The sequence below is a fragment of the Azospirillum mesophilum genome, assembly GCF_053470405.2.
On record NZ_JBPXMQ020000024.1, the window covers coordinates 55,370 to 100,286 of the forward strand.

Consider the following 44,917-nt stretch of genomic DNA (forward strand, 5'->3'; position numbering starts at 1 on the left):
GCGCGACGGAGTCGGCCAGCGTCTCCAGCCGGGCATAGGCGCTCTGCGCGGAGTCGGCCTCGCCGGTCAGGACGGTGACCTGCTCCAGGGCCGGCTTGGGCTCCTTCTTGTCGGTCGTGCGGTACTTGTCGAACTTGTAGGAGCGCAGGCGCGCGCCGAAGGCCAGCTCGGCCGCCGCCTCGGCCGGCGCCACCGTGGAACCGGCGGGCAGGTCCAGCAGCACGGACACGGCGGTCTCGCCCGACTTGTCCAGGGCGGCGACGAGCGCGCCGCCAGCCGCCTGGAGGACGGTCTCGCTCACCTCGTCCGGCTTGCCGAGGCCGACCAGCAGCACGCGGTCCACCTCCACGCCCGCCGGGGCGAGGATGACCAGCGTTTCGTCCTTCTTGCCGGTGAAGCGGCTCGCCTTCATGGCGCGGGTGAGCGCGCCGCCGGTCTTCTGGTCCAGGTCCTGCCCGGCGGCGCCCAGGGCGCGCTCGGCGGCGACGGTGACGGCGACGGTTCCGGACTTCGGGAGTTCCGGTTTCGCAAAGGCGAACTTCATCGAATCCTCTCAGGCAGGACGACCGGCGGGACCGGGTCGGTAAGGGTGGGGATCGATCGGCAACCTCTCTGCGATAAAGACCTTCCCAGGCGGTCTGTCAAGGCGCGGGCCAGTTGTTTCTGACGCCGGTACGCAGTACATAGCCCCGGCGGCTTCGCGGCTTTTCACCGGGCCGCCGCGCCAATTGCCCGTTGAATCGGCCGGGGAGGCCGAAGCCATGTACTCATCCGCCACGCTGTCGCGCTACATCGGACGCCAGTTCGTCACCTGGTTCGTCCTGCTGCTGCTGATCCTGCTGTCGATCATCGTCCTGCTCGACATCGTGGAACTGCTGCGCCGCGCCGGCAGCAAGCCGGGCGTGACGCTGGGCCTGATCGTCGAGATGGCCTTCCTGAAGCTGCCGGAGATCGGCCAGCAGATCTTCCCCTTCGTCATCCTGTTCAGCGGCATGTTCACCTTCTGGCGCCTGACCCGCAGCGCGGAACTGGTGGTGGCGCGCGCCGTCGGCGTGTCGGCGTGGCAGTTCCTGACGCCCGTGCTGATCGCCGCGGCCCTGATCGGCGCGGTCAAGGTGACGATGATCAACCCCGTCGGCTCGGTCTTCATCGCCAAGTACAACCAGATGCAGGACCGTTACCTGAAGATGCGGGCCAGCAGCTTCGACGTGTCGCGCAGCGGCCTGTGGCTGCGCCAGCAGGCGGATGGGGAGCAGTATTTCATCCACGCCGACCAGGTGAACCCGCAGACCTTCGAGATGTCGCAGGTGATCGTCCTGCGCTTCAACGGCGACATGAAATACCTCGGCCGCGCCGACGCGCCGCGCGCGGTGCTGAAGAACGGCCAGCTGGAGCTGCGGGACGCCACCCTGAACCAGGGCAAGAAGGAATCGGAGACGGTTCCGACCTACAACGTGCCGACGGAGCTGGACCGCGCCACCATCGAGGAGAGCTTCGCCTCACCGGAGACCATCTCCTTCTGGGACCTGCCGCACTTCATCCGCACGCTGGAGGCGACCGGCTTCCCGGCGACGCGGCACCGGCTGCACTACCAATCGCTTTTGTCGCAGCCGCTGCTCTACATGGCGATGGTGCTGTTCGCCGCCGCCTTCTCCCTGCGGCTGCCGCGCCGGGGCGGCACGATGACCATGGTCACCGGCGGCGTGCTGACCGGATTCGTGCTGTTCGTGGCCAGCGACGTGATCCGCACCTTCGGCATTTCGGAAACCATCCCCCTGGCGATGGCCGCCTGGAGCCCGGCGGCGATCAGCCTGCTGCTCGGCACCGCGGCGCTCCTGCACCTGGAAGACGGCTGAAAAAGGGCGGGGGACACCGCAGACGGATGGACGGCGCCCCGCCTTTGGCCACAATTCCGTTCCACGCTTGCACCCACGATTCCGTTTACACGCGCGTGGGCGGGCCGTATTAAACGGCAACCACCTCTGGAGCTGGAGCACCATGTCGAGTTTGCGAGCCGTCCGGTCTGCCTTCGCCGCGGCGACCGCTTGCGTCCTGATCGCCGCGTCGCCCGCCGTCGCCCAGACGGCGAAGGCCCCGGCCGGCAAGGCCCCCAACGCTCCCGCCGCCGCCGGCGCGCAGGCCCCGTCCGAGCGCATCGCCGCCGTGGTGAACGACGAGGTCATCTCGCTGTCCGACGTCTACGCGCGCATCCGGCTGGCCCTGCTGAACGCGGGCGCCCAGGACAGCGCGGAGACCCGCCAGCGGCTGACCCCCCAGGTGCTGCGCCAGCTGGTGGATGAACGCCTTCAGATCCAGGAAGCCAAGCGCCTGGGCATCACGGTGCCGACGTCGGAGATCGACGATGCCATCAAGCGCATCGCCGACCAGAACCGCATGGCCCGCCCGCAGCTTGAAAACCTGATGAAGTCGCAAGGGGTTCCGCTCTCCACCCTGCAGGAGCAGGTGCGCGCCCTGCTGGCGTGGCAGCGCGTCATGCAGCGCCGCATCCGCCAGGAGGTGGTCGTCGGCGACGAGGAGGTGGAGGCCGTGATGCAGCGCATCAAGGCCAACATCGGCAAGCCGGAATATCTGGTGGCCGAGATTTTCCTGGCCGTCGACAGCCCCGACCAGGACGACGAGGTGCGCCGCACCGCCGACCGCCTCGTCGAGGAGGTGCGGCGCGGCGGCAACTTCGCCGCGCTGGCCCGCCAGTTCTCGCAGTCGGCCGGCGCCGCCGCGGGCGGCGACATGGGCTGGGTCCGCTCGGGCGAGCTGAACCCGGAGCTGGACAAGGTGCTGACCTCCATGCGGCCGGGCCAGATGTCCGCCCCGGTGCGCACCGCGACCGGCTATCACGTCATGCTGGTCCGCAGCCAGCGCGCCTTCGGCAGCAGCGCCGCCACCGGCGGCGCCAGCGAGGGCGAGGCGCCGCCTCCGCCCCCGCCGCAGCCGCGTCCCCAGCCGCGCCCCGACTTGGCGAAGACCAAGGTCAACATGAAGCAGATCGTCCTGCCGGCCCAGTCCAAGGACGAGCTGAAGGCGGTCCAGGCCCAGGCGGAAAAGCTGCGCAAGTCGATCAAGAGCTGCGCCGACTTCGAGGAAAAGGCCAAGGCGACCGGCGTGCCGGAGTCGGGCGACATGGGCACGCTGCGCGCGAAGGACCTGCCGGCGGGCCTGCAGCAGCTCGTCGTCGCCATTCCCGTGGGCCAGCCCAGCCCCGTGCTGATGAGCCCCGGCGGCGCCGTCATCCTGATCGTCTGCAAGCGCGACATGCCGATGATCCAGCCGCCGCCCGCGCCGGAGCCGCAGCCGGTCGCCGCCCCGGCCCCGCCGCCGCCGGCACCGATCGATCCGAAGGACATCAAGATGCCGCCGCGCGAGGAGATCGAGCGCGACCTCGTCAACGAGCGCGCCGACCTGCTGTCGCGCCGCTACCTGCGCGACCTGCGCCGGGCGGCCTTCGTGGAGGTCCGCATCTGATGGGCGCCCCCGCGGATGTCCGGCCGCCGCTCGCCGTCACCATGGGCGAGCCGGCCGGAATCGGCGGGGATATCCTCCTGAAGGCTTGGCTCTCGAAGGCCGGGGAGGCGCTGCCGCCGTTCTTCGTTCTGGACGATCCCGATCGCCTGACGGCGCTCGCCGCGCGGATCGGCATCGCGGTCCCCGTCCGCCCCATTGCGTCGCCTGCTGAGGCTTTGTCCGTCTTTCCGGCCGCCCTGCCGGTGCTGCCCCAGCCGCTGGCCGTGCCGGCCGAACCGGGGCGTCCCGACCCGGCCAACGGGGCGGCGGTGATCGCCAGCATCGACCGCGCGGTCGAACTGGTGCGCCGTGGGGAGGCCGCCGCGGTCGTCACCAACCCGATCCAGAAGTCGGCGCTCTACGCCGCCGGCTTCCGTCATCCCGGCCACACCGAGTATCTGGCGCACCTCGCCGGCCTGACCGAGGAACCGGTGATGATGCTGGCCGCCCGCGACCTGCGGGTGGTGCCGGTGACCATCCACGTCTCGCTGCGCGACGCGGTGAACCAGCTGACGACCGAGGCCATTGTTCACGCCGGCCGGATCACGGCGGCCGGGCTGGCGCGCGACTTCGGCATCGCCAAGCCGCGTCTGGCCGTGGCGGCGCTGAACCCGCACGCCGGCGAGGACGGCACCATGGGGCGGGAGGAGATCGACATCATCGCCCCCGCCGTTGCCGCCCTGCGCGCGGAGGGGATCGACGCCGTCGGGCCGCGCCCGTCCGACACGCTGTTCCACGCGGCGGCCCGCGCCGGCTTCGACGCCGCGCTGTGCATGTACCACGATCAGGCGCTGATCCCGCTGAAGACCATCGATTTCGACACCGGGGTCAACATCACGCTGGGGCTGCCCTTCGTCCGCACCTCGCCCGATCACGGCACCGCGCTGGACATCGCCGGGACGGGGAAGGCCAGCGCCTCCAGCCTCATCGCGGCGATGAGGACGGCCGATCGGATGGCCCGCACGCGCGGCACGCGCGCCGCGGGAATACATAAGTAGGGACGCTACTCCGGCTTGCCTTCGCGACCGGAAGCGCGCATTCTGCGCTCTCGAAGCATCTTATCGATTCGAGATGGTGGAGCGCGCGCATGGCTCAGGTCACTACGGTTGAACTTCAACAGCTTCTCAACAAAGTTGGTGGGATGCTGACCACCGACGGCGTTGCGGGGCCGGCGACGCGGCAGGCCATTTCGGACGCCCGCGCCATGGCCGGGCTGCCGGCCGGGACCGAGGCCGACGACGCGCTGGTCGCCTGGTTGCAGCAGCAGCCGGACCCGTCCCCCGTGGTGCCGACCGAAGGCGTGGTCTTCATCGCCTGCCAGGAGGTCAGCAGCCGGGCCTATTACGACAAATACTGCTCGGCCCCGACCTGGCCGGGCGGGAAGAGCGGCATCACCATCGGCATCGGCTACGACCTGCGCTTCCAGCCGGATTTCGAGACCTGCTGGGCGCCCATCCTTCCCGCCGATGTGGCGGGCGCCCTGCGCCCCTGGCTCGGCAAGCTGGGGACGGCCGACGGCGCCACGGCGCTGGCGAGCTTCAAGGTCCCGTTCTTCGACTCCTGGAAGGTCTTCACCGAGACGACGCTGCCCGCCGAGGTGAAGTCCACCGAAGGCGCCTATGGCGACCTGATGAAGCTGCCGCCACTGTGCCGCGCCGCGCTCGTCAGCCTGGTCTACAACCGCGGCCCCGCCCTGACCTCCGCCGACGGATCGCGCACGGAAATGGCGACGATCAAGGACCTGATCGACGCCAACAAGCTGGACCAAGTGCCGGCGCAGTTCATCTCGATGCAGCGCCTGTGGCCGAACGCCGCCGGCCTTCGCGACCGCCGCGCCGCGGAAGCGAATCTCTGGCAGAAGGGTCTCACGGAAGTCGCGGCTGTCGCGTAACGGCCTGTTCGGCCGGCATTCCGGGCGTGGGCCAACCAAGGAGCGGCCCACGCCCGCTTCAGTTCACCGGTTCCGATTCCCGGACATCGGTCGCTGCCTGCAAGCGTTCCGCGGGCAACAGGACGGTGGCGACCGTCCCCTCGCCGACGGCGCTCGCCAGGGACAAGCGGCCGCCGTGCAGGTCCACCAGCGACTTCACCAGAGGCAGCCCGAGCCCCGTGCCCTGGTAGCGGCGCGTGTGGGAGTTGTCCACCTGATGGAACGGCTCCAGCACGCGGTCGAGATCCGCCGCTGGAATGCCGATCCCGGTGTCGAACACCGTCAGGCGCAGGGCGCCGTGCTCGGTCAGCGCCGCCGACAGGGTGGTCCGCCCTCCGTTCGGCGTGAACTTCACGGCGTTGGACAGAAGGTTCAGCAGGATTTGGCGGAGCGCCCGCGCGTCGGCCCACAGAAGCGGCAGGTCCGGCGGTACGGTCATGGACAGCGCGATGCGCTTTTCAGCGGCCAGCGGCTCGATCTGGCGCAGGCATTCGCGCGCGATGTCGCGCAAGCACAACGCCTCCTCGTGCAGGGTGTATTTGCCGGACTCGATCTTCGTCGTGTCGAGAATGTCGTTGATCAGGCTCAGCAAATGCAGGCCGGATCGGCGAATGTCCTGCACATACTCCGACTGCTTGGCCGTCATCGGCCCGAACAGGCTGGTCAGCAGGGTTTCCGAAAAGCCGATGATGGCGTTCAGCGGCGTCCGCAGCTCGTGGCTCATGTTGGCCAGGAACTGGGTCTTGGCCTGGTTCGCCTCGTCGGACGCCTGCTTGGCCGCGATCAGTTCGGCCTCCACGCGGTGGCGGGCGGCGATGTCCTCGATCAGGCGCGACTGGCTGGCCCGCAGCGCCCGTTCGCTGGCCTGAAGTTCGGCCAGCATGCCCTCCCTCCGGCCGATCTCGCGCAGAAGCAGCGCGATCAGCATGGCGAGCATCCCGTTGCCGCCGATGAAGAGCAGGGCGTCGTTCAGCACCTTCACCCACCAGGTCGCCAGCGCCGTGTCGCGCCCCACGGACACGGCGACGACGATGGGCAGGTCGGCGGAGCGCCGGTAGCTCAGAAGGCGGTCTCGGCCCCCGTCGGGGGCGCGCTGCTCTTCCGTTCCCGCCGGTGTCGCCTTGAGAAAGGTCGTGAAGAGGGGGCTGTCCAGCGCCGATCGGCCGATATGGGTATCGTGGTCCGGGTGGCGCGCCAGGACCAGCCCATCGGCGTGGAACAGCGTCACGTCGGCGTCCGGCCCGAGGTTGAGCGATGCGTAGAATCGGCGGAAGGCCTCCGGCTCCACCACCGCGACCACCGCCCCGGCAAAGCGGCCGTCCGGTGTTTCCAGCCGGCGGCTGACGCTGATGAACCATGTGCCGGAAGTGCGGCCGCGCACGGGTTGGCCGATGAAGATGCCCTCCTGGCGGCGGTCGCGCTGCGCGACGAAGTAGTCGCGGTCGGACAAGTCAAGGTGGGCCGGCTGCGGCGCTTCCGAATCGTGGACGAGCTGGCCGTCGGCGGCGACGAACAGGATGGCACGGATCAGCGGTGACTGGGCGACCTGACGGCGCAACAGGGCGTGGATGTCCGGCTGGCCCCGTTCGAAGGCGTCCGGCCGGACGGACAGAACCTCGGCCACTCCGGCCAGGAGCTTGTCAACGCCGGCGACATTGTCGGTCGCGTGGCGCTCCAGCATATGGGCGAAGCCCTCGGTGCGGTCCTGCGCCGCCTGGAGCGCTTCCCCGTGTTCGCGCACGAGATCATACCCGATCATGGCGTTGAAGCCGAAGATCAGGAGAACACCGAACGCGACCATGGCGCGCTTCAGACGCGATCTCACGCCACCATCCCGAACACTATCCCTGGGGCGTGTGATCGTAGCGCGCGGCCAACTCTGCGGAAAGTCTTTCCGCAGGATTTTCTAAATTAGCGAGAATGCGTCCTACAGCCGAACCGCGGAGGTCGAGTAGCGGGTCGCCGTGCTGTCGTCCATGGACTTGAGCACGACCGACGCGCCGAACGCGATCGCCACGGCGGCGGCGAAGCCGAGCAGCATGGCCTTCATGGGAAGCAACCCTCCGGACGTTTTGGCGCAAATGCGCCTTTTCCCTGGACCATAAGGCGGCTCAGGCCCGGCTTCAAGCCGTCCGTTACGGTGTCGTCACGGCTTTCAGATAGGCGACCAGATCGGCGCGGTCGGTGGCGCTGGGGATGGTCTGCAGGGGCATCTTGCTGCCTGGGGTCATCACCTCCGGCCCCACCTCGAACAGGCGGGCGACCGTGGTCTCGTCCCAGACGATTTTGCTGCCCTTCAGTGCGGGGGAGTAGCGATAGCCCTCCACGGTGCCGGCCGGGCGGCCGAACAGGTTCCAAAGGGTCGGACCGGCGCGGTTGCCGCCGTCCGGCGTCAGCGTGTGGCACATCGCGCAGGCGTGGAACAGGGCCTTCCCATGTTCCGGGTCAGGATCGGAACCGGCCTGAACCTGAGCCGGGGACGCCACCAGAAGCAGCGCGAATCCGGCCGCAAGGCGCGCCGTCCCGGTCATTGCGGATCGTCCTCGTCGGGGTCGATGACGGCCAGGGAGATCACCGCCGTGTTGATCAGCACCTTCCCGGCGTTCTCGAAGTTCACCGTGACGCGGTCGCCGATGGCCGACTGCACCTGACCCAAGCCCCAGTCCGGCTGGCCCGGATGGCGCACCCAGGCGCCGGGAATCAGCGAGTCATCCATGGCGTTCCCCTTTCTCTCGCCGTTCTTCGCCCCGAGATGTTACAAACGGGGCCTGCCGACGGCGATTCTACAGAATGCCGGGCGCCCGGCGGAAGTTCCCCCGATCGTCATCCCCCGGGGCCGCCGTTCGAGACGGTTCCCATTGCCTGGAGATCACCCCGTGCCGCTGGACATCCGCGTCATCGAGCTTCTCGCCTCCCGCATCTGCCACGACCTCGTCAGCCCGGTGGGGGCGATCCGCAACGGGCTGGAACTGATCGAAGAGATGGAGGACGAACCGGCCGGCGGCTTCATGGGGGAGGCGGTCAAGCTGATCGAGCATTCCTCGGGCCAGGCCGACCGGCGGCTGCGCGTGTTCCGCCTCGCCTACGGGCTGGCCGGGCGGGAGCAGAAGGGCTTCGGCGACACCCGCGCCGCCGCGCAGGGGCTGCTGGAGGGCGGGCGGACCAAGCTTGACTGGCCGGTGGGCGTGCCCAACGACCAGCTCGCCTTCAAGCGTGGGGCGGCGAAGGTGCTGCTGAACGTCATCATCCTGGCCGACGAGGCGCTGACCCACGGGGGCACCATCACCGTGGCCGCCGACGGCGACGAGCAATCCGGGCGCTTCACCATCACCGCGGCCGGCCGCCCAGGCGCGCTGAAGGAGGAAGTCGCGGTGGCGCTGGCCGGCACCGCCAAGGCGGACGACCTGACGCCGCGTGCAATCCACGCCTACATGACCGGCCGCTTCGCCGAGGATGACGGCTATCGCGTTGCGGCCATCCCGTCCGGGCCGGAGATGCTGGTCTTCACCGTCGAGTGGTGAACGACGTCAGATCTGTTTGAAAAGGCGCACCTCGGCGACCAGCTGCTCCACTCCGGTGGTGGTCTGGTGCGCGGTGGTGCGCAGCTCGACCGCGACACCCTGGCGGGCCGCCGCCGCCAGCGCCTCGTTCAGCGCGGCCACAGCCTCGCGCACGCCCCTCGCCAACTCTTCGTCCGTCATGCCCTCTCCGGCCATTTTTGCCCTCGTCCGAACCCGCGTCGCTGTGACTATGGAAACGGCACGCGGATTCCGCAATCGGACCCCTGGGTGGTATCGAAAGAGGTAAGGTTCTCTTAATCAGTGTTTGACACGCTCCCCGCGTACCTGGAATGGCCCGTACCGGCGGCATTGTGCAAGCCGCTCGCCCGGACGGCCGGCCGGAAACGGACCATAATAGAGGGCTTGGGGATCGCGACATGGATGATCTGCTCTCCGAATTCCTGACGGAAACCAACGAAAACCTGTCGGTCCTCGACGTCGAGCTTGTCCGACTGGAGCAGAATCCCAACAACCCGGAACTGCTCTCCAACATTTTCCGACTCGTCCACACCATCAAGGGCACCTGCGGCTTCCTCGGCCTGCCGCGCCTGGAAAAGGTGGCGCACGCGTCGGAAAACGTGCTGGGCAAGTTCCGCGACGGCGAGCTGACCATCACGCCGGAAGCGGTGTCGCTGATCCTCCAGGCGCTGGACACCATCAAGAGCCTGCTCGCCGTGCTGGAGGCCACCGAGGCCGAACCGCCGGGCGACGACCTGCCGCTGATCGAGCGCCTGAACCTGTGCGCCGAGGGCAAGCTGGGCGGTGCGGCCGCCGCGCCGAAGGCCGCTCCGCCGCCTCCGCCCCCGCCGCCCGTCCCGGCTGCCGAGGAGGTTGCCGCAGCACCCGCGTCGTCCGGAAACGTCACGCTCGACGAGCTTGAGGCGCTCTGGAACGCCACCCCCGGCCCGACCAGCACCGCGCTCGCCCCCGTGGCGCCGGAGCCGGCGGAGGAGCCCGCCCCGTCGCAAGAGTTGGTCGTTCCGGAGGCCGAACCCGCCCCGGCCGCCAGCAAGGTCCCGGCCCCGGTCGCCGCCGATAGCGGTGGTGCCGCCGGCGGTGGCGGCGAGGCTGCCACCAAGGAATCGGCGGTCGCCGCGCAGACCATCCGCGTCAACGTGGACCTGCTCGAAAACCTGATGACCATGGTGTCGGAGCTGGTGCTGACCCGCAACCAGCTGCTCCAGATCCTGCGGTCGCAGAAGGAAAGCGAGTTCGCCGCCCCGCTGCAGCGCCTGAACCACGTCACGTCGGAGCTGCAGGAAGGCGTCATGAAGACGCGCATGCAGCCCATCGGCAACGCTTGGGCCAAGCTGCCGCGTCTGGTGCGCGATCTGGCGCACGAACTGGCCAAGAAGATCGACCTCCAGATGCTCGGCGCCGACACTGAGCTTGACCGTCAGGTGCTGGAGCTGATCAAGGATCCGCTGACGCACATGGTGCGCAATTCGGCGGACCACGGGCTGGAGACCCCGGCGGAGCGCCTGCGCTCCGGCAAGTCGGAAACCGGCCGGATCACGCTGAACGCCTATCACGAAGGCGGTCACATCATCATCGAGATCCAGGACGACGGCAAAGGCCTCGCGATCGACAAGATCAAGCAGAAGGCCATCCAGAACGGTCTGGCGTCCGAGGGTGAGCTGGCGACCATGTCGGACCAGCAGATCATCCAGTTCATCATGAAGCCGGGCTTCTCGACCGCGGCGAAGGTCACCAACGTGTCGGGCCGCGGCGTCGGCATGGACGTGGTGAAGACCAACATCGAGAAGATCGGCGGCACGATCGAGATCAAGTCCCAGCAGGGCAAGGGCTCGACTTTCGTCATCAAGATCCCGCTGACGCTGGCCATCGTCTCCGCCCTGATCGTGGAATGCGCGGGCGAGCGCTTCGCCATCCCGCAGATCAGCGTCGTCGAGCTGGTGCGCGCCGCCGCCGACAGCGAGCACACCATCGAACGGCTGAAGGGCACCCCGGTGCTCCGGCTGCGCAACCGCCTGCTGCCGCTCGTCTCCCTGCAGGAGCTGCTGCGGCTCGACGACCAGGAAGGGGCGGCGGAGAAGAAGGACGACGAGACTTTCATCGTCGTCACCCAGGTCGGCACCTACACCTTCGGCATCATGGTCGACCGCGTGTTCGACACCGAGGAAATCGTGGTGAAGCCGGTGGCGCCGATCCTGCGCCACATCGAGATGTTCTCGGGCAACACCATCCTCGGCGACGGCTCGGTCATCATGATCCTCGATCCGAACGGCATCGCGTCGGCCACCGGCGAGATGACCATGGGCGAGAATGTCAGCAAGGAGACCACCTCCGTCCAGGCCACGCGCCAGGAGGACAAGATGGCGCTGCTGCTGTTCCGCGCCGGCGAGGGCGCGCCCAAGGCGGTGCCGCTGTCGCTGGTCGCCCGCCTGGAGGACGTGGACCTCGCGTCCGTCGAATCGTCGAACGGCATGCCTGTGGTCCAGTACCGCGGCAAGCTGATGCCGCTGGTTCCGATCGACCCGGGCTTCATGATGCAGGGCGAGGGGCGCCAGCCGGTGCTGGTCTTCGCCGACGGCGACCGGTCCATGGGCCTGATTGTGGACGAGATCGTGGACATCGTGGAGGAACGGCTCCAGGTGCAGCTCACCGCCGACCGTCCGGGCCTGATGGGCTCCGCGATCATCGCCGGCAAGGCGACCGACGTCATCGACGCCGGCTTCTTCCTGACGCAGGCCTACAAGGACTGGTTCGGCTCGTCCTCGACCGAAGCCTACGAGGAGGAGAAGGCGCTCCAGCGCGTGCTGCTGGTGGACGACAGCCCCTTCTTCCGCAACCTGCTGACCCCGCTGCTGTCGGTCGCCGGCTACGACGTGACCGCGGTGGAGAACGCCAACGAGGCGCTGGCGCTCTGCGAAGCGGGCGAGGACTTCGACGTCATCGTCTCCGACATCGAGATGCCGGGCATGAGCGGCTTCGACTTCGCCGAAGCGGTGCGCCAGGGTGGCCGCTGGGCCGAAATACCGATGGTTGCGCTGTCCAGCCACGCCAGCCCGCGCGACCTCGACCGCGGCCGGCAGGCCGGCTTCACCGACTATGTCGCCAAGTTCGACCGTGACGCGCTGCTGTACGCGCTGCAGCAGACGCTGTCCGAGCAGAAAGGTGCCGCATGAGCAACGCCAAGCTGCCCACCACCACCAAGAAGGCCAAGGGCGACGAGATCGTCTCCGGCGGCAGCCAGGACTATGTGACCATGACCATTGCCGACCAGTTGTTCGGCATTCCGGTCTTGCAGGTCCAGGACGTGCTGGGGCATCAGCGGATCACGCGCATCCCGCTCGCCCCGCCGGAGGTCGCCGGCTCGCTGAACCTGCGCGGCCGCATCGTCACCGCCATCGACGTGCGCCTGCGGCTCGGCCTGTCGTCGCGGCCGAAGGACAAGCCGGGCATGTCCATCGTGGTGGACCTGCGCGGCGAGCTGTACAGCCTGATGGTGGACTCGGTGGGCGAGGTGCTGAGCCTCTCCAACGACGACTTCGAGCGCAACCCGGCCACCCTGGACCCGCGCTGGCGCGAGGTGTCCACGGGCATCTACCGCCTGAACGGGCAGTTGATGGTGGTGCTCGACGTGCCGCGTCTGCTGAACTTCACCAACATGGAAGCGGCCTGAGGCTAACCTCTCCGGTCGGCATGAAAAGCGAAGCCTGAGGCCCGTGTTACGATGAAATCCTGCCTTGTGGTCGATGACAGCCGCGTGGTCCGCAAGGTCGCGCGGAAGATCCTGGAGGAGCTGAACTTCGCCTGCACCGAGGCGGAGGACGGCAAGCAGGCCATGGAGGCCTGCGCGGATCAAATGCCCGACGCGATCCTGCTGGACTGGAACATGCCGGTCATGACCGGGATCGAGTTCCTGCGCCGGCTGCGCAAGATGAGCGGCGGGGATTTCCCCAAGGTCGTTTTCTGCACGACGGAAAACGACCTTGCCCACATCCAGGAAGCGCTGTCCGCAGGGGCGAACGAGTACATCATGAAGCCCTTCGACAGCGACATCATCCAGACCAAGTTCCAGCAGGTCGGGCTGCTGTGATGCGCGGTTGTCGTTCCGCGCTCATGCATTCCGACCGTCGAAAGGCTTAGCGCCTCATGTCCGATCGCTTTGGCAGAAGCCCCATCGCCGCGCCGCCGCCGTCCGGCCCGGACCCCGTCCGGGTCATGGTGGTGGACGACTCCGCCGTCATCCGCGGCCTGCTGACCCGCGCCCTGGAAGGCGATGCGGACATCCGCGTCGTCGCGTCCGTGGGCGACGGCCAGATGGCCATCAACTCGCTCCAGCGCAACTCGATCGACGTGATCGTGCTGGACATCGAGATGCCGGTGATGGACGGGCTGACCGCCATCCCGAAGCTGCTGGCCGTGGCGCCGCAGGTGAAGATCATCATGGCCTCCACGCTGACGCTGCGCGGGGCCGACGTGTCCATGCGTTGCCTGTCGGCCGGTGCGGCCGACTACATCCCGAAGCCGACCTCCACCCGCGAACTGGGCGGGGCGGAGGACTTCAAGCGCGAGCTGGTGTCCAAGGTGAAGGCGCTGGGCGCGGCGGCCAGGCGCGCCGGGTCCCGCACCCGCGGCGAAATCCGCCCGCTGACCCCGCCGCCGGCCTCCTTCCTGAAGCGGGAAACGCCGCAGGTCACGCTGCGCCCGGCCGCAGCGCCGGCGGGCGGGATCCAGGCGAAGCCGGACATCATCGCCATCGGCAGCTCCACGGGCGGTCCGCAAGCTCTGTTCGAGGTGCTGGCGCACCTGAAGGGCAGCGTTACTCAGCCGATCCTGATCACCCAGCACATGCCGGCCACCTTCACCACCATCCTGGCGGAGCACATCACCCGCCAGTGCGGCCTGAACGCCCAGGAGGCGAAGGACGGCGAGCCCATCGTGAGCGGGCGCTGCTACATCGCCCCCGGCGACTTCCACATGCTGGTGGCGCAGCGCGGCGGGGCGAACGTGATCTCCCTGACCAAGGATCCGCCGGAGAATTTCTGCCGTCCCGCCGTGGACCCGATGATGCGCTCCATCATGCGCGCCTACGGCGGCCGCAAGGTGCTGGCCTGCATCCTGACGGGCATGGGGCAGGACGGGCTGAAGGGCTGCACCGATCTGGTCAACGCGGGCGGCACCCTGATCGCCCAGGATGAAGCGTCGAGCGTCGTCTGGGGCATGCCCGGCGCCGTGGCCCAGGCGGGCATCTGCTCGGCCGTGCTGCCGCTGAAGGAAATCGGCCCCTACATCCGCAAGTTCGCGACGAGGGCAGCATGAGGGTCGAAGATTTCGACATGTTCTCCACGCTGCTCAAGCAGCGTTCCGGCCTCGTACTGACCCGCGACAAGGCCTATCTGCTCGAATCCCGGCTGATGCCGGTCGCGCGGAAGTGGAACATGAAGGGGCTGGAGGAACTGGCCTCCACCGTGCGGACGCGCAAGGACGAAGCCCTGCTGCGCGACATCACGGAGGCCATGACCACCAACGAGTCCTCCTTCTTCCGCGACCAGAAGCCGTTCGACCAGTTCAAGCAGATTGTTCTGCCGAAACTGCTGACGGCGCGCGCCGCCAAGCGGTCGATCCGCATCTGGTCGGCCGCCTGCTCGTCCGGGCAGGAGGCTTACTCGCTCGCCATGCTGCTGAGCGAGGAATCGGCGAAGCTGGCCGGCTGGCGCATCGAGATCGTGGGCACCGACATTTCGGCGGAGATGGTGGAGCGCTCCAAGTCGGGCATCTACACCCAGTTCGAGGTGCAGCGCGGCCTGCCCATCCAGATGCTGGTGAAGCATTTCAAGCAGCAGGGCGACAAGTGGCAGATCAGCCAGCAGCTGCGGCAGATGGTCAGCTTCCGCGAATACAACCTGCTGAGCGACCTGTCCCCGCTGGGCCAGTTCGACGTGGTGTTCTGCCGCAACGTGCTGATCTATTTCGACCAGCCGACCAAGGCCAAGGTGCTTGAGGGCATCGCCCGCCAGATGCCGCAGGATGGCGTGCTCTATCTGGGCGGCGCCGAAACCGTGCTCGGCATCACCGAGCGCTTCAAGCCGGTGGAAGGCCAGCGGGGGCTCTACAGCCTGGGTGGTTTCTCCACGTCCGGGCTGAAAGCGGCGATCTGATACAGGTTCACTGAACCGTCAATGCAAAAAGGGCCGAGCTTCCGCTCGGCCCTTTTTTGTGATCGGCGTTTCAGCCCGCGGCTTGCGCTTGCTGGTGCGGAACGCGCGGGAGCGGGGCGGCGTCCTCGTGCGGGTCGCGCAGGACATAGCCGCGGCCCCACACCGTCTCGATGTAGTTGTCGCCCTGCGTGGCGGCGGCGAGCTTCTTGCGGAGCTTGCAGACGAAGACGTCGATGATCTTCAGTTCCGGCTCGTCCATGCCGCCGTAGAGATGGTTCAGGAACATCTCCTTGGTCAGGGTCGTGCCCTTGCGCAGGCTCAGCAGTTCCAGGATGCCGTATTCCTTGCCGGTCAGGTGCAGGGGCTGGTTGTCCACCTCCACCGTGCGGGTGTCCAGGTTCACGGTCAGGCGGCCGGTGCGGATGATGCTGTCCGAATGGCCCTTGGACCGGCGCACGATGGCCTGGATGCGGGCGATCAGCTCGCGCTTGTCGAAGGGCTTGGTCAGATAGTCGTCCGCGCCGAAGCCCAGGCCCTTGATCTTGTGGTCGAGTTCCGACAGGCCGGAGAGAATCAGAATCGGCGTGGTCACGCGCGCGGCGCGCAGGCGGCGCAGCACCTCGTACCCGTCGATGTCCGGCAGCATCAGATCGAGGATGATGATGTCGTAATCGTACAGCTTGCCGATTTCGAGCCCGTCCTCACCGAGGTCGGTAGAGTCGACGATATAGCCCTCCGACTGGAGCATCAGTTCGATGCTCTTCGCGATGGACGTATCGTCTTCAACCAGCAGAACCCTCATGGCGATATCCCGACGTTTGATGGCGCGTTTCTGGCAACCCGATAAGGCGTGGTAGGGTTATATGACCCTTAACAGATCGGTCTGTCTGTTTACAGAGGTTAACAGACGATTCAGCTTAACGCCAGAGGCATAGCGCTTCATTTAACGTTAATATTTCCGGACGATCATACGGGCGTGGTTAAGAGGCAACAGCCCTCGGCCAGCCGAATTCCCGTTCACGTCCGCGAAACAGCAAAGCCGTGCCCGCCGACGTCGCCCGCCTCCTTCACGAAATCGACGCCGTTCCCGGCTACAGCCGGTTCGGCCGCGTCACCGCCGTGCTCGGCCTGCTGGTCGAGGTCGGCGGGATCGAAAAGGAACTGTCCGTCGGCGGCCGATGCCTGGTCGAAACGCGCGACGGTCGGCAAGTACCTTGTGAGGTCGTCGGCTTTCGACAAGGGCGCGCATTGCTTATGCCGTTCGGATCGATCGACGGCGTCGGGCTGGGCTGCCGCGCGCTGGTGTCCGACGGGCAGCCGGCCGTCTATCCGTGCGAGGCCTGGCTCGGCCGTGTCATCAACGCGCTGGGCGAGCCCGTGGACGGCAAGGGGCCGCTGCCCAAGGGACCGCACGGCGTGCCCATCCGCAACAACCCGCCCTCCGCCCATTCCCGCGCCCGCGTGGGCGAAAAGCTGGACCTGGGCATCCGCGCCATCAACGCCTTTCTCACCTGCTGCCGCGGGCAGCGCATGGGCATCTTCGCGGGCTCCGGCGTCGGCAAGTCGTCGGTCATGTCGATGCTGGCGCGCTTCTCCGCCGCCGAGGTCGCGGTGATCGGCCTGATCGGGGAGCGTGGCCGCGAGCTTCAGGAATTCATCACCGAGGATCTGGGCGAGGAAGGCCTCGCGCGCAGCGTCGTCGTCTGCGCCACCTCCGACGAGGCGCCGCTGATGCGCCGTCAGGCCGCCTATATGACCCTGGCTGTGGCGGAAGCCTTCCGTGACGCGGGGTGCAACGTGCTGTGCATGATGGACAGCGTGACGCGCTTCGCCATGGCCCAGCGCGAGATCGGCCTGTCGGCGGGCGAGCCTCCCACGACCAAGGGCTATCCGCCGACCGTCTTCGCCGAACTGCCGCGCCTGCTGGAACGTGCCGGTCCCGGCGTCGCGGGTTCGGGGTCCATCACCGGCCTGTTCACCGTGCTGGTGGAAGGCGACGACCACAACGAGCCCATCGCCGACGCCGTGCGCGGCATCCTGGACGGCCACATCGTGCTGGAACGCCAGATCGGCGAGCGCGGGCGCTATCCCGCCATCAACATCCTGCGCAGCGTGTCGCGAACCATGCCCGGCTGCAACACGCCCATGGAAAACGAGCTGGTGAACCACGCGCGCCGGCTGATGTCGTCCTACGACAACATGGCGGAGATGATCCGCCTGGGCGCCTACCGCAAAGGAACCGATCCGCAGGTGGACGAGGCCATCCATTACCAGCCGGCGCTTGAGGCCTTCCTCAAGCAAGGCAAGCGCGAGGCCACCGACCTCGCCGACAGCTACGCCCAACTGGCGGCCATCTTCGGCATCGACCAGTGGCCGCCGCAAGAGCAAGAATGAGCAGCCTCAAAACCATCATCCGCTTGCAGAAGTGGAAACTCGACGAGAAGCGCCGCGCCCTGGCCGAGCTTCAAAGTCTTGCCGACCGCCTGAAGGCCGAAATGGACCGCCTGAAGGAGGAAATCGCCGCGGAGCAGGAGGCGGCGCGCAGCAACCCCGAACAGTCCTACACCTTCAGCAACTACATCCGCGCGGCGATGGAACGCGGCAAACGCCTGACCCAGTCCATGGGGCAGGTGGAGGCGCAGATCATGGTGGCGACGGACGAGATGGCCGAAGCCTTCCAGGAACTGAAGCGCTACGAACTGGCCGAGGAAGAGCGCCTGAAGCGCGAGAAGGAAAAGCTGAAGCGCAAGGAAGCCAACATGCTGGACGAAACGGCGCTGGTCGGCTTCCGCCGCCGCCAGCAGGAGGAAAGCAGCGCCGAGCCGTAAAGCGTTTGCCCCTTCAAATCTTCCGCATCCGGTCAAACAGATGCGGGTTGTCCCAGGTCGGCTGGCGGTCTTCCACGACGATGCGGTGGGGCAGGGGCGTGGTCCGTTCCGCCGTCACCTCCGCCCAGCGCGGCACCAGCTCGTTGTTGAGGTCGTCCAGAACGGCGAGGGCCAGCACTTCCAGTCCTTCGGCGGCGAGGTCGGCGAGCGCCGGCAGATAGGCGCCGAACCCTCCGGGCTCCATCACCACGCGGTCGGGAACGTAGCGCACGGTCAGGCGTGTGCCGGGCGCGGGCTCGCCGGCCAGTTCCACGAGATAGTCGTGGCGGGCGTCGGGGCTGGGACGGGTGGTCAGCAACTCGCGGCGGTGCATGGGGACGTGCTCGTCAGGCGGTGTAGCGCTCAGGCGGTATAACTCTGGCTGCCGGCCCCGGCACGGGTCAGCTTGACCCAGCATTTGGCGCCGGATTGGAAGGACAGGCCGCCGACATAGCCCACCGCGCGGACGCTGTCGGCGAAAATCTGGATCAGGTCGAGCCGCAGTTCCGGCGCCAGCGGCGTGTGGCTGCGCAGGATCAGGTCGAACCGGTTCGGCTGCACCAGCCCGTCCAGCTGCATGGGGCCGAGGCGGCTCAGGTCGAGGTCGAGCAGGAAGCGGCTGCCCTTCCCGCCACGCTTGCCCTTTGCGCCGCCTTCCTCCTCATCGTCCTTGATCGGGTGGATGAAGAGCTGGATGGGGTTCGGCCCGTTGGCGTCCATCATCGGCAGGGTGTAGGGGCGCCAGTCGCCGGGCAGCGGCTCGGCCGCCTGCTGCTGCAGGGTCTTGAACTCCCGATCCAATTGCTGGAGAAGGTCGCCGCGCCCGGCTTTCTCAAGTGCGGCGGTGGCCTCCTCGCCCAGCCAGGCGCGGGCGTCGCCGCCCCGGATCGCCGACAGGAAGAAACTGAGCGCCGCGCCGAGCTTGCGGTTCGGCTGCGGCATGATGGTGGACAACACCGTCTGCGCCGCCGCCCGGTCCACGCCGGCCAGCGAGGTGAGGAGCTGCCGCATCGCCGGCCAGTCGCGCGGCGTCATCGGCCCCAGTTCGGGGGCGGGATGCGCGGCGGCCTTCATCGCCTCGGCCGGATCGGTCAGCGCGGCCGTGACAATGGCGCCCTGCGGCAGCTGCGCCTGGACGTTCAGCGCCAGCATGCCCTGCTTCGTCGCGAGGATCGGCTGCCCCTGCGGCGTCCGGCCGGCGACGGTGCCCCGCAAAACCGGCGCATCGGGAAGATCGGGACTCTCTGAGGCTGTCTGGTCCGGCGAGCGGTCGGTGTCCGGTGCGCTGGGCTTTGGCGCGGCCTTCGCGTCGTCACCGCCGGCCGGTGCCGGGTCGGGATTCTTTGGGGCCGGATTCCGGGGGCTTGGATTGTCCGGGACGGCCTTGTCCGGCTGGTTGGGCTCGGGCTGGTTCGGCGGCGGAGTGATCGTCAGGATCTTCAGCGCGACGGTGCCGCCCTGCGGCAGTTCCGGTTCGGGGGCGCTTGTCGGGGCCGGCATGGTGGCGGAAGTGGGGCTGGGCGGTGGGCCTTCGGCGCCGGGGTGCGCAGCGTCCCCGCCGAGTTGCACCGGCGTGTCGAGCATCGGCTTCCCGGCCGGCGGCGCCGTGCCGGCGGTTGGCGGAGCGGCCTGGGGTGGGGCGGCGGGAGTTGGACTTGCGGGCGAAGCGCCGGCTGGGATGGGCGTGGCCGGAGCGCTCGCCGGTGCATTTGCCGACGAGGGCGTCGGTACGGTGGCACCGGGCTCCGCTGCCAGAGAGGGAACCGGGGAGGGGGCTGTGGCCGCCGGCTGCGCCGTCTGGCCCGGTAGCGTCGGCGATGCGCCGGGCGGTGCCGGCGCCTTCGGGGCTGCGGCGATGACCAGGGCCGGAACGATGGTGCCGGGCAGCAGCAGCGGTATTGGCTGGGGCAACGGCTGGGCTGCCGGGGTAGCCGGGGCGGTGGTGGCCGTGAGCAGTGTCGGGTTCGGCAGGATGACCGCCGGGCCGGCACCCGCGCCGGCCCCCGCGCCTGCCTGGGCCGCCGTCGCGCCGCCCGCCTGGGCGGGAGTGGTTGTCACCCCTTGCAGCAGGAGCGTCACCTTGACGCCCTGGTCCTGCCCCTGTCCGGGCGTGATCTGGAGGGTGACCGGCTTGTCGGTGGGCAGCGGGGTCGGCGTTTGCAGCAGGATTTCGCCGGCCTGGGTGCGGATGCGGGTCAGCCCTTCCGGCGTCTCGCCGGCGACGGTCCCGGTCAGCAGCACCGCGCGGGCGAGATCCTGCAAACGCTCGGGCAGAGCCTGGACGGTGACGTCGGCCACCGCCACTACCACCGCCCCTGGGGCCGGCGTCGCGGCCGGCCCGGCGGCCGGGGCCGCGGGCGGACCGGAGACAGCGGGAGGGATGGCACCTCCCATCGGGCTTTACTGGCCGCTGAGCAGCCGCTGGGCGATGGCCTGCACGTCCCGCGCGGCGTCGCAGGCGGGCGAGCGGGTCAGCAGCGGCGACTGATTGCGGATCGCGTCGCGCACCTTCAGGTCGCGGCGGATGATGCCGGCCAGCGCGGGCTTGTAGCGCAGGAAGTTCTGGCAGGCCTTCAGGATGGTGCCGTAGGTGCGCTCCCCGTCCTTCACGCTCTGCGCCATGTTCACCACGACGCGCAGGTCGGCTGCCGGGTTGGTGGCGTGGGTCAGCTTGATGAAGGCGTAGGCGTCGGTCAGCGAGGTCGGCTCGTCCGTCGTCACCACCAGCGTCGTGCCGGCCGGGCCGGACAGGGTGCGCACCGTGCGGTCCACGCCGGCGCCCATGTCCATGATGACGCAGTCGTAGGTGCGCGCCAGTTCCAGCAGGTCGTTGCGCAGGCCGGACAGGCGCTGGCTCGGCAGCTGGGCCAGCGTGCCGGAACCGGAACGGCCGGCGATGATGTCGAAGCCGCCCTCCGGGAAGCGCTGGGCCGCGCGGCTCAGCGTCACGTCGCCGTTGATGACGGCGCCCAGGTCGTTCTTCGGCTGGAAACCCAGCTGGATGTCCACGTTGGCGAGGCCGAGATCGCCGTCGAACAGCAGCGAGTTCTTGCCCATCTTGGTCAGGGCGTGGGCGAGCGTGATCGAGAACCACGTCTTGCCGACGCCGCCCTTGCCGCTGGCCACGGCGATGACGTTGGCACCGCGCAGCGGGCGAACGTTCTTGAGGGCGGCCGGAAACACCGGATCGGTCATGGGAGGGTCCTCGACGACGAAGAGCGAACGGCTTTGGTCTTAGGGGAGACGGCAGGTTTGGCGGCGCCGCGCGGCGCCTTGTCTTCGGCAGGCATCATCAGGCGTGCGAAGGCCATCGGGTTCAGCGGCGTGAGCCCTTCGGCAACCTTGGAGGAAACGCTGGCGTTGCAGAAGGCCATGCGCGCGCGGTGGGCGGTGCCCAGAAGGCTGCCCAGGCGGCGCGCCATGTCCAGCCGGGTGATCAGCATCCGCCGCACCCCCATCGCCTTGAAGGATTGGGCGATGTCGGCGGCCTCCAGCGCGTCCATGCCGGCGGGCAGAACCAGGATCGGCTCCGCCACCCCGGCGGAGAGCAGCGCCTTCAGGTCGGCCATCTCTTCCGCGTCGTAGGGGTTGCGCCCGGCGGTGTCCACCAGCACGACGTCGGCGCCGCGGTTCACCTCGAAGGCGCCGGCCAGCGCGTCGGGGTCCTCCACCGTCGCCAGCTTGATCTTCATCAGGCGGGTGAAGGCGGCCAGCTGCTCCATGCCGCCCGCGCGCACCGTGTCGGTGGTGATCACGCCGACGGAGCGCTTCTTGAACACGGCCTGCGCCGCGAGCTTGGCGACGACCAGCGTCTTGCCGCTGCCCGGCGGGCCGACCAGCACCAGCGGCTTGTTGCCGGTGCGCTTGTCGTGCAGGGGGCTGAAGGTGAACAGGCTGTCGAGCGCCGCACCCAGCGCCAGCGTCGGGTCGTCGGTGTCCAGCCCCGCCGCCGCGTCGATCAGCTGTTCGGCCAGTGCGGCCGGGACGCCGTGGCGGTGCAGCACGTCGGCGACGACCTCGCCGACGTCGATTTCCGGTTCTTCTTCCTCTTCGACGGGGGCCGGAGCGCGGGAGGCCTGGGCGAGGCGCGCCTGCGCCATCAGCAGGTCGTCGTCCTCCACCGCCGCGGTCACGCGCACGCCGCCGCCTTCCTCCTCGCGCGTGGCGACGATGATCGCATCGTCGCCCAGCGCCTGGCGGACCATCCGCATGGCTTCGGACATGGACTTGGCATGGAAGGACTTCAGCCGCATAAGCGAGCCTCCAGCCAGTCAAGGTCGTGGATCATGGCCTCTGCCATCAGATCTGCCCCAGGGTCTTGATCTTCGCCTTGGGGTGGATCTCGTTCTGCGACATCACCACGGTCGCCGGCCGGAACCGCTCGACGATGGAGCGGACGAAGGGCCGGATCAGGGGGCTGGTCAACAGGACGGGGGTCTCGCCCATCATGGCGTGTCGCTCGAAGGTTTGGCGGACCGAAGTGATGAATTGCTGCAAGCGGCTTGGCGCCATCGTCAGTTGCCGGTCGTCGCCGTCGCCCACAAGCGATTCCGCGAAGGCCTGTTCCCATTCGGGCGACAGGGTGACGAGCGGGATGAATCCCATCTCGTTGATGTTCGCGTCGCAGATTTGCCGGGACAGGCGCGTGCGCACATGCTCGGTGATCTGCGTGATGCTGCGGGTTTGGCTTGCCGCCTCCGAAACGCCTTCCAAGATTGTTGCAAGATCGCGTACCGACACGCGTTCCGCAAGCAAGTTCTGCAATACACGCTGCAATCCACCCACGGTGATCTGCTGCGGCACCACATCGGCGATCAGCTTCTGGTGTTCCTTGTCCAGCTCGTCCAGAAGCTTTTGCGTTTCGGTGAAGGACAGCAGCTCCGGCATGTTGTCCTTGATGAGCTCGGTCAGGTGCGTGGTGATGACCGTGGAGGGATCCACGACCGTGTAGCCCTTGAACAGCGCCTCCTCGCGGTAGCCGGGCTCGATCCAGATGGCGGGCAGGCCGAAGGTCGGCTCCACCGTCTGTTCGCCGGGCAGGCTCATCGCCTCGCCGCGCGGGTCCATGACCAGCAGCATGTTGGGCCGGATGTCGCCGCGCCCCGCCTCGATCTCCTTGATGCGGATGATGTAGGCGTTGGGCGGAAGCTGCAGGTTGTCCTGGATGCGCACGGCCGGCATGACGAAGCCGACCTCGCCGGCGATCTGCCGGCGCAGGCCCTTGATCTGGTCGGTCAGGCGATGGCTGCCCGCCTGCGGCTGGTTGATGAGCGACAGCAGGCCGTAGCCCAACTCCAGCCGGATCAGGTCGATGGCCAGCGCCGTCGATATGGGCTCGTCGGCGACCGGGGCCGGGGCGCCGTCCGGTCCCAGGCCGGCGGCCTCCTGCGCCGCGGCCTCGGCCTCCTCCGCCTCCTTCTTCGCGCGGATCTTCGGCAGGTACCAGGCGGCCGCGCCGATCGCGCCGATCACCGGCATGAAGGGCAGCATCGGCATGCCCGGCATCAGGGCCAGGATGGTCATGGCGCCGGCCGACAGGCCCAGCGCGCTGACGTGGCCGGTCAGCTGCCCGACCACCGCCTTGTCGGTGGAGCCGCCCGTGCCCGCCTTGGACACGAGGAAACCGGCGGAGATGGAGATGACGAGCGCCGGGATCTGCGAGACGAGGCCGTCGCCGATGGTCAGCTTGGTGAAGGTGTCCAGCGCCTGGAGCACCGGCATGTCGTAGCGCAGGACCGCCAGCGCCACGCCGCCGATGATGTTGATGAACATGATCATCAGGCCGGCGACGGCGTCGCCCTTCACGAACTTCGACGCACCGTCCATGGAGCCGAAGAAGGCGCTTTCGTCCTCCAGTTCCTTGCGCTTGGCGCGGGCGGTGGTCTCGTCGATCATGCCGGCGGACAGGTCGGCGTCGATGGCCATCTGCTTGCCGGGCATGGCGTCCAGGGTGAAGCGCGCCGCCACTTCGGCGATGCGGCCCGAACCGGCAGTGATGACCTTGAAGTTCACGATCGTCAGGATCGCGTAGACGATCACGCCGATGATGAAGTCGCCGCCCATGACGAAGCCGGCGAACGCCTCGATGACGTGGCCGGCGGCGGTCGTGCCCTCGTGCCCGTGCGACAGGATCAGGCGCGTCGACGCCATGTTCAGCGACAGGCGCAGCAGCGTCGTGATCAGCAGGATCGTGGGATAGGCCGACAGGTCAAGCGGCTTCTCAATGAACAGCACGACCATCAGGATCAACACCGACACGGTGATGTTGACCCCGAGCATCATGTCGAGAAGCATCGGCGGCAGCGGCAGGATCAGGCCGACGACGATCAGCATGATGCCGGCCGCCATCGCCAGGTCGCCGCGCTTCAGCGACGCCTTGGCGACGGTCAGCATCTCCCCGAAGGCGGCCATGTTGGCGCCCCCGAGGCCGCCTCTGCCGCCTCCGCCCGGATCGGTGTGTTCCGTCAGCGCCATGCCGTCAGGTCCCCGTCTTCCTCCCGTTCAGCGGATCAGACCGCGGCCCGTTCCTCGGCACCCGGCGGCGGCACGGGCACGCCCTCCTCGCTGTACTGCTTCAGCTTGTTGCGCAGCGTGCGGATGGAGATGCCCAGGATGTTCGCCGCGTGAGTCCGGTTGCCCAGGCAGTGCGACAGCGTGCCGATGATCAGGTCGCGCTCCACCTCCGCCACGGTGCGGCCGACGAGGCCCTGCACGGCGGCCGGCTGGGTGGCCGCGCCGCCCGCCATACCGCCGCCCATGCTCGCCCCCTGGCCGGGGATGTGGCCCGGCGGCGGCGCGTAGGAGGTGGGCAGGCTGGGGTAGGCCGAGGCGGGGTTGCCGTAGCCGCGCGGGGCGGCCGGCACGGTGCCGCCCGGCCCCGCGAAGGGGTTGGCGACCGGCGAGTTCTGCGGGATCGACGCCTGGGCCGAGCCTTCCGGCGCCAGCGACTGGCTGGTCAGCAGGATGGCATCGGGACCGACCACCTCGCCGCGCGACAGCAGGACCGCGCGGTGCATGGTGTTTTCCAGCTCGCGCACGTTGCCGCGCCAGTGGTGGTTCCGCAGCATGACCAGCGCGTCGTCGGACAGGCGCTTGTCGCCCACGCCGTTGGCCTGCGCGTATTTCTTCAGGAAATGCTCGGCGATCAGCGGGATGTCCGCCGGCCGTTCGCGCAAGCTGGGGATGGCGACGCTGAAGACGTTCAGGCGGAAGTACAAGTCCTCGCGGAAGTTGCCGGAGCGGACCTCGTTCTCCAGGTTGCGGTTGGAGGTGGCGATCAGGCGCACGTTGACCTTCACCGGCTGGGACGAGCCGATGCGGTCGATCTCCTTCTCCTGGATGGCGCGCAGCAGCTTGGCCTGGAGGCGCGGGTGCATCTCCGACAGCTCGTCCAGCAGCAGCGTGCCGCCGTTGGCCTCCTCGAACCGGCCCAGCCGGCGGGCGACGGCGCCGGTGAAAGCGCCCTTCTCATGGCCGAACAGTTCGGATTCCAGCAGGTTTTCCGGGATGGCTGCGCAGTTCACCGCGACGAAGGGCGCGTCGGAGCGCCGGCTCTTGCGGTGGATGTAGCGGGCCATCAGCTCCTTGCCGGTGCCGCTCTCGCCCGTGATCATGACCGACGCGTCGCTGGGGGCCACCTGATCCGCCATGCGCAGGGTGGCGATCATCGCCGGGTCCTGGCAGACGATGGCGTGGCTTTCCTCCGCCACCGCTTCCAGCACTGCGGCGATCAACTCCGCGTCGGGGGGCAGGGGGATGTACTCCTTGGCGCCGGCGCGGATCGCCTTCACCGCCGCCGCTGCGTCGGTGCCGATGCCGCAGGCCACCACGGGGATGGTGATGCGTTCCGCCTTCAGGCTGTCGATGAAGGTGGCGATGTCGAGTTTGACGTCGATCATCACCAGATCGGCACCGGCGGCGGCGCGCAGGGCGTTCAGGGCCCCTTCGATGCTGTCGGTGTGGGATACCTTCGCCCCGCGCTGCATGGCGATCTTGCCGGCGGCGGTGATGTACCCTTCCAACGTTCCAACGATCATCAGACGCATCGTTTACGCTCCCCTCGGAGATCCCCGGTCGGAGTCCCGGTCGAAGTACTGAATCCGCTTTCCAGGCGGCAGGACGGCGTTCAGGAGCATCTCCAGACGCCGCGGATTTTCCTGACGCGCGATGGATACGGCGCCGATGGTGTAGAGAGTCTTGATAAGCGCATCTTCTTCGGCCGTCCGCTCCACCTTCGCGGCGAGCGGGGCGAGCACGACGTTGCCCAGAACGGCGCCGTAGAAGGTGGTCAGCAGGGCCAGAGCCATGGCCGGCCCGATGCTGGACGGGTCGTTCAGGCTGCCCAGCATCTGGACGAGGCCGACGAGCGTGCCGATCAGGCCCATGGCCGGCGCCACCTCCGACCCCCGGCGCAGCACGCCGGCGCTCTTGATCTGGGTGGCGCCGCTGGCCTCCACCTCGCCGGTCAGCATCCGCTCGATGTCGTCGGGCGGCAGCCCTTCGGCGACCAGCGTGATGGAGCGGTGCAGGAAGGACTCGGGGCGCAGCTCCGGCAGCACGTTGCGCAGCGTTTCCGGCGCGCGCCGCGCGGCCTCGGCCAGCAGCAGCACTTGGCGGCCCACGCCGCGCGGGTCGTTGGTGCGATGGATCAGCACCGACCCGGCGTCGCGCCACGCGATGGCGACGTCGCCCAGCGAGAAGGAGGCCGTGGTGACCGCCAGCGTGCCGCCCAGCACGATGATCAGCGACGGCGGGTCGATGAAGGAGCGGAAGCTGCCGCCGGACGCCATGGCGACGAAGATGACCCCCGCCGCCGCGGCCAGCCCGACCAGCGTCGCCACGTCCACCCCACCGCGCAGCCGCGCGCCGCGCCCCGGCGACACCGCGCTGGGGCCATTGCGCCCGCCCCGGCGGGGCGTGTCCGCTGTGTCTCGGGTGGCGCTCATCCGCGGTCCGACTTGATGATTTCGGTCATGGTCACGCCCAGCCGGTCTTCCACGACGACGACTTCGCCGCGGGCGACCAGACGGTTGTTCACGTAGATGTCGATGGCCTCGCCGACCTTTCGGTCCAGCTCCACCACGGCGCCGCGGCCCAGCTTCAGGAGCTGGCTCACCTGCATCGTGGACTTGCCGAGCACGGCCGAGATCTGGACGGGGATGTCGTAGACCGCCTCCAGATCCTTGGCCGGGCCGAGGCCCGTGTCGTAATCCGAAACGTCGCCCCGGCCGCCGTTGTCCAACTCGTCGAGGGAGAAGCTGTCCTTGGCCATCTAATCCAAATCTCCAAAATACCGGTGTTTGGCGTCGTCGGCGTCAGACCGGCGCCGGTGCTTCCAGCAGGTTCGCGATCCGCCGTTCGATCTCGGCCAGCAGGCGTGCGGTGTCGCGCTCCACGCCGCCCTCGGCCCATTCGATCCGGCAGCTTCCCGGGGCGAGCGCCGGGTCGCCCACGACCATCAGCGTGGCCCCGAACCCGCGCGACCCGATCACCTGATCCAGATGCTCGCGCACCAGATCAATCGTGTCGTCGGCGACGCGCACCACGAGCCGCGGTTCGTCGATCAGGTCGGTCAGGCAGGCGCGCACCATGCCTTCCACCTCCATCAAGCCGCCGCGCCGCGCCAGTTCCGGCATCAGCTTGCGGACGATGGCCAGCGCGATGTACGCCGGCTGGTCGGCGAGCATCGCGCCGGAGGACCGTTGTTCGTTGATCAGGTGCTGCACGCCGCCGCCGATGGCGTCCAGCGCGTTGGCGATGCGGGCCTGGACGGTCGCCTCGATCTCGACCCTGGCTTTCTCGTAGCCTTCCGTGCGGCCAGCGTTGCTGCCGTCCACGAAGCCCTTTCCGTAACCCGCCGACTTGCCGGCCGTCTCGCCCTCGGCATAGCCCTCGGCGCGGGCGGCGGCGATGTCGGCCTCGCCGAAGACGGGCGGCGGCGGGGGCGGGGGCTCCTCCGGCTCCTCGGGGACGGGTTCCGGTTCGGGGGGAGCCTCCAGATAGGCGTCCTCCTCGTCCACCTGATACTGGCGGGGCGGCGGCGCATCGACGTCGAAGGACTCGTCGAACAGGAACTTGCGGACGGAACTCATCGCGTCAGCTCTCCTGATAGAGCCAGTTGCGCAGGATCGACACCGCTTCCTCCGGATGCTTTTCGACGATCTCGCCCACCTTGCGCAGCGAGGAGGCGCGGACGCGGCCTTCGACGCGGTTGATGTCGATCATCTGCTCCAGATCCTCGTCCGCCTGGGCGGCCTCCAGCGCCAGATCCTGGGCCAGCGCGCCGGTGGGCGCGGCGAGTGCGGCGGGCATGCCGCTCTGGTCGGCCAGCAGGCGGTCCATGTCGTCCTCCTCCTGCTGATCGGCCTTTTCGAAGGCGCGGGTGATCAGCGGGCGGATGACCAGCAGGATGATCAGCACGGCGACGATGCCGAGCACGACCATCTCCGCGATGCGGAACAGATCCTCCTTCGTCATGCCGAGAAACAGTTCCTCCGGTTTCTGGATGTCGTCTTCCGGCGACCAGAAGCGCATGTTGACGACTTCCAGCGTGTCGCCGCGCACCGCGTCGAGGCCGACGGCCGAGCGGACGAGCGCCTTGATGCTCTCCAGCTCCTGCTCGTTGCGGGGCTGGTAGGCCGGCGGGTTGCCGTCCTTGGCCGGCGCGTATGTGCCGTCCACCAGAACCGCCACGGACATGCGCCGCACCTGGCCCGTCTCGCGGACGTGGTTCTTGGTGGTCTTGCTGATCTCGTAGTTGATCGTCTCTTCGTTGCGGCCCTGCTTGTTGTGCGAGATCGGGCCGGCGTTGTTGCCCGCCTGCGCCGTCGGCAGGTTCTGGTCCACCGTCACGGGCGACAGCGGGTCGCGGTCGCTGCTCTCGTTCGTCTCGTTGACCGTCTGGGTCGAGCGGACGACCTGGCTTTCCGGATCGAAGATTTCCGACTGGGTGGTGATGCGGTCGAAGTCGAGGTCCGCCGCAACCTCCGCGCGCACCTTCCCATAGCCGACGGTGCGGCCCAGCAGATCCTCGATGGTGCGGGCGATCCGGCTTTCGTAGGCGGTCTTCTTCTCTTCCGCCGAGGCGAGCATGGCGTCCGGGCTGTCGGCGCCGGTGCCGCGGGCCAGCAGCTTGCCCTTGTCGTCGACGATGGAGATGTGGCTGGGGTCCAGGTTCGGGACCGAGGCGGCGATCAGGTGCTGAATCGCCTGGATGTTCTCGCGCGACAGTTGCGCGCCGGGGCGCAGCTTCAGGAAGACGCTGGCGGTCGCCGGGTTCTGCTGGCGGGCGAACAGCTCGCGCTTGGGCAGCACCAGATGGACGCGAGCCTGCTGCACGCCGTTCAGCGTCTGCACCGTGCGCGCCATCTCGCCTTCCAGCGCGCGCAGGTGGTTGATGTTCTGCATGAAGCTGGTGGCGCCGAAACCCTCGCCCTTGTCGAACAGCTCATAGCCGACCGAGCCGCCGGACGGCAGTCCGGCCGCCGCCATCTTCATGCGGGTGGGGCCGACATGCTCCGACGGGACCATGATCTTCGTGCCGGTCTTGTCGACCGTGAAGGGGACCTTGGCCTCCTCCAGCTTCTTGGCGATGGCCGCCGCCTCGGTCTGCTGGAGTTCGGCGTAGAGCAGCTCCATCTCCGGGGTGGAGAGGCGCGTCATCAGGTAGACGAAGAACCCGATCAGCAGAATGCCCACGCCGCCGATCGCCGCGAGGCGAGCGGGGCCGAGATTGCGCAATGTCTGCAGCAGGTTGTTCACGCGCGTTTCCCCGATCGGATGCCCCGGCAGCGGCAGGAAGTTCTTGATTTCGCAAGCGCAGCAAGGTGGCTGCAAAATCCGCGCCGAGGTCTACTTCAGCGCGCATGCTGCTTCGTCTTGATGAACAGAAGGTTAATGAATGGGCAGGATTTGCCCAGTGCCCGGCAAAAAGTGCCTACCGATGCGCGATTGCAACGCCCTGTTGCCGCGTCGCCGGGGAAAACGTGCCCGCCGCTTCTTTGCGGGCGCGTGTCCCTGGCCAAGCATCCGGAGTGCTACACCAGAAATACCCCGAAAGAAAGAAGGAAATGGCTGTACCTTCGGTTTGTTTCCTGCAGACAACAGTGTGTCTGAGGTAGTAAACGGCGAAGCAGAGGTTGACTTTGCGGTCCGCGCGTCATAGCTGAGTTGCAATGCATGCCGGCGCGATGCCAAATTTTCCGTGACGCCGATGGTGGGGAATCTTTCTTGATCCGTGCCGTCCGCACAACGGCGCCGCGTCGGAACGTATCACCGGAAGACGTGGGGGGATGCTGTGAAAAAACGCGGCCGTGAGAAGAAGGAAGGCCTCAACGAGGTTGATGTGTTCGTCGGGCAGCGCCTGCGCGAACTGCGCATGCTGGCCGGTCTCAGCCAAAGCGACGTGGCCTCCGCCCTGGGGCTGACGTTCCAGCAGCTTCAGAAGTACGAGCGGGGCTTCAACCGGGTCTCGGCCAGCCGGCTGTTCAAGCTGGCGCAGTTCTTCCGGGTGCCCGTCTCGGTATTCTTCGAGGGCCTGGAGGAACGCCAGACCGCCCAGGAGGGCGCGGAGGGCGCGCCGCAGGCGGAGGAGTCCGAGGGCACGCTCCGCTCGCGCGAGGCGCTGATGCTCGCGCGCTACTTCCAGAACATCCGCGACCCGCAGATCCGCGGCGCTATCCGCGAGTTGGCGGAACGCTGCGCGAACCAGGCGGAAAGCGGGGCCGGCGGCGCCCTCGGCGACGACCTCGCCATCGGGCAGGCCGCCGCACGCAGCCGGCGCGGCCGGGGGGCGGGGCAGACGGTCGGGCAGGCCTGAGGCGGCGTATCAGCCGCCGGGCTTCAACTCCCGATAGCGGGCGAGGAAGGCGGCCATGGCCTCTTCCGGCCCCAGCGGAACGATGGGCTCCGTGGCGGGGGGCGGCAGGTCCTGCCAGTTGACTCGGTGCGGCGCGCACAGGTCGCGCAGTTCCGTCGCCAGCGCGCGCTGGTCGGCCAGCTTAACGGCTTTCGGCTCCGGATACCGGAAGCCGAAGCGCTTGGCGAGCGCGTGCTTGATCGGGGCAATGGCCTCCCGGATGGCGTCGCGCCCGATGCGCGCCTTCCAGGGCGTCGGCCAGTCGCCGGTGAAGGCCTCCTCGCTGTCGTGCATCAACGCGTCGAACTCGTAGCCTTCGGGCACGAGGTGGCTCGCCAGCACGCAATGCTGGGCGACGCTGAAGAAGGCCCGCGTGTTGCCGACGAACCGGCACTGATAGGCCAGCGGGCGCGCGATGTCCTCGATCTCGAAATGGGTGAAGTCCGGGGTCTCCAGATCGACCGTGCGGCCGGAATAGGTCAGCAGGACGGCGGTCGGCTCGGGAAAGTCGAGCAGATCGAACTGGTCCGGGTGGGTAATGCGGGGCGACCCGCTGCGACGACGTGCCATGGCCCCCGGTTTAGCAGATCGACGCGGTTTGGGACAACGCGGCCAAATGGGCGGCCAAATGGGCGGCGCGCCAATGGCACGCAGGCGCATGACGCATGCGGTTCGACTCCCGCGCGCATTGCTGCTATCTTGACGCAAGCGCCGTCGTGGAGTCACCGATGTCCACCACCGGAACCGACAAGTCCGACCTGATCCTCGCCGCCATCGAGCAGTTGGGGCGGAGCCTGGATGCCAAAATCGAAGGCGTTCGGGCTGAGCTGAAGGCTGAGATCGCCGATGTCAGGGGTGAAGTCGGCCGAGTGCGCACGGACCTTGCCCGGATCGAAACCGAATTGAAGACGGAATCGCGCGTCGTGCACGCCCGTCTGGACGAGCAGCGGCAGACGATCAATGCACTCATTCCCCAGCGCATCGCGGCGGTCGGGGGGACGAACGCCGCGGAGTGACGGCCGGCCGGCGGTTTGATGCCGCCGGCTCCGTGCCGCCGGCTCAACCGAGCGGCGGCGGTCCGGTTTCCGTGTCGATGATCGCGCGGCTCGTCGCCTCCACCACGCGCTCCAGCAGCGGCACCAGGGCCGCAACCTTGTCCGGCTCGGTGTAGTTGTCGTTCAGCGCGCGGGCGATGGCGGCCATGCGCGGTGTGCCGAAATTGGCGGCCAGCCCGGCCAGCGTGTGGGCGGCTTGACGCAGGTCGCGCAGACGGTTGCCCTGCAGGGAGGATCGCACGGCACTCAGTTCCCGCATCGCCGTCTCCGGCAGCAGGCGCAGCATGCCGTCCAGACTTTCCGACCCCAGGGCGAGCCGCAGTTCCGACAGCTTCACCCGGTCGATCAGCGGCAGGCGGGCGAAGACGTCGCGCTCCGGCACCATGTCGGTCGGGTCGGGCATCGGCACGGCGTGGCCATCGCGCGGCCGGGTCGCCAGATCGACCAGCACGGCGTTCAGATGCTCCCAGTCGATGGGCTTGGTCAGATAGGCGTCGAGCCCGGCGGCCATGTGCCCGTCGCGATGCTCCGGCAGGGCGTCGGCGGAGATGCCGACGATGGGCAGGCGGGAGGTCGGCCCGCTCATGCGCCGGATGGCGCGCGCCGTGGAGCGGCCGTCCATCACCGGCATCTCCATGTCCAGCAACACGACGTCGTATTCCGCCGCCTGCAGGGCCGCGACCACCGCGCGCCCGTCGGCCACGGCGTCGATCCGGTGTCCCATGCGGGTCAGCATGGCGGAGATCAGCATGCGGTTGACGTCGTTGTCTTCGCCCAGCAGCAGCCGTAGCGACACGGCCAGTGCATCCCCGGGAGCACCGATCAGGTCCGCCAGAGGACGCCCCAGCGCGTCGGCCGCAGGCAGCGCCTCGGCCGGGTGCGAGCGGATCGAGAAGCGGAAGGTGGAGCCCCGGCCGGGCGTGCTGGACACCGCGATGTCGCCGCCCATGGCCTGGACCAGCCGCTTGCAGATGGCCAGCCCCAGCCCGGTGCCGCCGTACTTGCGGCTGGTCGAGGCGTCGGCCTGCACGAAGGCCTCGAACACGCGGGCGCGCTGCTCCTCGGTCATGCCGATGCCGGTGTCGGCCACCTCGAAGCGCAGTTGAAGGTCCTCGCCGTCCTCCATGCACCAGGCCGCGACCTCGATGCCACCCCGGTCGGTGAACTTGATGGCGTTGGCGACGAGGTTGAACAGCACCTGCCGCAGCCGCGTCGGGTCGCCGCGCACGTGGCGGGGCGTGTCCTGCGCGATGGAAGCGGTCAGCGTCAGCCCTTTGGCGGCGGCGCGCACGGTGAAGAGCTGCACCACGTCCTCGATCAGCCGGTGCAGGGAGAAGTCGATCTCCTCCAGCTCCAGCTGCCCGGCCTCGATCTTGGAGAAGTCGAGGATGTCGTTGAGGATGGTCAGCAGCGTGTCGGCCGACGAGCGCAGCGTCTTGACGAAGCCCTTCTGCTGGTCGGTCAGCGGCGTGCCCATCAGCAGATCGCCCATGCCGATCACGGCCGTCATGGGCGTGCGCAGCTCGTGGCTCATCATGGCGAGGAAGCGCGACTTGGCGCGGCTGGCGTTCTCGGCGGCGATGCGGGCGGCCTCCGCCTCCTCGCGGGCGCGGTCCAGATCCTCGGCCAGTGCAAAGGTCTCGGCGGCGAGCTTGGTGAGCTGTTCCTGCGCGTCGCGCAGCTCCTGCTCCGACTGGCGGGCGCGGGACACGTCGTTGCTGGACCCCACGAACCAGCGCACCCGTCCCCCGGCATCGGTGATCGGGCGGATGGACAGCGCGTTCCAGAAGGGCGTCCCGTCCTTGCGGTAGTTCAGGATCTCCACCGACACCCGCTGTCCGGCCTCCAGCGCCGCGCGGATGCGCGCCACCGTCGCCGGGTCGGTGTCCGGCCCCTGGAGCAGGCGGCAGTTGCGGCCGATCAGCTCCTCCTCGGCGTAGCCCGTCATCTCCCGGAAGGCCCGGTTGCAGTAGACCAGCGGCATGTCCGGCCGGGTCGGATCGGCAACGGTGATGCCGGACGCCGCGGCCTCCGCCACCTCGGCCAGCACGCCGGCGTCCGTCAGGCCGGCCAGCCGGCCGGCCGGGAGGTCGTTGGTTTCGGGCGTGCTGTGGGGAGGGGGCGCGGGCAAGGCGGCGGATCTCGGGCAGGGGACAGGGCACTGTGGAGCGCGCCACACCATAGGCTCTCGCGTCCGGGAATTCCATGCCCAAGACCTGTGTCGCCGATCGGGACCAGCTGTCGAAGGGGCGCCGTTTGGGCGGTTGAGCGAAACGAATCTTTTACCATCAATGAGGGCTTCTCATCCCATTGTTGTCGGCGTTAACGTGTCTTTCGCTTCGGCGGGCGCAACGGACGGGACGCGGGACGGGGATCAGGTGAATGCCGTACGAGGACGTGAACGACGGGCAACGCGCCCAGAGCATCGGCGATCTGGGTGTTCTTCTGGTCGAGGACGACGACTTCACGCGCCGGCTGATGAGCCGCCTGCTTCAGGACTTGAAGGTCCGCGCGGTGTGGGAGGCGGCGGACGGCATGGCGGCGCTGGAACTGCTGCGTAAGCATGGCGACGAGGTGGACATCGCCATCTGCGACCTGGAAATGCCGCGCATGAGCGGGCTGGACCTGCTGCACGCCCTGCGCACCGCCACCGGGAATCCCTTGTCGGAGCTTCCGGTGATCGTGCTGACCGCCCACCGCGAGGCGGAAACGGTGAAGCGGGCCATCGCCTACGGTATTTCCGGCTATCTGGTGAAACCGGTGTCGAAGGCCGACCTCGTGAAGCGCCTGACCTTCGCCCTGCTGAAAACCCGCTGACGTAAAATCCCACTGACGGCACCGCTTCGGCACGTCGCCCCGTTGCAATCTGCCCTTCGGATCGGCAACTATCGTTCCAACGAACGAATGAGACGGGGCGGGGCAGATGCTGGACACCGTCCGGAATGGAAGAGCCTCCGCAAGGACGGGTGCCAACCCCGTTGCGGGGCGCCTTGACGAGCTGGCTAGGGCCGCCGTCGCGATCCAGTTCGAACGCTGGCCGGCGCTCTACGCCCGTTACGGTGCTGCGGGGCTGGAGAAGTGCGTCCAGGACGTGCGTTATCACCTGCTCTATCTGGCGGAGGCGGTGGAGGCCGACAGTCCGGCGCTGTTCCGCGAATACATCGCCTGGGTCAAGGTGCTGTTCGCCGGTCTCCGCATCCCGGCCGACGAACTGGGGGAGAGCCTGGAAATCCTGCGCGACGTGACGGCGGCCCGGATGGACGAGGCGACGGGCCGGCGCGTGCGGGCCTGCGTCGATGCGGCGCTGGAGGCTCTGCCCGGCATGCCGACCGAGGTCCCGGCCTTCGTCCGGCCCGAGGCTCCCTTCGGGGACATGGCGCGGGCCTATCTGGACGCGCTTCTGGCGGGGGACCGGCGGAGCGCCGCGGCGCTGGTGCTGGACCGCGTGGAAGTTGGCATGGCCGTCGCCGACGTCTACCTGCACGTCTTCCAGCCGACCCTGCGCGAGGTCGGGCGGCTCTGGCAAATCGGGGCGATCACCGTCGCGCACGAGCATTTCGCCACGGCCGCCACGCAAGCGGTGATGGGACAGCTCTACCCGCGCATCTTCGCCGCCGAACGGCGCGGACGGGCGATGGTCGCCACCTGCGTCAGCGGCGAACTGCACGAGGTCGGCATCCGCATGGTCGCCGACTTCTTCGAGATGCACGGGTGGGACACCTACTATCTCGGCGCCAACACCCCGGCCCGCAGCATCGTCCAGGCGGTGCGGGAGCGGGACGCACAGGTGCTGGCCGTGTCGGCCACCATCACCGCCCATGTCGGGGCGGTGACCGATCTGATCGCGGCGGTCCGGGCGGAACTGGGCGACACCCGGCCTCTGCATGTCCTGGTCGGCGGCTACCCCTTCAACCATGTGCCGACGCTCTGGAAGACGGTCGGGGCAGACGCCTGCGCCGCAACCGCCGCCGAAGCGGTGGCGCTGGCCGACCGTCTCGTGGATTCGGCGCGGACGAGCTAGGGGGAGGCGCGGATGGACGGGCTGGTCCTGATCTGCGATGACGACGGGCGCCTGCGGGCGCTGCACCGGGTCGGGTCGGGGCTTCTGGAGTTGCCGGTCGAGCCGGGCCGGCCCTTCCCGATGCTGTTCGGGCTGGACATGGTGGGGCGGTCGCTCGACCTGTTCGCGGCTCTGAAGGGACACGGCTTCGTGCTCGACCGCCGGTTCGACTCGCCGCTGGAGCATGGCGGGGCGCTCTACGTGTCCGGGCGTCGGGACGGGGAGGGGCTGCTGCTGGCCGTGGCGCGGGTCCCCTTGGCCGTGCGGGCCATGGCCGAGCGCCTCGCGACGGCGGACCCCGCCCTGGCCGCCCGGCTGGAGGCGCTGGGCGGTATCGCCCCCCTTGGCACCCCCCTCGGCGCCGGGCTTGCCGAAGGCGCGCCGGTGGAGGCGCTGTTCGACGAGATGACGCGCCTGAACAGCGATCTGGCCAACACCCAGCGCGCCCTCGCCAAGGCCAACGCCGAGCTGGCGGCCAGCAACGAGCAGAAGAACCGGCTGATGGGCATGCTGGCGCACGACCTGCGCTCCCCCCTGCAGGCGGTCGCCGGCTTCGCGCAGATTCTCCGGGAACGCGCGGATGGTCGCCTGGACGATCAGGAGCGGGAATGCCTGGAGCGCATCCGCGAATCCAGTCTGTTCATGCGCCATCTGGTGGAAGATGCGCTGTCTCTGGCGGCGCTCCAGGCCGGGCGGCTGCGTCTGGTGCGGCGGCCGACGGACCTTGCCCGGCTGGTGCGCCGGAACGTCTCGATGAACCGCGTGTTGGCCGATGGCAAGGCCATGACGATCGAGCTGTCCGTGACCGACGACGCCCTGCCGCTGGTCGAGGCCGACCCGGCCAAGGTTGAGCAGGTGCTGAACAACCTGCTGTCCAACGCCATCAAATATTCCGACCGGGGCTGCCGCATCCGCGTGGCGGTGGAGCCGGCGGGCGACCACGCCCGCATCGTGGTGTCCGACAACGGCCGTGGCATCCCGGATTCGGAGCGCGACAGCCTGTTCCAGCCCTTTGCCCGGTCTGGCAAGCCCGGCACGGCGGGGGAGACGACGGTCGGGCTCGGCCTCTACATCTGCCGCACCATCGTGGAGGGGCACGGCGGGCGCATCTGGGTCGATTCGGCACCGGAACAGGGCTCCACCTTCACGGTCGAGCTGCCGGTGGCGGTGCCAAGCCATTGATGCGCATGGCTTCCCACACGCGCGCTGGCGTATCCCCGGCCGATCCTGTAGAAGGGACTCATCTGATGCTGCGCTGCGAAAGGTCCATGGGTTTACCCTTCCGCTGCCCCGCGCGGCCTCCGTGGGGAGCGCCGTGAGCGACGGCCGACCTCCCGAGAGTCCCGAGCATCGCCTTGGGACGGACGCGGCTGCTGAGTCCGCGAACGACGCGCGCCGCAATTCCGCGTCGGCGCTGCTGGAAGACTTTCTGGCGCACGACCATGACGTGCGCATCGCGCTCGGCGACCTGATGGGCATCCTGGGCGACCGGGCCTTCGGCGCGCTGCTGCTTTTCCTTTCCATCCCGAACGTGCTGCCGGTGCCGGGCCTGTCCACGGTGACCGGCCTGCCGATGATCCTGATCGGCGCGCAGATGGCCGCCGGGCGCGACCGGCCCTGGCTGCCCCGGAAGATCGCCGCCGCGACCGTGGACCGGGACGCTTTCCTGCGCGTGATCGCCCGCGCCCACCCCTATGTCGACCGGCTGGAGCGCCATCTGCGCCCCCGCCTGCCGGGGCTGACCAGCCCGACGGCGGAGCGGCTGCTCGGGCTCGCCGTGGTGGTGCTGGCGACGATCCTGGCGCTGCCCATCGTGTTCGGCAACCAGCCGCCGGCCTTCGCCATCGCGCTGATCGCGCTTGGGCTGATCGAAAAGGACGGCGCCTTCGTCGCCGCCGGCCTCGCCGCCGGGGTCGTCGCCATCGCCATCGTCGCGGCGGTTCTGCTCGGGCTCGGGCAGGCCGCCATGCTGTTGATTCACAAACTGTTCGGTTGAGGGAGCGCCCGCGGGCTCGACGCCATGATCTGGGAAGTTCTGGTCATCATTCTGCTGATCCTGCTGAACGCCTTCTTCGCGATGTCGGAGATGGCGCTGGTGTCGTCGCGCCGGGCGCGGCTTCAGCAGATGGCCGAGGAAAAGCGCAGCAAGGGCGCCCGCGCCGCGTTGGAGTTGACGGAGGATCCCGGCAACTTCCTGTCCACCGTGCAGGTGGGCATCACGCTGATCGGCATCTTCGCCGGCGCATACGGCGGCGCCACCCTGGCGGAGCGGCTGGGCGTCATTCTGGACCGGGAGGTGTCCTGGATCACCCCCTACGGCCAGCAGGTGGCCTTCGCCATCGTCGTGGCGCTGATCACCTATTTCTCGCTGATCGTCGGCGAGCTGGTGCCCAAGCGCATGGCGCTGGTGAACGCGGAGCGCATTGCCGCCGCCGTCGCCGGCCCGATGGGGGCCCTGTCGCGCATCGCCCTGCCGCTGGTGTGGCTGCTGGGCATCTCGACCGAGGGGCTGATGAAGCTGCTGCGCCTGCCCACCGCGCGGGAGCAGACGGTCACCGAGGAAGAGGTCAAGACCCTCATCAAGGAAGGCACGCAGAGGGGCGTCTTCGAACCCGCCGAACGCAAGATGATCGAGGGCGTGTTCCGCCTGTCGGACCGCACCGCCCGTTCGATCATGACGCCGCGCCCTGATCTGATCTGGCTGGACCTCGACGACCCGTCGGACGCCATCGCGCGGGAGATCCAGAACAGCGGCTATTCCCGTTTCCTGGTCTGCCGGGGCGACGTGGACGAGGTGCAAGGCATCGTGTCCAGCAAGGCGCTGCTCGACCAGGCCTTGCAGGGCCAGCCCTTCAACCTGCGCACCGCGATGGTCAAGCCGCTGGTCGTGCATGACGGCACGCCGGTCCTGCGCCTGCTGGAGCTGTTCAAGCAGGCCACCGTGCACATGGCCGTGGTGGTGGACGAATACGGCAGCGTCGAGGGCATCGCCACCGTCACCGACATCCTGGAGGCCATCGCCGGCGAGATGCCGGAGCAGGGCCAGGAGAGCGACTCCGCCGCCGTGCAGCGCGAGGACGGCTCCTGGCTGGTCGATGGCATGACTCCCATCGAGGAGGTGGAGGCGCTGGTCGGCATGAAGGGTCTGAAGGGCGAGGGCGACTACCACACGCTGGCCGGCTTCATGCTCGACCAGCTGGGCCACGTCCCGACCGCGGCCGAACATTTCCACTGGGGCGGCATGCGCTTCGAGGTCGTCGACATGGACGGCCGCCGCATCGACAAGGTGCTGATCCAGCAGAACGAAGAGGTTTCGGAGGGGTAGGTTTCCGAAACCTCACGCGGCGTCATACCGACGGCGCCTGGAGGCGCCGCTGGCATGACCCTCTCGATCAATGCTAGCACATTGATCTGCCGGGTTTTACGGTTGGAAAATGATGGAAGCAATCATTTTCCAACCGTATCACATATCCGTGACGCCGCTCTTCGGGATGCGGATTTCGCGGTGGACGGACATGCTGAGCAGCAGGCCGACGCCGATCATCAGCGTCATCATGGCCGACCCGCCGTAGGACACCAGCGGCAGCGGGATGCCGACGACCGGGATCAGCCCCATGACCATCGACACGTTGACCATGACGTACAGGAAGAACTGCGCCGTCATGCCGACCGCCACGAGACGGGCGAACTGGCTGCGGCAGCTCAGCGCGATCACCACGCCGTAGATCAGCAGCAGCAGATAGAGCGCCAGCAGGGTCAGCGCGCCGACCATGCCGAACTCCTCCGCCAGCACGACGAAGATGAAGTCGGTGTGCTTCTCCGGCAGGAACATCAGCTGGCTCTGCGAGCCCGCCATGAAGCCTTTGCCGAACAGCCCGCCGGAGCCCAGCGCGATCTTGGACTGCAGGATGTTGTAGCCGGCGCCGAGCGGGTCGGTTTCCGGTTCCAGGAAGGTGTAGACGCGCTGTTTCTGATAGTCGTGCAGAAATTCCCAGGCGATCGGGATGGCCCCGAGGCCGCCGCCGATGACCAGCAGGAACTTCCAGATGCGCACCCCGGCGGCGAAGAAGATGGCGCCGCTGCCCATGATCAGCAGCAGCGAGGTGCCGAGGTTCGGCTGCAGCAGCACGAAGGCCACCGGCGTGAAGACCAGCAGCAGCGGCGGGATCAGCAGCAGCGGCCGCCCGATCTGATCCAGCGAGATGCCGTGGAAATAGCGGGCGAGCGCCAGCGTCAGGGCGGGCTTCATCAGCTCCGACGGCTGCAGCTGGAAGAAGCCCAGGTCGATCCAGCGCTGGGCGCCCATGCCGATGCGGCCCATCAGCTCCACCGCGACCAGCAGGCACAGCACCATCACGAAGATGACGTAGGCCGACTTCATCAGGTGGCGCACATCGATGAGCGCGATCCCCAGCATCAGGACGAGTCCGGGGACGGAGCGCACCAGCTGCGGCTGCGCCCATGGCTTCCAGTTGCCGCCTGCGGCGGAAAAGAGCAGGGCGACGCCGACCGACGTGATCACGCAGACCAGGAGCACGAGGCCCCAGTTGATCATGCGGATCTTGCTGCCGAGCGTGAGCTGCGGGCGTTGCGGAGCCAAGCCGCCCGACCCGTGGTTCGAAAGGACCGCGACCATCGAGAAACGTTCGTTGTAACCGGGCGGCCGAGCCCGTGGTGCGCCGGCCCGCCTTGCGCGCCGGATACTGCACCACAGCCGCCGCCCGGTAAAGGCGCGGTCGCCCCAAGGCTAGGAAAAGGCACGGATGTGCGGGATTGTCGGAACTCAGCGAGGGCTGTCGGTCAGCAGCCGTTCAAAATCGCGGCGTCCTGCTGGGCGAACGCGTCGTCGATCATGCGGTCCAACTCGTCCGGGTCGACCGTATTGCCCGCGGCAAGGGAGGCGAGTCCCGCCTCCAGCATCGCGACAAAGGTCCGCCCGTCAACGCCGACCGGTTGTTCGGGCGGCGTGGGCTCGGGGGTGGTGCGACCGTCGGGCATGGCAACCTCTCCATGGGACCAAGGGTAGGGTAACGCACACCGGCGCGCGTGTCAGCGTTCCATTCCGCTGAAAGGGCGGATCACTCCGGCGCGTAGCCTTTCGTGAACAGGTTCACCGCCTCGTCCACGATCCGCTGGTTCTGTTCCTCGGTCGGGCGTTCGGCGAGGCACAGCAGGAAGCGCATGTGGGCGTGCGACTTGATGAGGCCGACGAACATCTCCGCGGCGAGGCGCGGGTCGGGGATGGACAGCTGGCCCCGGCGCTTCACCTCCGTCATGTAGGCGGTCACTTGCTCCATGCTGCGCGCCGGGCCGGCTTCGTAGAAGGCGCGGGCCAGCTCGGGAAAGCGGTGCGCCTCACCCACCACGACGCGGTAGGCGGCCAGCGCCTTGGGCGACAGGATCAGATTGATGAAGTGCTGGCCGATCAGGCGCAGCCCTTCCGCCGCGTCCAGCGATGCGGCCTCCACGCAGATGGTCGCCAGCGCCTGCCCCTTGCATTCGCAGGCGACCATGGCGCGGAACAGCTCGTCCTTGCTGCCGAAATGGGCGTAGAGCGTCGCCTTGGATACGTTGGCCGTCTTGGCGACCGTGTCCATGCTGACGGCGCCGTATCCGTGTTCCAGGAACAGCTTGCCGGCGGCCTCCAGGATTTGGGCGGGCTTCGAACCGGCCTCGGGGGTGGGGGCGACCAGTGTGCTCATGCGCTCCTCGCGTCCTGCAACGTTTCGGGCAACGTCCGGGTGCCGTACCGCGTTCCGCATTTAACCACAATCCTTGATCTGAAAACTAGACCGTCCAGTTCACTCTTGACAACAGGTAGGCCACCGTCCATCTTCGTGCAAGACTAAACTGAACGGTTCAGTTTCAGCGGGCCGGAACGACGGCCCGCCGACGGTCACAACGGACCGATGGCCGTAACGGGATGGATAGAGACGATGGCTAAGGGCGTTCGGAAGATCGTTCTGTCGGGTGTCGCGGCGGCTGCCCTGATCGGCGGTGGGTTCGGCGGCTGGCATTGGTGGACCGAGGGCCGGTTCATCGAGTCGACCGACAACGCCTACGTCCACAGCGACATCACCGTGGTCAGCCCCAAGGTTTCCGCCTATGTGCGGGAGGTGCGGGTGGCCGAGAACCAGCAGGTCCAGACGGGCGAGGTGCTCGCCGTGCTTGACGACCAGGACTTCCGCGCCAAGGTGGCCGAGGCGGACGCCGCCATGGCCGCGCAGAAGGCTGCGCTCGGCACCATCGACAGCAAGCTGGAACTCCAGCGCGCGCTGATCGATCAGGCCGCCGCCTCGCTCGCCAGCGCGGAGGCGGAGCAGCGCCGCGCCCAGCAGGACTTCGACCGCACCCGCGCGCTCGCCAACGAAAGCTGGGCGAGCCGCCAGAAGTACGAGACCGCCGACGCCGACCTGCGCAAGGCCGTCGCCCAGGCCAACCGCGCCCGCGCGGCCCTGGACGCGGAAAAGGATCAGGTCGGCGTGCTGAACGCCAGCCGGACGGAGACGGAGGCCCGCCTGCGTCAGGCCGAGGCGACGCTCCAGACCGCGCGCAACGACCTCGCCAACACGGTCATCCGCGCGCCGGTGGACGGGGTGGTGGGCAACCGGGGCGTCCAGGTCGGCCAGTACGCGCGGCCGGGCGTGCAGCTTCTGTCGCTGGTGCCGCTGCCGAACGTCTATGTGGTCGCCAACTTCAAGGAAACCCAGCTCAGCCGCATGCGGCCGGGCCAGACGGTGACGGTGGAGGTGGACGCCTACCCCGGCCGGACGCTGGAGGGCCGGGTGGAGAGCTTCGCGCCGGCGTCGGGCTCGCAGTTCAGCCTGCTGCCGCCGGAGAACGCGACCGGCAATTTCACCAAGATCGTCCAGCGCGTGCCAGTGCGCGTCGCCCTGCCGCGCGACAACGCGCTGGCCGGCCTTCTGCGCCCCGGCCTGTCCGTGACCGCTGAGGTCGACACCCGCGGCGCGGAAGACCATCAGCACATCGCCGGCTCCGTGTTCGGCGCGCTGCGCCCCGGCCAGGCCGTCGCCGCCAAATAGCAATTCTTCGTCCTGGAGGGGCCTGAGCGCCATCGACCATGACGTCCATGACCGACGAAATGCCCCTTCAAGAAACCGGTTCCGCCCGCGCCGCCGTTCCCCCAGCGGCGTCGGGCGGCGAGGCCGCCGCGTCCCGACCCCACCCCCCCCAAACCCCCGCGGGGCGGGACGCGGCGGTCCCTTCTCCCCAATCCTCTTCTCCCCAATCTGGCGCTCCCCGGCCGGTCACAACCCGTGACTGGCTGGGCTTCCTGTCCATGGTCGTCGGCATGTTCATGGCGATCCTGGACATCCAGATCGTGTCCAGCTCCCTGTCGGAGATCCAGGCGGGCCTTGCAGCCAGCGCCGACGAGATCTCGTGGGTGCAGACCTCCTACCTCATCGCCGAGGTGGTGATGATCCCGCTGTCCGGCATGCTGGCGCGGATCCTTTCCACCCGCGTGCTGTTCACCTTTGCCGCCGCCGGATTCACGCTGACCAGCGTGGCCTGCGCCTTCACCTCCGGCATCGGGTCGATGATCGTGTGGCGCGCGCTCCAGGGCTTCATCGGCGGCGCGATGATCCCGACGGTGTTCGCCACCAGCTTCTCCCTCTTCCCGCCGGAGAAGCGGGCGGGCGTGTCGGTGATGATCGGGCTGGTCGCCACCATGGCGCCGACGCTCGGCCCGACGCTGGGCGGCTGGCTGACGCAGAGCTTTTCCTGGCACTGGCTGTTCCTCGCCAACGTCGTTCCGGGCATCGCCGTGACCTCGCTGGTCTGGATCCTTGTGGACGTGGACAAGCCGAACCCGGAGCTGCGGCGGGGCTTCGACTTCCTCGGCCTCGGCCTGATGGCCGCCTTCCTCGGCAGCCTTGAGTTCGTGGTGGAGGAAGGCCCCCGCCAGGACTGGTTCGCGGACGAGGCCGTGGCGTTCTTCGCCGTGGTCGCGGCGGTGGCCTGCGTCGGCTTCTTCTGGCGGGTCCTGACCTACCGGAACCCGATCGTGGAACTGCGAGCCTTCCTCGACCGCAACTTCGCCATCGGGTCGCTCTACAGCTTCATCATCGGCATCGGGCTGTATGGGGCGGTGTACCTGCAGCCGCTGTTCCTGGCGCGCGTGCGCGGCTTCAACAGCCTGCAGATCGGCACGATCATGTTCGTGACCGGCGCCTTCCAGTTCATGTCCGCCCCGGTGGCGGGCGCGCTGTCGAAGAAGCTGGACCTGCGTATCATGCTCGCCATGGGGCTGACGCTGTTCGGCACGGGCGTGTGGCTGAACGCCGGCCTGACCAACCAGACCGGCTTCTGGGAGCTGTTCCTGCCACAGGCGGTGCGCGGCTTCTCGCTGATGCTGTGCTTCATTCCGGTGAACACCATCGCGCTCGGTACGCTGCCGCCATCGCAGCTGAAGAACGCCTCGGGCCTCTACAACCTGATGCGGAACCTGGGCGGCGCCATCGGCTTGGCGGTCATCAACACGGTGCTGATCGACCGGCTGGCGCTGCACATGAACCGGCTGGGCGACAACCTGAACCTCGCCCGCCCGCTGGTGCAGGACACTATCGACGGGCTGACGGCCAAGTTCGACGGGCTGGTCGCCGACCCGCAGGCCGCCGCCATGAAGACGCTGGCCGGGATGGTGCAGCGCGAGGCGCTGGTGCTGACCTTCAACGACTGCCTGCTGCTGATGGCGGGCGTGTTCTTCGGCGCCCTGCTGCTGATGCCGCTGGTGCGCCGTCCGGGCGGCAAGCCCGCGGCGGCGGATCACTGAGGGGCCGACCACCAAAAGCCAACCACCAAAAGAAGTACCTCCCGTGTCAGGGCGATTCAGAGAAGGTGGATGAATTTCGGGTGACGCGAGTCGTCAGTTGATTCACAAGGCTATCGGCAGGGACCGAGCCGGAGAGTCGGAGCGATGA

At 68.3% G+C, this 44,917-nt stretch carries 43 protein-coding genes (1 of these 43 only partly in view); 21 read left to right on the forward strand and 22 right to left on the reverse strand.

Going from position 1 to position 44,917, the window contains the following annotated elements; translation table 11 throughout:
• On the reverse strand, positions 1-544 hold the beginning of the coding sequence (locus tag ACSVC7_RS21470) for a leucyl aminopeptidase (RefSeq protein ID WP_448206610.1). It extends 956 nt beyond the left edge of the window; 544 of the gene's 1,500 nt are visible here — the first part of the coding sequence; it begins with the start codon at positions 542-544; the stop codon falls past the left edge of the window.
• Between the two features lie 217 nt (positions 545-761).
• On the opposite strand from ACSVC7_RS21470, the gene lptG reads away from it, so the two are divergent.
• From lptG to ACSVC7_RS21490, 4 genes are all read left to right on the forward strand, one after another.
• A complete protein-coding gene (gene lptG / locus ACSVC7_RS21475) occupies positions 762-1,856 on the forward strand; it encodes an LPS export ABC transporter permease LptG (protein ID WP_448206609.1) in 1,095 nt (364 codons plus the stop codon).
• 142 nt (positions 1,857-1,998) lie between these two features.
• Positions 1,999-3,480 (forward strand): peptidylprolyl isomerase, encoded by a 1,482-nt coding sequence (locus ACSVC7_RS21480; protein WP_448206608.1) that lies wholly within the window; start codon positions 1,999-2,001, stop codon positions 3,478-3,480.
• Positions 3,480-4,517 (forward strand): 4-hydroxythreonine-4-phosphate dehydrogenase PdxA, encoded by a 1,038-nt coding sequence (gene pdxA / locus ACSVC7_RS21485; RefSeq protein WP_448206607.1) that lies wholly within the window; start codon positions 3,480-3,482, stop codon positions 4,515-4,517. The genes ACSVC7_RS21480 and pdxA overlap by 1 nt, the downstream gene beginning before the upstream one ends.
• Before the next feature lie 89 nt (positions 4,518-4,606).
• On the forward strand, positions 4,607-5,410 hold the full coding sequence (locus tag ACSVC7_RS21490) for a hypothetical protein (RefSeq protein WP_448206606.1): 804 nt from the start codon (positions 4,607-4,609) through the stop codon (positions 5,408-5,410).
• Positions 5,411-5,468: 58 nt separating this feature from the next.
• On the opposite strand, the gene ACSVC7_RS21495 is transcribed toward ACSVC7_RS21490, so the two are convergent.
• The 4 genes from ACSVC7_RS21495 to ACSVC7_RS21510 all read right to left on the reverse strand — a co-directional run bounded on the left by ACSVC7_RS21495 (position 5,469) and on the right by ACSVC7_RS21510 (position 8,165).
• Positions 5,469-7,274, reverse strand: coding sequence for a sensor histidine kinase (locus tag ACSVC7_RS21495; RefSeq protein ID WP_448206605.1), 1,806 nt, complete (start codon positions 7,272-7,274; stop codon positions 5,469-5,471).
• A gap of 102 nt (positions 7,275-7,376) precedes the next feature.
• A complete protein-coding gene (locus tag ACSVC7_RS21500; protein WP_448206604.1) occupies positions 7,377-7,499 on the reverse strand; it encodes a hypothetical protein in 123 nt (40 codons plus the stop codon).
• A gap of 85 nt (positions 7,500-7,584) precedes the next feature.
• Positions 7,585-7,980, reverse strand: a complete 396-nt coding sequence (locus ACSVC7_RS21505) for a c-type cytochrome (RefSeq protein WP_448206603.1) — start codon at positions 7,978-7,980, stop codon at positions 7,585-7,587.
• The gene (locus ACSVC7_RS21510) at positions 7,977-8,165 is read right to left on the reverse strand and encodes a DUF3553 domain-containing protein (protein WP_448206602.1); all 189 of its coding nucleotides are present in this window, start codon (positions 8,163-8,165) and stop codon (positions 7,977-7,979) included. The genes ACSVC7_RS21505 and ACSVC7_RS21510 overlap by 4 nt, the downstream gene beginning before the upstream one ends.
• 160 nt (positions 8,166-8,325) lie before the next feature.
• On the opposite strand from ACSVC7_RS21510, the gene ACSVC7_RS21515 reads away from it, so the two are divergent.
• Positions 8,326-8,970 carry a histidine phosphotransferase family protein gene (locus tag ACSVC7_RS21515; protein ID WP_448206601.1) on the forward strand — a complete coding sequence of 215 codons (645 nt, stop codon included), beginning with the start codon at positions 8,326-8,328 and terminating at the stop codon, positions 8,968-8,970.
• Positions 8,971-8,976: 6 nt separating this feature from the next.
• On the opposite strand, the gene ACSVC7_RS21520 is transcribed toward ACSVC7_RS21515, so the two are convergent.
• Complete coding sequence (locus ACSVC7_RS21520) at positions 8,977-9,150, reverse strand: hypothetical protein (RefSeq protein WP_448206600.1); 174 nt, start codon at positions 9,148-9,150, stop codon at positions 8,977-8,979.
• Between the two features lie 236 nt (positions 9,151-9,386).
• Between ACSVC7_RS21520 and ACSVC7_RS21525 the strand changes: the two genes are divergently transcribed.
• The 5 genes from ACSVC7_RS21525 to ACSVC7_RS21545 are packed head-to-tail and all read left to right on the forward strand — an operon-like array spanning position 9,387 to position 15,137.
• The gene (locus tag ACSVC7_RS21525; RefSeq protein ID WP_448206599.1) at positions 9,387-12,158 is read left to right on the forward strand and encodes a hybrid sensor histidine kinase/response regulator; all 2,772 of its coding nucleotides are present in this window, start codon (positions 9,387-9,389) and stop codon (positions 12,156-12,158) included.
• Complete coding sequence (locus ACSVC7_RS21530; RefSeq protein ID WP_448206598.1) at positions 12,155-12,655, forward strand: chemotaxis protein CheW; 501 nt, start codon at positions 12,155-12,157, stop codon at positions 12,653-12,655. The genes ACSVC7_RS21525 and ACSVC7_RS21530 overlap by 4 nt, the downstream gene beginning before the upstream one ends.
• Positions 12,656-12,706: 51 nt before the next feature.
• Entirely contained in the window at positions 12,707-13,072 is a 366-nt protein-coding gene (locus tag ACSVC7_RS21535) for a response regulator (protein WP_448206597.1), read from the forward strand.
• Positions 13,073-13,128: 56 nt separating this feature from the next.
• Positions 13,129-14,298, forward strand: a complete 1,170-nt coding sequence (locus tag ACSVC7_RS21540) for a protein-glutamate methylesterase/protein-glutamine glutaminase (protein WP_448206596.1) — start codon at positions 13,129-13,131, stop codon at positions 14,296-14,298.
• A complete protein-coding gene (locus ACSVC7_RS21545; protein ID WP_448206595.1) occupies positions 14,295-15,137 on the forward strand; it encodes a CheR family methyltransferase in 843 nt (280 codons plus the stop codon). The genes ACSVC7_RS21540 and ACSVC7_RS21545 overlap by 4 nt, the downstream gene beginning before the upstream one ends.
• A gap of 70 nt (positions 15,138-15,207) precedes the next feature.
• Here ACSVC7_RS21545 and ctrA read toward each other — a convergent pair whose 3' ends face one another.
• The gene (gene ctrA / locus ACSVC7_RS21550; RefSeq protein ID WP_448206594.1) at positions 15,208-15,939 is read right to left on the reverse strand and encodes a response regulator transcription factor CtrA; all 732 of its coding nucleotides are present in this window, start codon (positions 15,937-15,939) and stop codon (positions 15,208-15,210) included.
• Between the two features lie 272 nt (positions 15,940-16,211).
• On the opposite strand from ctrA, the gene fliI reads away from it, so the two are divergent.
• Entirely contained in the window at positions 16,212-17,531 is a 1,320-nt protein-coding gene (fliI, locus tag ACSVC7_RS21555; protein ID WP_448206663.1) for a flagellar protein export ATPase FliI, read from the forward strand.
• Entirely contained in the window at positions 17,528-17,965 is a 438-nt protein-coding gene (locus ACSVC7_RS21560; protein WP_448206593.1) for a flagellar FliJ family protein, read from the forward strand. The genes fliI and ACSVC7_RS21560 overlap by 4 nt, the downstream gene beginning before the upstream one ends.
• 13 nt (positions 17,966-17,978) lie before the next feature.
• On the opposite strand, the gene ACSVC7_RS21565 is transcribed toward ACSVC7_RS21560, so the two are convergent.
• The 10 genes from ACSVC7_RS21565 to fliF form a co-directional block, all read right to left on the reverse strand.
• The gene (locus ACSVC7_RS21565) at positions 17,979-18,338 is read right to left on the reverse strand and encodes a hypothetical protein (RefSeq protein ID WP_448206592.1); all 360 of its coding nucleotides are present in this window, start codon (positions 18,336-18,338) and stop codon (positions 17,979-17,981) included.
• Positions 18,339-18,367: 29 nt separating this feature from the next.
• Positions 18,368-20,302, reverse strand: coding sequence for a hypothetical protein (locus tag ACSVC7_RS21570; protein ID WP_448206591.1), 1,935 nt, complete (start codon positions 20,300-20,302; stop codon positions 18,368-18,370).
• Positions 20,303-20,404: 102 nt separating this feature from the next.
• Positions 20,405-21,199: a MinD/ParA family protein gene (locus ACSVC7_RS21575; protein ID WP_448206590.1), complete on the reverse strand. Its 795-nt coding sequence runs from the start codon at positions 21,197-21,199 to the stop codon at positions 20,405-20,407.
• A complete protein-coding gene (locus ACSVC7_RS21580) occupies positions 21,196-22,257 on the reverse strand; it encodes a flagellar biosynthesis protein FlhF (protein WP_448206589.1) in 1,062 nt (353 codons plus the stop codon). Before ACSVC7_RS21580 ends, ACSVC7_RS21575 begins: the two co-directional genes overlap by 4 nt.
• Before the next feature lie 46 nt (positions 22,258-22,303).
• A complete protein-coding gene (gene flhA, locus ACSVC7_RS21585; protein WP_448206588.1) occupies positions 22,304-24,478 on the reverse strand; it encodes a flagellar biosynthesis protein FlhA in 2,175 nt (724 codons plus the stop codon).
• 35 nt (positions 24,479-24,513) lie between these two features.
• The gene (locus ACSVC7_RS21590; protein ID WP_448206587.1) at positions 24,514-26,049 is read right to left on the reverse strand and encodes a sigma-54-dependent transcriptional regulator; all 1,536 of its coding nucleotides are present in this window, start codon (positions 26,047-26,049) and stop codon (positions 24,514-24,516) included.
• 3 nt (positions 26,050-26,052) lie between these two features.
• On the reverse strand, positions 26,053-26,949 hold the full coding sequence (locus ACSVC7_RS21595; protein WP_448206586.1) for a motility protein A: 897 nt from the start codon (positions 26,947-26,949) through the stop codon (positions 26,053-26,055).
• Complete coding sequence (gene fliN / locus ACSVC7_RS21600; RefSeq protein WP_448206585.1) at positions 26,946-27,275, reverse strand: flagellar motor switch protein FliN; 330 nt, start codon at positions 27,273-27,275, stop codon at positions 26,946-26,948. The genes ACSVC7_RS21595 and fliN overlap by 4 nt, the downstream gene beginning before the upstream one ends.
• A gap of 43 nt (positions 27,276-27,318) precedes the next feature.
• Positions 27,319-28,095 (reverse strand): FliH/SctL family protein, encoded by a 777-nt coding sequence (locus ACSVC7_RS21605; RefSeq protein WP_448206584.1) that lies wholly within the window; start codon positions 28,093-28,095, stop codon positions 27,319-27,321.
• A 4-nt stretch (positions 28,096-28,099) separates the two neighbouring features.
• On the reverse strand, positions 28,100-29,764 hold the full coding sequence (gene fliF, locus ACSVC7_RS21610) for a flagellar basal-body MS-ring/collar protein FliF (protein WP_448206583.1): 1,665 nt from the start codon (positions 29,762-29,764) through the stop codon (positions 28,100-28,102).
• Positions 29,765-30,299: 535 nt separating this feature from the next.
• Between fliF and ACSVC7_RS21615 the strand changes: the two genes are divergently transcribed.
• The gene (locus ACSVC7_RS21615; RefSeq protein ID WP_448206582.1) at positions 30,300-30,821 is read left to right on the forward strand and encodes a helix-turn-helix domain-containing protein; all 522 of its coding nucleotides are present in this window, start codon (positions 30,300-30,302) and stop codon (positions 30,819-30,821) included.
• Positions 30,822-30,830: 9 nt separating this feature from the next.
• Here the strand turns inward: ACSVC7_RS21615 and ACSVC7_RS21620 are convergent, their stop codons facing one another.
• Positions 30,831-31,430, reverse strand: coding sequence for a transcriptional regulator (locus tag ACSVC7_RS21620; protein WP_448206581.1), 600 nt, complete (start codon positions 31,428-31,430; stop codon positions 30,831-30,833).
• 158 nt (positions 31,431-31,588) lie between these two features.
• On the opposite strand from ACSVC7_RS21620, the gene ACSVC7_RS21625 reads away from it, so the two are divergent.
• The gene (locus tag ACSVC7_RS21625) at positions 31,589-31,876 is read left to right on the forward strand and encodes a hypothetical protein (RefSeq protein WP_448206580.1); all 288 of its coding nucleotides are present in this window, start codon (positions 31,589-31,591) and stop codon (positions 31,874-31,876) included.
• Positions 31,877-31,919: 43 nt separating this feature from the next.
• Here the strand turns inward: ACSVC7_RS21625 and ACSVC7_RS21630 are convergent, their stop codons facing one another.
• A complete protein-coding gene (locus ACSVC7_RS21630; protein WP_448206579.1) occupies positions 31,920-34,046 on the reverse strand; it encodes an ATP-binding protein in 2,127 nt (708 codons plus the stop codon).
• Between the two features lie 251 nt (positions 34,047-34,297).
• Between ACSVC7_RS21630 and ACSVC7_RS21635 the strand changes: the two genes are divergently transcribed.
• From ACSVC7_RS21635 to ACSVC7_RS21655, 5 genes are all read left to right on the forward strand, one after another.
• Positions 34,298-34,732 carry a response regulator gene (locus tag ACSVC7_RS21635; protein WP_448206578.1) on the forward strand — a complete coding sequence of 145 codons (435 nt, stop codon included), beginning with the start codon at positions 34,298-34,300 and terminating at the stop codon, positions 34,730-34,732.
• Between the two features lie 106 nt (positions 34,733-34,838).
• Complete coding sequence (locus tag ACSVC7_RS21640) at positions 34,839-35,936, forward strand: cobalamin B12-binding domain-containing protein (protein WP_448206577.1); 1,098 nt, start codon at positions 34,839-34,841, stop codon at positions 35,934-35,936.
• Between the two features lie 12 nt (positions 35,937-35,948).
• Positions 35,949-37,157, forward strand: coding sequence for a sensor histidine kinase (locus ACSVC7_RS21645; RefSeq protein ID WP_448206576.1), 1,209 nt, complete (start codon positions 35,949-35,951; stop codon positions 37,155-37,157).
• A 133-nt stretch (positions 37,158-37,290) separates the two neighbouring features.
• Entirely contained in the window at positions 37,291-37,971 is a 681-nt protein-coding gene (locus ACSVC7_RS21650) for an exopolysaccharide biosynthesis protein (protein ID WP_448206575.1), read from the forward strand.
• 24 nt (positions 37,972-37,995) lie between these two features.
• Positions 37,996-39,300 carry a hemolysin family protein gene (locus ACSVC7_RS21655; protein WP_448206574.1) on the forward strand — a complete coding sequence of 435 codons (1,305 nt, stop codon included), beginning with the start codon at positions 37,996-37,998 and terminating at the stop codon, positions 39,298-39,300.
• Between the two features lie 138 nt (positions 39,301-39,438).
• On the opposite strand, the gene rodA is transcribed toward ACSVC7_RS21655, so the two are convergent.
• The 3 genes from rodA to ACSVC7_RS21670 form a co-directional block, all read right to left on the reverse strand.
• Positions 39,439-40,611: a rod shape-determining protein RodA gene (gene rodA / locus ACSVC7_RS21660; RefSeq protein WP_448206573.1), complete on the reverse strand. Its 1,173-nt coding sequence runs from the start codon at positions 40,609-40,611 to the stop codon at positions 39,439-39,441.
• Between the two features lie 164 nt (positions 40,612-40,775).
• Positions 40,776-40,973 (reverse strand): hypothetical protein, encoded by a 198-nt coding sequence (locus ACSVC7_RS21665; RefSeq protein WP_448206572.1) that lies wholly within the window; start codon positions 40,971-40,973, stop codon positions 40,776-40,778.
• An 80-nt stretch (positions 40,974-41,053) separates the two neighbouring features.
• Positions 41,054-41,677: a TetR/AcrR family transcriptional regulator gene (locus ACSVC7_RS21670; RefSeq protein ID WP_448206571.1), complete on the reverse strand. Its 624-nt coding sequence runs from the start codon at positions 41,675-41,677 to the stop codon at positions 41,054-41,056.
• 234 nt (positions 41,678-41,911) lie between these two features.
• On the opposite strand from ACSVC7_RS21670, the gene ACSVC7_RS21675 reads away from it, so the two are divergent.
• Positions 41,912-43,018, forward strand: a complete 1,107-nt coding sequence (locus ACSVC7_RS21675) for an HlyD family secretion protein (RefSeq protein WP_448206570.1) — start codon at positions 41,912-41,914, stop codon at positions 43,016-43,018.
• 257 nt (positions 43,019-43,275) lie between these two features.
• The gene (locus tag ACSVC7_RS21680; RefSeq protein ID WP_448206569.1) at positions 43,276-44,769 is read left to right on the forward strand and encodes a DHA2 family efflux MFS transporter permease subunit; all 1,494 of its coding nucleotides are present in this window, start codon (positions 43,276-43,278) and stop codon (positions 44,767-44,769) included.
• The last annotated feature ends 148 nt before the right edge of the window (positions 44,770-44,917 follow it).

Bases quoted from the DNA above. Each gene is read 5' to 3' on its own strand.
- ACSVC7_RS21500 (WP_448206604.1), bottom strand. From the start codon at position 7,499: ATGAAGGCCATGCTGCTCGGCTTCGCCGCCGCCGTGGCGATCGCGTTC.
- ACSVC7_RS21605 (WP_448206584.1), bottom strand. From the start codon at position 28,095: ATGAGTTCCGTCCGCAAGTTCCTGTTCGACGAGTCCTTCGACGTCGAT.
- ACSVC7_RS21560 (WP_448206593.1), top strand. From the start codon at position 17,528: ATGAGCAGCCTCAAAACCATCATCCGCTTGCAGAAGTGGAAACTCGAC.
- ACSVC7_RS21510 (WP_448206602.1), bottom strand. From the start codon at position 8,165: ATGGATGACTCGCTGATTCCCGGCGCCTGGGTGCGCCATCCGGGCCAG.
- ACSVC7_RS21620 (WP_448206581.1), bottom strand. From the start codon at position 31,430: ATGGCACGTCGTCGCAGCGGGTCGCCCCGCATTACCCACCCGGACCAG.
- ACSVC7_RS21635 (WP_448206578.1), top strand. From the start codon at position 34,298: ATGCCGTACGAGGACGTGAACGACGGGCAACGCGCCCAGAGCATCGGC.
- ACSVC7_RS21575 (WP_448206590.1), bottom strand. From the start codon at position 21,199: ATGACCGATCCGGTGTTTCCGGCCGCCCTCAAGAACGTTCGCCCGCTG.
- ACSVC7_RS21490 (WP_448206606.1), top strand. From the start codon at position 4,607: ATGGCTCAGGTCACTACGGTTGAACTTCAACAGCTTCTCAACAAAGTT.
- ACSVC7_RS21580 (WP_448206589.1), bottom strand. From the start codon at position 22,257: ATGCGGCTGAAGTCCTTCCATGCCAAGTCCATGTCCGAAGCCATGCGG.
- ACSVC7_RS21670 (WP_448206571.1), bottom strand. From the start codon at position 41,677: ATGAGCACACTGGTCGCCCCCACCCCCGAGGCCGGTTCGAAGCCCGCC.
- ACSVC7_RS21545 (WP_448206595.1), top strand. From the start codon at position 14,295: ATGAGGGTCGAAGATTTCGACATGTTCTCCACGCTGCTCAAGCAGCGT.
- ACSVC7_RS21520 (WP_448206600.1), bottom strand. From the start codon at position 9,150: ATGACGGACGAAGAGTTGGCGAGGGGCGTGCGCGAGGCTGTGGCCGCG.
- ctrA (WP_448206594.1), bottom strand. From the start codon at position 15,939: ATGAGGGTTCTGCTGGTTGAAGACGATACGTCCATCGCGAAGAGCATC.
- ACSVC7_RS21675 (WP_448206570.1), top strand. From the start codon at position 41,912: ATGGCTAAGGGCGTTCGGAAGATCGTTCTGTCGGGTGTCGCGGCGGCT.
- ACSVC7_RS21680 (WP_448206569.1), top strand. From the start codon at position 43,276: ATGGTCGTCGGCATGTTCATGGCGATCCTGGACATCCAGATCGTGTCC.
- ACSVC7_RS21480 (WP_448206608.1), top strand. From the start codon at position 1,999: ATGTCGAGTTTGCGAGCCGTCCGGTCTGCCTTCGCCGCGGCGACCGCT.
- ACSVC7_RS21565 (WP_448206592.1), bottom strand. From the start codon at position 18,338: ATGCACCGCCGCGAGTTGCTGACCACCCGTCCCAGCCCCGACGCCCGC.
- ACSVC7_RS21595 (WP_448206586.1), bottom strand. From the start codon at position 26,949: ATGAGCGCCACCCGAGACACAGCGGACACGCCCCGCCGGGGCGGGCGC.
- ACSVC7_RS21540 (WP_448206596.1), top strand. From the start codon at position 13,129: ATGTCCGATCGCTTTGGCAGAAGCCCCATCGCCGCGCCGCCGCCGTCC.
- rodA (WP_448206573.1), bottom strand. From the start codon at position 40,611: ATGGTCGCGGTCCTTTCGAACCACGGGTCGGGCGGCTTGGCTCCGCAA.
- ACSVC7_RS21535 (WP_448206597.1), top strand. From the start codon at position 12,707: ATGAAATCCTGCCTTGTGGTCGATGACAGCCGCGTGGTCCGCAAGGTC.
- ACSVC7_RS21525 (WP_448206599.1), top strand. From the start codon at position 9,387: ATGGATGATCTGCTCTCCGAATTCCTGACGGAAACCAACGAAAACCTG.
- lptG (WP_448206609.1), top strand. From the start codon at position 762: ATGTACTCATCCGCCACGCTGTCGCGCTACATCGGACGCCAGTTCGTC.
- flhA (WP_448206588.1), bottom strand. From the start codon at position 24,478: ATGGCGCTGACGGAACACACCGATCCGGGCGGAGGCGGCAGAGGCGGC.
- ACSVC7_RS21590 (WP_448206587.1), bottom strand. From the start codon at position 26,049: ATGCGTCTGATGATCGTTGGAACGTTGGAAGGGTACATCACCGCCGCC.
- ACSVC7_RS21640 (WP_448206577.1), top strand. From the start codon at position 34,839: ATGCTGGACACCGTCCGGAATGGAAGAGCCTCCGCAAGGACGGGTGCC.
- ACSVC7_RS21625 (WP_448206580.1), top strand. From the start codon at position 31,589: ATGTCCACCACCGGAACCGACAAGTCCGACCTGATCCTCGCCGCCATC.
- pdxA (WP_448206607.1), top strand. From the start codon at position 3,480: ATGGGCGCCCCCGCGGATGTCCGGCCGCCGCTCGCCGTCACCATGGGC.
- ACSVC7_RS21655 (WP_448206574.1), top strand. From the start codon at position 37,996: ATGATCTGGGAAGTTCTGGTCATCATTCTGCTGATCCTGCTGAACGCC.
- ACSVC7_RS21530 (WP_448206598.1), top strand. From the start codon at position 12,155: ATGAGCAACGCCAAGCTGCCCACCACCACCAAGAAGGCCAAGGGCGAC.
- ACSVC7_RS21665 (WP_448206572.1), bottom strand. From the start codon at position 40,973: ATGCCCGACGGTCGCACCACCCCCGAGCCCACGCCGCCCGAACAACCG.
- ACSVC7_RS21505 (WP_448206603.1), bottom strand. From the start codon at position 7,980: ATGACCGGGACGGCGCGCCTTGCGGCCGGATTCGCGCTGCTTCTGGTG.
- fliN (WP_448206585.1), bottom strand. From the start codon at position 27,275: ATGGCCAAGGACAGCTTCTCCCTCGACGAGTTGGACAACGGCGGCCGG.
- ACSVC7_RS21645 (WP_448206576.1), top strand. From the start codon at position 35,949: ATGGACGGGCTGGTCCTGATCTGCGATGACGACGGGCGCCTGCGGGCG.